The organism is Sphaerisporangium sp. B11E5 (assembly GCF_039871875.1).
In the GTDB taxonomy this organism is placed as follows: Bacteria; Actinomycetota; Actinomycetes; order Streptosporangiales; family Streptosporangiaceae; genus Sphaerisporangium.
On record NZ_JBDPMD010000057.1, the window covers coordinates 1 to 55,479 of the forward strand.

Here is a 55,479-nt window from a genome sequence, read left to right on the forward strand (position 1 = left end):
AGTGCAGCCCGCTGCTCGGCCCGCAACTGATGGACCTGGCCAAGAAGGTCGTCGCCGGCGAGACCGTGCCCACCCGGGTCGTCACCGAGGAGACCACCTTCACCCAGGAGCAGGCCAAGGAAGCCCTGCCCAGCCGCCAGTACTGACCCCTTCGCGGGCCGCCCGCCCGGGCGGCCCGCACCCAGCGCACTAGGCCGAGAGAGGAGAGGACGCCACATGGCCGAACCAGCGCCGATCCTGCGCATGCGGGGCATCGGCAAGTACTTCCCCGGCGTCACGGCACTGGACGGGGTCGACTTCCGGCTGCTGCCGGGCGAGGTCCACGCGTTGATGGGGGAGAACGGCGCGGGCAAGTCGACGCTGATCAAGGTGCTCACCGGCGTCTACGACACCGACGCGGGGGAGATCGAGCTGGACGGCCGTCCGGTGTCCTTCTCCGGCCCGCTCGCCGCCCAGCAGGCGGGCATCAGCACCGTCTACCAGGAGCTCAACCTCTGCGCCAACCTGTCGGTCGCGGAGAACATCTACATCGGCCGCGAGCCGCGCCGCTTCGGCCGCATCCAGTGGCGCCGCATGCGCAAGGACGCCGCCGCGCTGCTGTCCCGCCTCGACATCGCCGTGGACGTCGGCGCGCCGCTGTCGTCGTACTCCCCGGCGATCCGCCAGATGGTCGCCATCGCCCGCGCCGTGGACATCGACGCCAAGGTGCTCATCCTCGACGAGCCGACCTCCAGCCTGGACGCCGGCGAGGTCGCCCAGTTGTTCCGGGTGATGCGCCAGCTCAAGGAGCAGGGCATCGCGATCCTGTTCGTCACGCACTTCCTCGACCAGGTCTACGAGGCCTCCGACCGGGTGACGGTGCTGCGCAACGGCCGCCTGGTGGGGGAGTACCGCATCACGGACCTGTCCCGGGTGGACCTGGTCGCCAAGATGATCGGCCGCGAGCTGGCCGAGCTGGAACGGCTGGAGGACCGGCCGCTCGGACGCACGTCCGAGCCGCTGGTGGAGGCCGAGGGGCTCGGCCGGACCGGGAGTGTCGAACCGTTCAGCATGACGATCCACAAGGGTGAGGTGGTGGGCCTCGCCGGGCTGCTCGGCTCGGGCCGCACCGAGGTCGCCCGGCTGCTGGCCGGCGCGGACCACGCCACCAGCGGGTCCGTGCGCGTCGGCGGCGCCCCCGCCGGGTTGCGCTCCCCGCGCGCGGCCGTGCGGCGCGGCATCGCGTTCTGCCCCGAGGACCGCCGCGGCCAGGGCCTCATCCCCGAGCTCACGGTGCGCGAGAACCTCGTTCTCGCGCTGCAGGCGACCCGCGGCTGGACCCGGCCCATCTCGCGGCGCAAGCAGGACGAGCTGGTCGCCAAGTACATCGCGGCGCTCAACATCCGCCCCGCCGACCCCGAGCAGCAGATCAAGAACCTCAGCGGCGGCAACCAGCAGAAGGTCATGCTGGCCCGCTGGCTGATCCTGGAGCCGCGCCTGCTCATCCTGGACGAGCCCACCCGCGGCATCGACGTGGGCGCCAAGGCCGAGATCCAGCGCCTGGTCGCCGAGCTGTCCGACGGCGGCATGGCCGTGCTGTTCATCTCGGCCGAGCTGGAAGAGGTGCTGCGCCTCAGTCATCGCGTCGGCGTGCTGCGTGACCGCAGGCTCGTCGCCCAGCTCGCCAACGACGACGCCCTCACCACCGGAGCCCTGATGGAGACCATCGCGAGCGGAGCGCGGGAATGAACGTGAGCGCGCTCACCCGCCACCGGCTGTTCTGGCCGGTGGCGGTGCTGGCCGGCCTGATGCTGGTCAACCTGCTGCTGACCCGCGGCTTCTTCAGCATCGAGATCAAGGACGGCCACCTCTACGGGAGCCTCATCGACATCGCGCGCTTCGGTGCGCCGCTGATCCTGGTGTCGCTCGGCATGACGCTGGTCATCGCCACCGGCGGCATCGACCTGTCGGTGGGGTCGGTCGTGGCCATCGGCGCGGCTCTGGCCTGCCTGATGATCAGTGATCTCGACAACCAGAACGACGTCGGGGGCGTCCTGCTCGCGGTCGGGATCACCCTCGGACTCGCGCTGGTGCTCGGCGCGTGGAACGGCCTGCTGGTCGCGGGACTCGGCATCCAGCCGATCGTCGCCACGCTGATCCTCATGGTGGCGGGGCGCGGTCTCGCCCAGCTGATCACCGGCGGTCAGATCATCACGATCAACAGCTCCCCCTACAAGCTGATCGGCGGCGGCTACTGGCTCACCCTGCCGTTCAGCATCATCATCGTGGCGGTGGTGGTGGCGCTCACCGCGTTCCTCACCCGCCGTCTCGCCCTCGGCCTGCTGATCGAGTCGGTCGGCGGCAACGCCGAGGCCGGGCGGCTGTCGGGCATCCGGTCGCGCGGCATCATCCTCACGGTCTACATGTTCGCCGCGCTGTGCGCGGGCGTCGCCGGGCTGATGGTCAGCTCCAACGTCTCCAGCGCCGACGGCAACTACGCGGGCCTGTGGATCGAGCTGGACGCCATCCTCGCCGTCGTCATCGGCGGCACCTCGCTCATCGGCGGCCGGTTCTCGCTCAGCGGGACCGTGCTCGGCGCGCTCATCATCCAGACGCTCACCACCACCATCTACTCGGTGGGTGTGCCGCCGGAGACGACGCTGCTGGTCAAGGCGCTCGTGGTGACCCTCGTCTGCCTGCTGCAGTCCCCGGCGTTCCGCGCCAAGGTGTTCCGCCGCGGCCGTCCCGCCGGCCCAGGGGCTCCACCCGCGACCCCGCGGGACGCGCCCACCGGGACCGCCGCCCTTCCGGCCAGAGACGAGGTGGACGCGTGACCACGACGACCCTACCGATCCGGCACCCCCGTGTGCCGCGCAAGTACGTCCCGGTGCTCGGCACCGCGTGCCTGTTCGTCGCCATGTTCGTCGCGGGCGGCATCCGGTACGAGGGCTTCGCCACCGGCCAGATCCTGCTGAACGTCCTGGTGGACAACTCGTTCCTGCTGGTGATCGCCGTCGGCATGACGTTCGTGATCCTGGCGGGCGGCATCGACCTGTCGGTCGGGTCGGTGGTGGGCCTGTCCACCATGATCGCCGCGAGTCTGCTGTCGGGGCCCGGCGCCTGGCCCTCGCCGCTGGTGATGCTGCTGGTGCTGGCCATCGGCACGGCACTCGGCATGGCCATGGGCGCCATCATCCACTTCTTCGAGATCCAGCCGTTCATCGTGACGCTGGCGGGCATGTTCCTCGCCCGCGGCCTGTGCTACACGATCAGCACGGACTCGATCCCCATCTCCGACCCGCTGTTCACCGCGATCGCGCAGACCCGGATCGACCTGACCAGCGAGCTGTGGATCTCGCCGAGCGTGCTGATCGGCCTGTTCGTGGTGCTGGTGGCGGCATACGTGCTGCACTACACCCGGCTCGGCCGCAACGTGTACGCGGTCGGCGGCGGCGAGCAGTCGGCGCTGCTGATGGGCCTGCCGGTGGCCCGCACCAAGATCGCGGTGTACACGATCAGCGGGTTCTGCTCCGCGCTCGGCGGCCTGCTGTTCGCGTTCTACACCCTGTCGGGCTACGGCCTGCACGCCGTCGGCTGGGAACTGGACGCCATCGCCGCGGTGGTGATCGGCGGCACGCTGCTCACCGGCGGCTCGGGCTACGTGCTCGGCACCGTGCTCGGCGTGCTGATGCTCGGCCTCATCCAGACGGTCCTCAGCTTCGAGGGCACTCTGAGCTCGTGGTGGACCAGAATCGTCATCGGCCTGCTCCTGTTCGTTTTCATCGTGCTGCAGCGCCTCATCGCCTGGCGCGCGAGGTCATAGTAAAGAAAGTGATATGTCCCTATTTCTACGGTTGCCCTGGAGTGCCCTGTGAACGCTAACAGCGAGGCGTACGTCATCGGCGTCGATTACGGCACCCTGTCCGGGCGCGCGGTGGTGGTGCGGGTCTCCGACGGCGCCGAACTGGGGAGCGCCGTACACGAGTACGCCCACCGGGTGATCGAGGACACGCTGCCGGGCACCGGTGTCCGGCTCGGCCCCGACTGGGCGCTGCAGTCCCCCGAGGACTGGCGCGACGTGCTGCGCATCGCGGTGCCGAAGGCCCTCGCGGTCGCCGGCGTCCCGGCGTCCCAGGTGATCGGCATCGGCACCGACTTCACCGCCTGCACCGTGCTGCCCACCACCGCCGACGGCACGCCGCTGAGCGAGCTCCACCCGGACCGGCCGCACGCCTGGCCCAAACTGTGGAAGCACCACGCCGCCCAGTCGCACGCCGACCGCATCAACGCCCTCGCCGCCGAACGCGGCGAGCCGTGGCTGCCCCGCTACGGCGGCAAGATCTCCTCCGAGTGGGAGTTCGCCAAGGGCCTGCAGGTGCTGGAGGAGGACCCGGAGATCTACGGCCTGGCCGACCGGTGGATCGAGGCCGCCGACTGGATCATCTGGCAGCTCGCCGGCGTCGAGACCCGCAACGTCTGCACCGCCGGGTACAAGGGCATCTACCAGGACGGCGGCTATCCCTCGGCGGAGTTCCTCGCCGCGCTCAACCCCGGCTTCGCCGGCTTCACCGACAAGCTGGGCCACGAGCTCGCCCCCCTCGGCGGCCTCGCCGGGCGGCTCACCGCGCAGGCCGCCGAGTGGACCCGCCTGCCCGAGGGCATCGCCGTCGCCGTCGGCAACGTCGACGCGCACGTCACCGCGGCCGCGGCCGACGCCGTCGGCCCCGGGCAGATGGTCGCCATCATGGGCACCTCGACGTGCCACATCATGCCGTCCGCCGAACTGGCCGAGGTCCCCGGCATGTGCGGCGTGGTGCGCGACGGCATCGTGCCGGGCCTCTGGGGGTACGAGGCCGGGCAGTCCGGCGTCGGCGACATCTTCGGCTGGTTCGCCGAGACGTCCGTGCCCGCCTCCTACACCGCGAAGGCCGCCGAGCTCGGTGTGAGCGTGCACGAGTACCTCACCTCCCTCGCCGAGAAGCAGCCCGTCGGCGCGCACGGCCTGGTGGCCCTGGACTGGCACAACGGCAACCGCTCGGTGCTGGTCGACCACAACCTGTCCGGTGTGATCGTCGGCCAGACCCTCGCCACCCGGCCCGAGGACATCTACCGGGCCCTCATCGAGGCCACCGCGTTCGGCGCCCGCGTCATCGTGGAGACGTTCGAGGCCTCCGGCGTGCCCGTCGAGGAGTTCGTCGTCGCGGGCGGCCTGCTGAAGAACCGCTTCCTCATGCAGGTGTACTCCGACGTGCTGCGCCGCCCGCTGTCGGCCATCGGCTCCGATCAGGGCCCCGCCCTCGGCTCCGCCATCCACGCCGCGGTCGCCGCCGGCGCCTACCCCGACATCACCGCGGCCGCCGCCGCGATGGGCAAGCGCACCCCCGCCGTCTACTCGCCCGACGCGGCCCGCGCGGACGCCTACGACCGGCTGTACGCCGAGTACCGCCGGCTGCACGACCACTTCGCGGACGGCGGCATGCTCCACCGCCTCCGCGCCATCAGAAACGAGGCCGCCAAATGATCCAGGAGACCCGGGAGACGGTCTGCCGCCTGCACGCCGAGCTGGTGCGCTACAACCTGGTGGCCTGGACCGCCGGGAACGTCTCCGCCCGCGTCCCCGGCGAGGACCTGTTCGTCATCAAGCCGAGCGGCGTCTCCTACGACGAGCTGACCCCCGAGGCCATGGTGGTGTGCGACCTGTCCGGCGAGCTGGTGGAGGGCTCCTACGCCCCCTCCAGCGACACCGCGGCGCACGCCTACGTGTACCGCCACATGCCCGAGGTGAACGGCGTGGTGCACACCCACTCCACCTACGCCTCCGCGTGGGCGGCGCGTGGCGAGGCCGTCCCGTGCGTGCTCACCGCCATGGCCGACGAGTTCGGCGGCGAGATCCCCGTCGGCCCGTTCGCGCTGATCGGCGGGGACGACATCGGCAAGGGCATCGTGGAGACCCTCACCGGCCACCGCTCACCCGCCGTGCTGATGCGCAACCACGGGGTGTTCACCATCGGCGACTCGGCCAAGGCCGCGGTGAAGGCCGCCGTGATGTGCGAGGACGTCGCCCGCACCGTCCACGTCGCCCGGCAGCTCGGCGAGCCGATCCCCATCGAGCAGCACCACATCGATCACCTGTACGACCGCTATCAGAACGTCTACGGACAGAGGAGTCACCTGTGAAGCTCTGGTTTCTCACCGGCAGCCAAGGATTGTACGGGGAGGACACGCTGCGGCAGGTGGCCGAGCAGTCCCAGGGGATCGCCGCCGCCCTCGGCGAGGCGCTGCCGTTCCCGGTGGAGTGGCGGCCGGTGCTGACCGACGCCGCGGCCATCCGCCGCGTGTGCCTGGAGGCCACCGCGGACGACGACTGCGGCGGCGTGATCGCGTGGATGCACACGTTCTCCCCGGCCAAGATGTGGATCGCCGGGCTGGACGCCCTCGGCAAGCCCCTGCTCCACCTGCACACCCAGGCCAACCTGGAGCTGCCGTGGAGCACCATCGACATGGACTTCATGAACCTGAACCAGGCCGCGCACGGCGACCGCGAGTTCGGGTACATCCAGTCCCGGCTCGGCGTGCCGCGCAAGACCGTCGCCGGGCACGTCAGCGACCCGGCGGTCGCCGAACGCATCGGCGCCTGGGCCCGCGCCGCGGCCGGGCGGGCCGAGGTGGGCTCGCTGCGCCTCGCCCGGTTCGGCGACAACATGCGCGACGTCGCCGTCACCGAGGGCGACAAGGTGGAGGCGCAGCTGCGGTTCGGCGTCTCGGTCAACACCTACGGCGTCAACGACCTGGTCGCCGCGGTGGACGCCGCCGCCGACGCGGACGTGACGTCCCTGGTGAAGGAGTACGAGGACACCTACCGCATGGCGCCCGAGCTGCGCATCGGCGGCGAGCGGCACGACTCGCTGCGGTACGCCGCGCGCATCGAGCTCGGGCTGCGCACCTTCCTGCGGGAGGGCGGCTTCGGGGCGTTCACCACCAACTTCGAGGACCTCGGGGGCTTGAGGCAGCTCCCCGGCCTCGCCGTGCAGCGCCTCATGGCCGACGGCTACGGCTTCGGCGGCGAGGGCGACTGGAAGACGTCCGTGCTGCTGCGCACCCTCAAGGTGATGGCCGCCGGGCGGCCCGGGGGCACCTCCTTCATGGAGGACTACACCTACGACTTCACCCCCGGCCAGGAGCTCATCCTCGGCGCGCACATGCTGGAGGTCTGCCCCACCATCGCCTCCGGCACCCCGTCGTGCGAGATCCACCCGCTGAGCATCGGCGGGCGCGAGGACCCGGTGCGGCTGGTGTTCGACGCCGAGCCGGGGCCCGCCGTGGTCGTCGGCCTCGCCGACATGGGGGAGCGGTTCCGTCTGGTCGCCAACGAGATCGACGTGGTCGCCCCGCCGCAGCCGCTGCCGAAGCTGCCCGTCGCCCGCGCCGTGTGGCAGCCCCGGCCGGACATGCGCACCTCGGCCGAGTCGTGGCTCACCGCCGGAGCGCCGCACCACACCGTGCTGTCCGCGGCCGTCGGCGCCGAGGAGCTGACCGACTTCGCCGACATGCTCGGCGTCGAGCTCCTGGTGATCGACGCGGACACCACCTCGCGGGCGTTCGTCCGTGAACTGAGGCTGAACCAGGCGTACTACCGGCTCGCCCAGGGCTTCTGACCTCGCCGTTGTGCCCGGGCCCTTCCCCGCTCGGGGGGGAAGGGCCCGATAGTTTTCAGGCGGAAACCGAATATTTTCAAAGACACACCGCCTACCCCCTGCGCGAGACGCCCCCGACCAGGTCAAAATAGAGTCCGGCGGGAAGAGATCGCGCGAATGAGGTAGGCAGAGTGGAGAAGAAGGTCGTACGCGGCCCAGCGATGACCGATGTCGCCCGTCTGGCGGGAGTGTCCCACCAGACGGTGTCGCGGGTCCTCAACGACCATCCCAACGTCCGCGAACAGACCCGGATCCGGGTGCGGGCCGCGATCACCGAGCTCGGTTACCGCCCCAACCAGGCGGCCCGGGCCCTCGCGACCGGCAGGTCGCGGCTGCTCGGCGTGGTGACGCAGAACTCCACGCTGTACGGCCCGGCGTCCCTGCTCACCGCGTTCGGCCAGGCCGCGGCGGACGCCGGCTTCGCGGTGAGCGTCGGCAGCGTCCGCACCCTGGACCGCCGCTCCATCGCCGAGGCGGTGGAACGCCACCTGGACCAGCGGGTCGCCGGCATCGTCGTCATCGCCCCCGTGGTGTCGGCAGGGGAGGCCTTGGAGCACCTGCGCACCGACGTCCCCCTGGTCACCATCGACGGCGACCCCGCGCGCCCCGGCGCCCTCGTCACCGTCGACCAGCAGGAGGGCGCCGCCATAGCGACCCGCCACCTCCTGGACGCCGGCCACTCCACCGTGTGGCACGTCTCCGGCCCCGCCGAGTGGTTCGACAGCGCCGGCCGCATCGAAGGCTGGCAACGCGCCCTCCGCCACGCGGGCGTCGAGATCCCCCCGGTCGTCCCCGGCGGAGACTGGACCGCCGCCGCCGGCTGCCGCACCGGCCAGATGCTGGCCCGCATGCCCGAGGTCACCGCCATCTTCGCCGCCAACGACCACCTCGCCCTGGGCATCCTGCGCGCCATGCACCAAAGAGGCCGCCGCGTCCCCGAGGACGTCAGCGTGGTCGGCTTCGACGACGTCCCCGAAGCGGCTTACCTGATCCCGCCGCTGACCACCATCCGCCCCGACTTCGCCGCCGTGGCCCGCCGCAGCCTGAACGTCCTGCTGAACGAGATAGACAGCGGCCGCCCCAGCGCGGACCGCCACACCATAGCCCCCACCCTCATCCAGCGCGAGAGCGTCGCCCCGCCCAGCTCCTGAGCACCCGCGCGGCCACCGTCCCGGTCCCCGGCCGGGGCGGGGGACCGGGCGGCGCCGCCGCGCCCGCCGCGGTGTGGTCCCCCGCCGGCGCCGCGACGGCTCCGCTGCTCAGTAGACGTAGGGCCAGCCCGCCGAGTCGTACGCGATGAGGTTGATGCCGAGCCGGGACGCCCCGTTGTCGGCGTAGTAGTGGTACACGAGCACGTCGGCGTCCACGTCGGTGAACACCGCCTGGTGCCCCGGCCCGTGGATGCTCCCGTGCCCCGCCAGGATCTCCGTGCCGCCGCCGGACGTCATCGCGACACCGTTGCGGTCCACGTACGGCCCGGTGACGCTGGTGGAACGTCCCACCATGACCCGGTAGGTGCTCGACGCCCCCCGGCAGCACAGGTCGAACGAGACGTACTGGTAGTAGTACGACCCGTGCCGGACGATGTGCGGCGCCTCGATGGCCCCGCCGTTACGTCCCGCGATGGAGTACAGCGTGCTCCCGGACCGCCTGCCGGTGGCCGGATCCAGCGAGATCATCTTGATCCCCGACCAGAACGACCCGAAGCTCAGCCACCACCGCCCCTGCGCGTCCACGATGAGATTGGGGTCGATGGCGTTGTAGTTGTCCGACGTCCGGGTCTCGATGACCAGCCCCTGGTTGGTCCAGGTCCCGGACGCGCCCGTGGTGCTGGTCGCCAGGAAGATCGCCGACCGGTTGGAGCCGAAGGTGGACGCCGAGTAGTACAGGTAGTAACGCCCGTTGCGATAGGAGATGTCCGGCGCCCAGAGGTTCCGGCTCCCCCCGGTGTAGGTGGTGGTCCACGGCGCGCCGCCGGGGAAGACGGTCCCCGCGTTCCGGAACGCGATCCGGTCGGCGGACGTCTTGATCGCGAGGTTGTCGCCGGTATGCACCAGCAGATAGGTGCCCGACGGCGTCTTCACCATCGACGGGTCGTGCACGCTGATGTCACCGGTGACCCGCCCCGGGTTCGGGTACGCGAGCACGGCGGCGGCCTCGGCCGGAAGGGCGGCCGCGAGCAAAAGGGACATCACGAGCGCGGCGACGGCCGCGCCGTACCGCTTGAGCTTCGGGGACGGCATGTCAGGCTCCCTGCGTGAGAGGTTGCGCGTTCCCGGCACACCGGGGTGAAGCCGGACGCGCGGGGGAGCCTCGGCGGAACAGGCCACCGCCTCGGCGGCCACCGGCCGTTCAGCCGGGCGGCGGACGCCGTCATCGGACCGGGACCGGACGCACCTGCCGTGAGCGGATGCTCACGACGTCCCGTGGTCCTGGCCGATCTCGTACTCGGGTCGAGGTGGTGGCGAGCGTACGTCGGCACCTGTCGTCACGCAACGCCCCTCCCCTCCCGGCGCCCTCACCGCGACTCCCGCCGTCCCCCCGGCCGCGCTCCCATGACCGGCGGATTCGCCGCCCCGCCACGCCGGCGTGGCCGGGAGAGGCGGCCGAAACTTTCAGCACACCCGACGGTCGTGAGCGCCGGCGTCCACACCCGTGAACGTCTCCCCGTGGTCCGCGGCCCGCCGCGCGGGAACCCGTGCGCCCCTGTGGCGGCGGCGATCACATCACCGTTGACATCCGGCGCGTGTGCGGGTTACGAAGATGACCGACGGCAGACCGAGGTGAACCGGTGCGTGGACACGGGTCGAGACTGTGTTAACGCTCACAAAGTGATCGGACCTATGCGGGAGGGACGCCCCTGGGCATTCGCATGACGGCCGGCCGGCGTCCCCCCGGCCAGGCACCCCCGGCGGCAGACCACCGCCGTCTCCACGGAGTTCGGCCGGCACGCCGCGTCTTCGCCGGCCGGTGGCGCGAGGCTAGAGCTTGTGGATGCTCCCGTTGACGGTGAGGTCGTAATTCACGTAGAGACCGGTGTACGAAGCTGTGGTGATCTTCTTGTAGGGCCCCCAGTAGACGGTCAGGTCGCTGTTGGCGTGGAGATGAGTGTTGATCTTGCAGTCGCCGCCGTCGACGGAGAGGCCGCCGTTGGCGGCGGCCTGCCCCGCCACGTCGAGCCGCGACTGGGCGGTGATGTCCCCGGTGCTGGTCAGGCCGCTCAGGGTGGGGTTGGTGACGGTGACGGTGAGGGTGGCGTACTGGTTAGGCCGGCTTGGAGTCGGCGGATTGCTGGGTTCCGGATGTCGTGGACGCCTGCAGGGTGAAGGTGGTGTCGTTGACGATCCTGCCCTGGGGGACGGTACAGAAGGTCTCCGGCCCTTCGTGGAGGGTCGTGCCGTCGCCGTCGTAGAGCTGGAAATGGCTGCCGTTGCTCTCCCAGGTGAAGTGGACCGCGTCGCCGGCGGTGAACTTCGTCCTTGGGACGGTCGGGTTGTCCGGGGCGGCGGACAGGAAGTTGTGCAGGTAGAAGACGGGCTCGACGGTGGGCAGCGGCACCTCGAGCGGGTCCCTGCGCTTGGACGAGCCGCTGGTCGTGTCGGAATACTCGGTGACCAGGCAGGCGAGCCCGCTGCCGTCGGCGGCGGCGAGCGTGCCGCTGATGCGGAACTGCAGCGGCTCGTTGACGAGCTCGAACTCAGGTATGGGCGGCTCGAAGATGACCTGGTAGTAGCCGGCGCCGGCGGCGAGGCCGAGTTCCTGCCCGGTCCTCATCTGGAACGACAGGGGACTCCAGTTGCCGCCGAGGACCTCGGCCTTCGGCTTCTCGGTGAAGTACGCGCCTTCGGGTGTGCCGGCCGGGACGGCGATGTCGATCTTCTGGCAGTAGATCTGCTGACCGGCCGGGCTGGAGACGGTCAGGTCGATACGGGCGGGGGCGGGTTTGTCGGGTCTTCCTGCTTCGAGCGTGGCCGGGCTCGTGGTGGTGCTGTAATGCAGCAGGTTGGGGCCGGACATGAGGAAGATCTCCTTGTGGACGAGAGGGCGGGAGGTGCGGGGGGCCGCTGGTCCGGTGCGGCCGCTACTGGCGGAAGGTGATCCAGTAAAGACGGCCGATGACGTCATCATCGAGGTTGTAGATGGCCCATTCCTGTCCTTGGCGCAGGGGAACCGTGTAACTCATCCGATCCCCCATCAGATCCAGCCAGATGTCATCGTCGCCGCCTTCAGGGCCTAACTTGGCGGAGAAGGTGCCCCAGAACGTACTGTCGGGCGGGTTCTGAATGACCAGGATGCCGTCGTACTCGACATAGAAATTCTGCGTCGAACGGTCCGTCACCACGGGTTCGAGTTGGACCGGCGGCTGGAACAAGGCGTTGAGGCTGACTTTTCCTTCGACCGACAGATCGCCGCTGATCGCCGTGTCCCCGGATACCTGAAGTCCTTCTTCGAAGCCTGCCCGGCCGTACACGTACAGACTGCCGCCGTCGTGGACGGTTACATCCTTGGCGCCGATGGAGCCGGCGTTGAGCGGGCCGGTGACCCCGATGCCCTCGGAGCCGACGGTGAGCCCGAGCAGGCTCGGGTCGCCGATGGTGACGGTGAGGGTGGCGTACTGGGTGGACTCATCGGCTCCGGAAACCGTGGAAGCCCGCACGGTGAAGGTGGTGTCGTTCAAGATCTTGTAATTTTCCTTCTGGGTGGTGCTCCAGGAAGTCTGGGTGCCCTCGTAGAGGACCGTGCCGTCGCCGTCGTAGAGCGTGTAAGAGGTGCCGTTGCTCTCCCAGCTGAAGCGGACGCCGTCGCCGGCGTCGAACTTCGTCCTCGGGATGCCCGGCGTGTCCGGGGCGGTCGCCAGGAAGCTGCGCAGGAAGAAGTCGGATTGTGCGCCTGGTTGTGCGGTGGGCAGGGTCATCTCGACAGGGTCCTTGCGGGTGGATCGGTCGCTGGGTGTGTGACTGGTCTCGGTGACCCAGAAGGTGAGCGGGCCGCCGGTGGTGGCGGTGAGTGCGCCGCTGATCTGGAATTCCAGATCCCCGTCGAGCAGGTCCATCCCCGGTACGGGCGGGTAGAAGGGGAATTGGTAGTACTGCGTGGCGGCGGCGAGGCCGAGTTCCTGTCCGGATCTCATCCGGACGGACTCGGGCGGCTGCCAGTCGCCGCCGATGATCGAGGATTGCGGCTCCTCGGTGAAGTACGGCCCGCCGTCGTCCGGCGCACTGGCCGGGACGGCGATCATGATCTCCTCGCAGTAGACCGTCTGCCCGGTGGGGACGGAGACGGTGACGTCGACCTTGTTGATGGCGATGCCGTCCGGTTGCAGAGGGGCAGGGCTGGAGGTGGCGGTGTACTGCAGCAGGGGGGCGCCGGGCACGCGGGATCTCCTTCCGGGGTGAGGGAGCAGGGGGGTGCGGCTAGTGCTCCTGTTCCTGTTCTGCTTCGGTGAGGAGGCGAAGCATGCCGTCTTCGAGGGTGGCGGGACTGTCGGGGAACCGCGCGTCCGGCAGTGCCGGGGTCAGCTCGTACGGTGTCCAGGGGGCCTGTCCCGGTGCGGGCCGCAACCAGGACCAGGTGCCGCGTTTCTCGCCCGGCCGGGGGAAGACGAGGGTCTCGGCGTGTTCGGTGGTGAGGACGGGCCCGAACCGGAAGAGCGCCTGCACGTGGCGTAGCGCGTCGTCCACGTGCCGGGGCGGCACGGTGACGGAGGCGGTGGGCGTGATGCCGCTGGTGGCGTGGACGGCGGCGCGCGGGTCGACGAGCAGGAGCAGCCGGGTGGGGCCGGGGTCGCCGAAGGTCAGCTCGGGGTAGTCGCCGGCGGGGCCGAGGGGACCGATCTGCCGGACGTGGTCCTGCCCGTCGCCGGGCGCGGTGACGCTGTGGAACCTGTCGTACCGGTAGGCGGCCGCGTCGTCGGCGGTGAAGTAGCCGATGAGGCCGTCGTCGCGGGCGGCCTGGTCGCCGAGGCGGACGGCGAACCGGTGGGCGGTGAAGGCAGGGGGTGGCGGGTCGAGGGTGGCGGCCCAGCCGGTGTCGCCCAGGGGCGGCCCTTGGAGGGTCAGCCGGAGCTGTGCGGGGACGAGCGCCAGGGGGCGGCCGATGAGGACACTCAGGTTCTGGTCGGCGCGCTGGCCGAGTGGCTCGGTGGTCCACAGGGTGGAGTCGATGACGTCGAGGAAGGCGGTGAAGCCGGCTTCCGTGGCCAGGCCGGAGGAACGGATCAGACCCGCGACCAGGGGCGCGAGCCGCGCGAGCTGGTCCAGGGTGGTGACGGTGCCGTCGGGCGGCGGCTCCCACCGGCCGGTGCGCTGCCCTTGGGCGCCGGTGAGCAGGCGGTAGGTGCCGAGCAGGCGGCCCGCCGGGTCGTACAGCAGCAGGCTGTGGTCGAGGTGGTTGGGCAGGAGCCAGCCGCCGATGGGGCTCGGGTCGGCCGCGGTGCGCACGACGCGGGTGCCGGTCCGGGCGTCGAGGAGGTCGAATTCGAGCCGGGCGGGCTGGAGGGGGCGGGGCGGCAGCTCGGCGACGGCCGCGACCGTGGGGGTGAGCGAGGTCTCGGCGGTGAGGGCGGTGTCGACGACGAGGGGGAAGTTGCGGTAGTCGTGCAGCCCGCCGCCTTTGATGTCGGGGCTGACCACGTCGAGGACACGGCCGAACTTGTCGTAGAGGAAGAGCTCCTCGATGTGGATCTGCCCCTGCCGCATCTCGTGGAAGGGAGCACTGGTACCTCCGGGGAGGTACGGGACGCTGGTGACCCGGCCCAGGTAGCGGGCGGGCAGGCCGTCGCCGGTGGCGGCGTCGGGGTAGCCGGCCAGGCCGGCGATGTGCGGGTGGTCGGGGTCGCCGGCGGTGGGACGGCGGAAGGCACGGGTGTCGCGGGCGGCCAGCCGTTGGTTGAAGCCGGTGAGTTCCTGGGCGAGGAACGCCCAGTCGCCGATCGACGTCAGCCAGGCGTCGAGTCGCCCGCGCTGGTCGTCGGTGCCGTGGTGGGCGACGAACTCTTCCAGCCGGGCGGCGAACAGGGAGCGGGGGTGGGGGCCGAGGCCGGAGATGCCCGTGACGGTGACCGGGTCCGGGGTGACGCCGGCCGCCCCGGTGTGGCGGTGGTCGGTCCCGTCGAAGGTCCAGCAGCGCTGCGTGCCCACGGCGTAGGGGATGTGGCGGTAGGCGACCTTCCACTCCATGATCAGTGGTGCCCAGGGCTGGGTCCAGGGCTCCAGGCCGAGCGCGGGCAGGGTCCCGGTGTAGTCGGCCGGGCGGTGGGCGGCGATGGCGGCGCGGACCTCGTCCACCGGCAGGCCGGCGGCCGCGGCCAGCGCGGGGGCGTTGCCCGTGTCCAGCAGGAAGTACTCCGTGAGCAGCCCGGGGACCTCCGGTGGGAGCGCGGAAAGGCCCGGGACGGCGGGCATCGTCCCGTCGCCGGGCGTCGCGGTGATCACCGTGCCCGCGACCGTGACGGCGCAGGCCAGAGGTGAGGGGCCGTCGCCGGTGAGCGGCCGTACGGGCACCTGCTCGCCGGAGACGGTGGTGTCGGCCGGTGGCAGGAGACCGGACACGCTGACCACGGGGTCGTTGCTCTGCCAGTACGGGTGACGGGGGACGGCCTTGAGCGTGGCGCCCCCGGTGAGCCCCCGGGCTTCGGCGAAGGCGCTGATCCCGGCGAGGAACCCGTCGTGGTCCCCCGCGGAGGAGCGGGCCGGGTCGGGCTGGGGGAGCTTCGCGGCCAGGTCCCTCACCTGGACGGTCATGGCGCGCACCGTGTGGGCGAGTGAGCCCTCCCGGTCGGGGTCCAGTTCCTGCCGCATCCGGCCGGGATCCGGCGCGTCGCCCGGACGCGGGGACAGCGCGTCGGCCAGGCCGTACTTCAGCCACAGGGCGTTCAGCCGCCACTGGTGGACGTACAGCTCGCCGAGCTGCTCGTCCAGCCGGCGCTGGTCGGCGTTCAGGGTGGCCAGCCAGGGCGGCGGGGTGAACGGCGCGGGTGCCGGCGCCGGATCGGTGGTGTCGGCGGGGGGTGGTGTCACGGTCCAGTGGTGGCCCCCGGCGGAGGCGCCGAACGAGGCGTCGCCGATGTGGCGGCGTACCCGCGCGTCGCCGCCCTTCTCCTCGGCCACGTCGAGGACGTTGTGCAGGAAGGTGCGCAGGAGCTGCAGGTCCGAGCCGGAGGGGGAGGCGCCGGCGGCGTGCAGGGCACGGCCGGCGAGCGCGGTGAAGGCGTCCTCGGTGGTGTTGCCGACGGCGACGTTGAGCTTGCCGTTGTCCTGGACGGTGTCCAGGGGGTCGGGGGCGGGTGCCGAGGTGGCGTCCGGGTCCCAGGGGACGGTCAGGGCCGTACCGGAGTAGAGGCTGCGGGTGGCGGGGGTCACCGCGGTGTCGTGGCCGGGGTCGCCGGTCAGGCGGGGGTCCTGCCAGCCGAGGTGGGTGAGGTGGTCGGCGTAGGAGGTGCCGGGCGGGAGGGTGGCGAGGACGTCGGCGCCGGGGTCGGAGTACCAGCCGGTGACCTGGTAGCCGAGCGTGTCGGCTGCCGTGACGCCGGACAGGTCGTCGAGGAAGGAGAAGACGTTGCCGTTGTGCGGCGTGTAGGTGGTGAAGTACGGGTCGCCGGTGGCCATGGCGGTGACGTACAGCGGGTCGCGTGCGGCTCGTTCCGTCCAGGGCGTGGTGCCGGTGAGCGGGAAGGCGAGCCCGATGAGGACCTGGTGGGCGCCGGACGTCATGGTGTTGCGGTAGGGGTCGGTGCTGGACCGCCAGGCGCTCAGGGTGGCGTCGGGGACCAGGTAGCTGCTCGACCTGTCGTAGGAGTGACCGTTGCGGTAGGCGGTGGTGCTGTAGGGGCAGTCGCTCTCGACCACCCACGCCTTGGCGCGGCGGGTGGTGGTGCCGCTGAAACGCACCACCAGCCACCGGTTGGGCACCAGCGGATAGCGGATCTCCCCGGTCCGCGGGTCCTGGACGCCGTGGCGCAGCCCCCGGGGCAGCGTCCAGTGCAGATGCACGCCGGTGTGGTTGTGGACCTTCGCGTTGCTCTCCCGGTCGCCCTCGTCGGGCTCCGGGCTCATGTAGTCGTTCAGCGCCTGGTAGTTGTGCTGCCAGGTGCGGAAACCGTCCCGGCCCCGCAGGGCGGTGTTGACCACGAGGGCGTCCAGGCCGACGGGGACGACGAGCGTGGGGAGGGTGGTCATCGCCGGTCTCCGTCCGGGCCGGTGAAGTGGACGGCCTCGGGGACCTTGACCATCTGCATGGCCAGGTCGGCGGGACCGATCGGGCCGACGGCGGTGCCGTGCGCGGTCTCCAGCGCGGCCGTCAGCGCGGGGACGAGCGAGCCGATGTCCAGGACCCGGCCGCCGGTGCCCGTCCTGAGGTGGTCCAGGACGGGAAAGGTGACATCGGTGCCGAGCTGCTCGCCGAGCCGCCGGTCGGCGGGCGAGCCCGGCGGCAGCATGTTCCGCAGCGGGATCAGGCCGTGGTCCTCGACGCCGAACCGGAAACCTTCCTGGGGTTCGCGCAGCTCGACCATGGCGGGCAGGCCGTCGAACAGGCACAGCAGCACGGTGGGCGCCAGGTGGTCCATGCGCAGCACCGGCAGCGGCGTGCCGTCCGGGGCACCGGCGCGGACGGCCAGGTTCGGCCAGCCGGAGACCAGCGCCGAGCGCAGCAGCAGGCCGCTGACGGGCCGGTCGGCGCCGCCCAGGCCGTCCCCGCCGTCCCCGGTATCGGTGGCGGCGCCGGGATCGCCGCCGCCGCGGAGTGTGTCACGGTGCGCCGCCGCCGTCCGGGCCGCCGCCGACCGGACGGCGCCGGCCACGATCTGGTCCTGGAGAGTGTCCCTGCTGGACTGCGCGCCGATGCAGAGGGCGCCGGAGACCAGCGCGTCCAGCCAGCTGGGGTCGACGTGGAAGAAACGCAGCGACTCCTGCGGCAGCATCCGCTCGTCGGGCACCAGGTGGGTGAACGGCACGGGACAGAGCAGCATGAGCCTGCCGAGCCACTGCGCGATGGGGGCGAAGTGTTCCTTGAGCCCGTCACCGTCGGCGAGGGCCTGGGTGAGGGCGGCGCGGGTGGTGCCGGACCGCAGGAAGTCCTCCAGCGCCTGGCTCGGGTCGGCCGGTGGCGCGGCCGGCGCGGGTGGTGACCACTGGGCGGCGGGTCTGCCCGGCGGCGTGCCGAGGGCGGTGAGCAGGTCGCTGTCGAGGAGGGTGCCGAACGCGGCCCGCGCGGACTTCGGCCCGGCACCGTCCCGCGGCAGGTGGTTGCTCGTGGCCTGGTGGTACAGGGTGTCGATGAGGTGCCGGGCGGCGTGTTTGAACTCGAGCAGGTGCTGGGCGAAGGCGGTGTCGGCTATGGCGAGCGCACGGCCGGTCTCGAACGCGGTGGCCAGGGACATGTCGAAGCTGCCCCAGGCGGGGTCGTAGCCGATGAGCGCGTCGGCGGAGGTGGCCTGCGCCGCCCGCGCGGTGGCCACGGGCACGACGGGGGTGAGCGGCCCCCGGTACCAGGCGTAGGTGGCCTCGCCTGAGCGGGTCAGGTACGGCAGCGGCAGGTAGCCGTCGTTGAGCCGCCGGGCCACCTGTCTCCGCGGGGCCGGGGTGCCGTCGGTGTCCTGGTACGGCGAGGCCGGCCGCAGCCACATCTCCTCGCGTGCGGCCCGGTCGCCGTCCGGGGTGCGGGTGAGACCTTCGGCGAGGTCGGCGAAGCCGGCCTGCCGGTCGGGGTAGGCCCAGAACGACCAGCTCGCGAGGGACAGCAGCGCCACCGACGTGCGCCCCTGGAAGTCCGGGTCGTCCACGAGGATCTTCTCGTGCCCTTCCAGGGAGACCAGATGGACGATGGTCCTGGTGGCCGTGGCGGAGCCGGGCGGGGCGGTGGCCGGGAAGCGGTTCGCGACGACGACGGCGAACAGCCCGTCCTCCTTGATGCCGAGGATGGCCCGGTCCCCGGTGTTGGCGCCCCGGCAGTGCGCCAGGAACCGCAGCTCCTCCAGCCGGGGCGCCACCGCGTGGAACTCGGTGGCCGCGACCTGGATGTACGCGCAGGGGTCGCCGTCACCGACATCGGCTTCCACGGCCAGGCCGGGTTTCAGCACGGCCGGGTCGTCGGCGAGGAAGTCGCCGACCGTGCCGGAGACGGTGCGGGCCGGGGCGGTCGTGCCGCCGACGAGCTGGTCGTCGGTGAGCACCAGCAGCGCCAGCCAGGGGGTGCCGGCCGGGGCGCCGCGCATGGTTCGTTCCCACGGCAGCATGGGGTCGCCGAGGACCAGGTGCGGCAGGACCTCGGCGTACCGGCCGCTGGAGGCGTCCGGCGGCTGCTTGGCGACCACCGCGGTGGTGTCGATCGCCACCTGCGGGCCACGGACGGTGAACTTCTGGACGGCGGTGAACGCTTTCCCGCCCTCAGGGCCGGTCCACAGCGTGTGGGTGACCTCGACGCGGTAGTCACCCGCGGGCAGGGCCGGCAGGTAGTTGTCGTGCAGCTCGATGTCCCCGACGGGAATGGTGTCGCGGGCGGGGTGCGGCGGGCTCTGGCTCACGTCCGGCTCCCCGGGGCCTGGGTCATGGGGGCCTGGCCGAACAGGTGGCCCGCGTCGGCCGCCAGGCCGGCCAGGGAGTCGTTGGGGCCGGTGAACAGCTTGGCGTCGGCCAGGGCCGCGTACACCTGGTCGCGGCCGTTCCTGGCGTCCCCGCGGTCGGCGCGGCCGATGAGGTCCACGCACGACGGGTCGGGGGTGAGGACGAAGTCGCCGTTGGCGGCCGGATGCCGGGGCAGCGGTGAGAGGCCGGGTGGCAGTTCGTCCTCGCTGTACTCGCTGAGCGGGAAGACCCCGCGCGAGGGGGCCAGCTCGGGCCGCGGCGCCTGGACGTCGAAACCGACCGGACGGCCGGGGACCACCTCGGCGGTGGGCCGGCCCTTGATTTCCTCCAGCACCGCCCTGAGCGCGCCGGCCGGGTCCTGTGACGAGGTGGGCGTGGCGCCCCACAGCGACGCGGGCAGGTTCCGGGTGCGGGCCGTCAGCGTCCAGCCGTCGGCCGGTGCGAGCTCGTTCTCGAAGTAGAGCTTCAGGCGGTGCTCGCCGATCAGCCCGCCGCGTTTCATGGGGCGCACGTCGACCAGGGGGCCGTCACCGGGCTCTTCGGAGTTCAACGGCGCGTCCCCCGTGCGCAGATGGCTGGCCGGGATCGCGGCCTGGGTGAAGAAACGCAGGTCGCGGGCGCGGACCAGCCACACCTTGCCGCCGTCGCCGGCGGCATCGTCCATGGTCTTGTCCAGGCCGCTGACCGCCGCGACGGTGACCATGTCCTGCGGTTCCGGCAGCATGGCGGCGAACTCGGGCCATCCCAGTGTCCTGTCGCCGGCTCCAGGGCGTCCGTGGCCGAAACGGACCGTGATGCTGAAGCACGCGATGTGGACGGTGACCGTGCCGCCCACCGGTGGTCCCCACAGCTCCAGGCCGGCGCCGACCGACACGCTGATGGTCTTGTGCACGAACAGGAAGTTGGCGGTGTACGAGGCCCCGACGCTCACCGAGATACCGGCGGTGAACCAGAACGGCCGCCACGACAGCAGCAGGTCCGCCTTCGCCGTGAACCACGCCCGGACGCCGCCCCCCTGGTAGACGGCGCTGAGCGCCGCGCCCGCCATCGCGCACGACGGCGTCACCGCCAGATACGCCCGCGCGGTGATCGACACGTTGCTGTTGACCGCCCAGTCGATGCCCAGCCGCGGTACCGCCGGGTAGTGGGCGGGCCGCGGGAAGGCCGGGTGGTAGCCGCCGAGGGTGACCACGAACTGGCCGGCGTCCGGGTTCGGCCCGAACCACACCGCGCAGGCGAACCCCCCGGTGAGATGGCAGTCGCGGGTCAGCACGTACGAGGCCGGGGACAGTTGCGCGGTCACTTCGAAGCTTCCCTTGGAGGGCCGGAGTACGGCTTCCAGGCCCAGTTCGGCGTAGACGTAGGTGCGGGTGGCGGACTCGGCCGGCAGCGGAAGCTGGAGGATCGCGGTCCCGAGGAGGGCGAGCACCAGCTCCTGGCCGAACTCCGCCGCGAGCAGCACCTTGGCGTTCACCACCTTGGCCGCGGTGAACTCCACCCCCAGCGCCAGCCAGTACGAGCCCTGCCGCGGGGCGATCCATTGCCGCGGCCGGCCACCGGCGACGGCCGGCTCACGCCCCTCCAGGACGTCGAGCACACGCGAGGGCTTGTTCCCGCCCGAGTCCGGCCCCTGCTTGTGCAGGGTCAGCAGCGGGAAGCCGGACACCTCCGTGGCGGCGGGCAGGGCCAGCTCCCGGTTGAACCCGAACCCGGCCATCAGCCCGGTGACCAGGATCGGCGGCAGCTCCAGCAGTGTCCCCTCGAGCTGGGCGAAGATGAACAGCGAGGGCTCGCCGTTCTTCAGTTGCGCGTAGGAGCCGACGGCCGCCAGGGAGTAGTTCGGCAGCACGAGCGTCGCCGTGCCGTCGTACTGGAACTCCACGGTGGGGGCGAGCTGGTCGCCGGGCAGGCGCAGCAGGGCACCGGAGATCTCCACCGGAGGGGCGTTGCAGGCCACGCCGACTCCGGAGAGGTCGAACGTCGGGGCGAACCTGTCCAGCGGTGAGCCGACCGCCAGCCCGTCGAACGACAGGGACAGCGGCCCCAGAGCGACCGCGGCGTCCAGCGCGAACAGCAGCACGTTGTGCTGGTACATCACGCCGATCCGGTTGATCTGGACGACGCCGAGCTTCTTCTGCACCGAGATCCATTGGACGGTGGAGGCCGGCGTGCTCGGCGCGCTGGGGCTGTCGGCGCCACCGGCCGGCACCGCGGGCGCGCTGGACTGCCCGCCGCCCCGGGACGCGGGCGCGTTCGCGGAGGGCACACCGAGGGCGACCGCCGTGGTCTCGTTCCCGGCCTTCAGCTCCGCCAGGGCCGCCACACCCGCTTTGAGCCCGGCCGCCGGGAGCGGCACCACCCGGGCCTGCCCGAGCAGCCCGTTGACCGACGTGACGTTCTCGGAGGTGAAGTCCGCGGAGCTGTAGAGGACCTGCAGGTTCTCCACACTCAACGTCCCCGCCTGCGACAGGAACCCGCCGACCAGGGGAAGCTGGGAGAGGTCGACGGCCGCCGACAGGTCGGCGCCGACACAGAACCGCGCCGGGCCGCCGGCGGGTTTCACCCGGACGAACTTGGCGTCCTTCAGGTCGATCCGCAGACTGTCGGGGACGTCCGCCGCCAGGTCGGCGGAGAAGTGCGCCACCCAGTCCCGCAGCACGATCTCGACGCCACCGTCGCCGCCGCTGAACGTGGCGGCGAGCATGTCGGCGCCGGACCTGTCCTTGTCGAAGACGACCTCGAAGTCGTGGCCGGCGACGTCCAGCGTCCCCGCGTACCGCGTTCCCGAACCGTCCCGGGTGACCGTCACCCCGAGCGAGGCACTGAGCTCGTCAGTGATCATCATATCGCCCTGCACCATGAAGTCGAAGACAGTCGCGCCGGCGAGGGTGGTGCAGGAGAACCACAGGCTGGTCAGCTCCAGGCTCCTGATCGGTTCAGGCACGTCCGCCAGGCCGAGGGCCGCGGTCAGCTCCGCCATGCCGAGATCCTCACCCGGCGTGAGACCGCCCCGGAAGGACCAGCCGCCCTTCTTGCCGAAACCCTTGGCGGCGAAGACGTCGATGCCGGACGACGAGCCGATCGCCACGGTGCCCCCGATGCTGACCACGAACGTCTCGACGGGGTCGTAGGACAGTTCCATGGACAGCGAAGCGATCGTGAAGGGGCCGAGCGACCACGAACCGGTGACCTTCATCCGGACCATGTAGGCGTGTCCGAGGGCGGCGGCGAACGACAGGTCGCTGATGGCCAGCTCCGCGGGCACCTCATCGGCGGGAATGCCGAACGACGCCAGCAGTGACCGGACGCCGATCGGCGTGCCCTCGCGAAGCGAACCGGTGACACGCAGGTCGGGAAGCCACAGCGCGATCTGAAGCGGAAGCCCCTTGACGTCGAGCGCGGCCACCACCGCCACGGACGACACCGTGTAGTGGCCGGCCGATCCGTCCTTCACCAGGCGGAGGTCGAACCCGGCGACCTCCCGGGGATCGAACCCGAACTCGCTCAACCCGCTCCGCGCGCTCTGCCACACCTCACCGGCGAAGCGCCTGCCCAAGCTCTCCAGCTCCGCGGCGAAGGCACCCGGCCGGGCCGGCCGCACCGCGGCCGTCAGCCGCCCGGCGCCGGCCGCGGCCATCGTCGAGGCCACCTCGACCTCGTCGAACGTTCCCCTCAGGGTGAGGGTCACCACACCCTCGTTCGTCACCGCCGCCGTCACGCCCGTCACCACGACGGTCACGCTCGCGCCGGCGGGCCAGGAGAACGACGCGCACGTCATGGAGAGCGTCAGCGTCGTACGTCCGTGGTCCACCTCCGCCCGCCCCGAACCGGCCACTCCCCGGCAGGAGCCGTCCGGGAACGTGCCGAGCATGTCCCGCAACCGCACCGGAAGCGCGGAGTCCGTGGCGCTCAGCGCCGGTGGACCACCAGAACCCAGGAAAGATGCTCTCAACGCGTCAAGATCGACGGAATTCTCCCCGCCCGGCCGCCGGTCATCCATACCTCACCGCCCGCCCCTTTTCTTGCCCGGTCTCGTGTTCGACGGGGAGGTGCCCTGTGAGGTGACGCCCGGACGGCACAGCACTCCGCCGCCGATCATGTCCTTGGCGTCCTGGAGGGACAATGATTTACCGTTGCCGATGTTCACCGTGCCCTGGTTGTCACGGATCAACTGGGAGAGCTTGCTCCACTCGTTGACCGCGCTGCAGAAGTGGGGAAGGTCGGCGCGCACGGTTCCGCCTGAAGCGCCGGACGCGGAGCCGCTGGAATTGGGATACCCGTTCCAGCCGCCCAGGTTCCATACCTCCGAGAAGCTCATGCAGTACGGCTCGAACCGGGCCATCTCCGCGGTCACGTAGGCCACCACGTCAAATGCCTTAACGGCCTCCTCGACCCTCGACGGCTCGGGTCTCTTGTTTTTCCGCGGGTCGGCCCGGTAGGCGAGGAGGTCGTGTGAATATCTGTGGAGACCCCCCTCCAGTTGGCTCGCCAGCTTCCAGCGGCTGATCGACTCGAACGGCTTCGCCGGGTCCTTCGCCTGATGCGTGAAACGACCGTGCTCGATGGGGATGTGGTCCGCTTCCACGATTCTCGTCAGTCCGGCGGGTACGGTGGCGAGGTCCTTGCTGTCATTGTCCTTGCTGGCTGCCACATATGTGGGTCCACCGCCGGGTGCGGGGTCGTCGATCGTCCACCCCCTCAGATACAGGTCGCGCCTCGTGAAATAGAACTGTATCGATTTCTCGTCGTCCAGAACGACCTCGATGCGAAGAAAGCAGGTGGCCACGGTACAGGAGTCGTTTTTCTTGCACCTCTCGCAGCCAGTTATGTCATAGCCGTTGTACTGTGCTTGCATGTGCTTGATCAGGCCGAGGTACTGGTCATGGCTGGGCGCGCTGCCATCGGCGAGATTGAGCGAACTCGTCTCCTTGACGGCGTCGTCACCGGCAAGCGGCACCGCGCGGCCCCCTCCGATCGATCCCTCGCGTATTCGCATCCCGATCCGGACATCGATATCCTACGGGCGGTAGGAAGAAGTGTCAGGATCTTGATTTTGTCGCTCCAATATGCAGCCCGCAGGCAACAAGCATGATGCGGCTTCGCCGGTGCGCCGCGTTATGGCAGAGATGAATTTAAGGACGTGCGGCCGGTCGCATAAAAGGCGTGACCTGGCTCAGATGCCCGCTGTCCGCGTACAGGTCATCGCGGAGGCCCTGAGGTGGCCCCGGCCGCGACGGTGGGCCCCGCGAATCTGGTCGAACCTGCACAAGGACCTCACCGGCCCCACATCCCCCTGGAGACGGTGACGGACGGGGCACCCTCGATCGCGAGATCGCTCGGTGATGTCGCCCTGAGCCGGCGCGGCGCTGATTAGATGGACTTCTAATTTGACAGACATCTACTCTGGAGCACACACTGTTCGTGGTCCCCTGCTTAGAAGATTGTCTAAGTAGGTGTCGTCAGAGTGGAGAGGACTCCCGATGTCACGTGTACAGCTCGCGCTCCGTGTCGCCGACCTGGAAGGGTCGATCGTCTTCTACAGCAAGTTGTTCGGCGTCGAGCCCGCCAAGGTGCGGCCGGGGTACGCCAACTTCGCGATCAGTGAGCCGCCGCTCAAGCTGGTGCTGCTGGAAGGGGAAGCCGGTCAGGACACCCGGATGGACCACCTCGGGGTCGAGGTCGAGGAAGGGGACGAGGTCGCCGCCGCCACCCGGCGTCTGCAGGAGGCGGGGCTGGCCGCGTTCGAGGAGAAGGACACCTCCTGCTGTTACGCGCTGCAGGACAAGGTCTGGGTTCATGGGCCGGGCAACGAGCCGTGGGAGGTGTACGTGGTCAAGGCCGACGCCGATACCCTCGGCAGGTCGGCTGTCGCGGTGGCGGCCGACGGGGAGCCGGCGGTCGCGGCGGGGGCGGGCAAGCCCGGCTGTTGCTGAGTGGTTCCCTCTTTCGGGCCTGGCCGGAAACGCGCATCCCGGCCGGGCCCTGCCGCCGTGCTCAGAGGGAAAACTCCAGGAAATCGCAGCTACCAAGTGGCATTGATATCTGTCAATATCGGTTCGGGTGGCGCCGGAAGGGGCGCTCCGGGTCATGAAATGGCAGGCCGGCAGGTGCGGTACCGCGGTGCGTCGCACGGCATTAGCGGCCGGTCGTGTCAAGGGGGAGGCTTAACGTGCTCGACTCGTCAGTCCGTCTCGGCCGGATCGGTGATCTCCGATGAGCCCGGCGTTGCCGCGCAGGGCGCTGGCCGAATACCTGGGCACATTGCTGCTGGTGACGGTGGTGGTCGGGTCGGGGATCATGGCGCAGGAGCTTTCGCCCGGTGACGTGGGACTCCAGCTTCTGGAGAACTCGATGGCGACGGTCTTCGGGCTGGGGGTGCTGATCCTGGTGCTCGGCCCGATCTCGGGGGCGCACTTCAACCCGGTGGTCACGCTGGCCGACTGGTGGGTGCACCGCAGGCTCTCGCTTTCCGACGTGGGTGTCTACGCCGCCGCCCAGATCGCCGGGGCCGTCAGCGGGGCCGTGCTGGCCAACGCGATGTTCGGCAAGGCCGCCGTCAGCTGGTCCACGCACGACCGCTCGGCAGGGAACCTCCTGCTCGGCGAGGTGGTCGCCACCGCCGGCCTGGTGCTCGTCATCTTCCTGCTGGTCCGCGCGGGGAACGCCCGCCTGGCGCCGGCCGCGGTCGCCTCCTACATCGGCGCCGCCTACTGGTTCACCTCGTCGACCAGCTTCGCCAACCCGGCCGTGACCATCGGGCGGGCCTTCTCCGACACCTTCGCCGGGATCGCCCCCTCCTCGGTGCCGGGATTCGTCGTCGTCCAACTGATCGGCGGGGTGATCGGTCTCGCCCTGGTCGCCGGTCTGTACGGCCGGGACCCGGGCGTGGCGGAGCCGCGGCGCGTGGAGGCCGATCCCGTGCTCGCCGACCGCACGCGGTGATCCGGCGGAATCAGCCGACACGTATATAGCGTAATTCCGAAAATTATCGTTATGTTCGCGTAACACGGACTGTACGCACGGCTGGGCAATCTTGTAAAGCCTCTTGACCGTCGCCGTCGACCATTTTAGTGTGCACTCGTCAGCTACATCGATAGTTATCAATGTAGTTCATCCGGCCGAGATCGGGGGCGCTCCGTGAGAGGAAAGGAGCGCACCGCGTCCTCCACCACCTCTCATTCGACCCTGGCGGCGGACCCCCCTCGGGACTGGCGGGAATCGTACGTCTGGGCCACGCTCATCGGCCTGGGCATCGGCGTGCTGCTGTGCGTACTCAACGTGCTGGTCCTGTTCCGCACAGGTACGTCCTTCGGAGGGTCGGCGCTGGTGGCCGCGCTGGGCGCGGCGCTGCTCCGGGTGGCCGGGGCGCTCAGCTGGCAGGGGCTCTTCGTCGTCTTCTCCATCGCGTCCAGCGGGTACATGGCGACGGCCGCGCTGGACACCGGCATCGGGGCCGTCGTCCTGCGGGCCGGTGAGTTGCCGGCCTGGGGTTTCCTGGTGGTGCTGGCGATGGCCGCGAACACCGTGGGCATCCTGCTCGGCGGGCTCGTCGCGCGGACGCTGGTGGTCGCCGAGAAACTGCCCTACCCGACCTTGAAGCCGGCCATCACCTTGATGGCGTCGCTCAGCACCCCCAAGGGCGGGGAGGGCGACCGGCTCGGGCGCATGCTGCCCGTCGCCGCCGGCGTGGGCGCCGCGTCGGCGCTGGGGGTCGCCCTGTGGGGCCACGAGGTCACGCCGGAGATAACGGGCACCCATCTGGCCCTGGCCCTGTCGCCGCTGCTGTACGGGGTCGGGTTCCTCATCGGCCCACGGGCGTGCGCCTGGCTGGCGGCCGGCGCGGCGTACACCGTGATCGTGTGGGCGGTCCAGGACGGCGCGGCGGGCCGGCCTGTGGCGTACGCCGACCATCTGTCCTTCCCCTGGGTGCTCGCCGCCGGCGTCGGCCTCATCCTCGGCTACTCCCTCGCCGCGATCGCCCGGGTCCGCGGCCCGCTGGCGCGTTCCCTGCAGGGGGGCCGTCTGCTCCCGGGCCGTACCCGGTGGCTCGCCCTCGGCGCGCTCGTGGGAACGGCGCTCCTGGCGCTGATGTACCCGTCTCTTCTGCGGTACCTGGGCTACGGTCTGCTCGGCGTCGTGCTGCTCGCCGTGATGACCGTGTTCCTCACCCGGGCCGGCGGCGAGATCGGGCTGGTGCCGTTGTCCCCGGCGCTGTACTTCAGTGTCGTGGCCTTCGCCATGTCCGGCGCGGACCAGGCGGCGGCGGTGCTCATGGCGTCGACCATCTGCTGCGCGGCCCTGGCCGCGGTGTACTTCACCTACTCGGTGAAGGTCGCCCACGACCGTCCTGAGGGCCTGTCCGAGCCGCCCAGGCGCCTGACGGGCTGGACGCAACTGGCGGGCGGCCTGGCCGGCGCCGTGGTCGGCGTCCTGGTGATCGCGGTGCTCACCCGGGCCGGTGTGATCGGAGGGCATTCCTTCCCCGCCCCCGTGGCCACCGCGGTCCAGTTCGTGGACGCCACCGTCCGGGGATCGGCCGAATACCCCCTCACCGTGGCCCTCGCCCTGGCCGTCACGGGGCCGCTGGGCATGGGCCTGGCCTTCACCTCGGCCATGCCGACGATGATCGGCCTCGGCGTGCTGCTTCCCCCCGCCTACTCACTGACCCTCGCCGCCGGAGGCCTGACCCAGTGGCTGCTCGTCCGCCGCGACCCCGGCCGGCGCAGCGGCACGGAGGTCGTCGCCTCCGGCCTGATCATCGGCGAGGGCCTGATCACCGTGGCGGTGCTCATCGTGCGGGAGGTCCTGCGGTGACCCGCCACCTGGGGCGTGCGCCCCACCAACGACTCTCCTCGCCGCGTCGCGGCGGGGAGCGGGCCGGAGAGCGCGGCAGAGATCACGGCGGAGGAGGTGATACCTATGATCGCTATTTCCATGATCGAGAACGCCGAAGTGTCCGAGAAGCAGACCGACTGCTGCACCGCCATGCGCGGCCGGAAGAACCTCGACGTCGTGACCAGCATCATGGCGAACGACCCGGACGGCTGCGACTGACCGCAACCGACGGACCGTACGGCACGGGTATCCCCTGCCGCGCCCTCCAACCCCCGGCGACACCACGGACACCGTTTCTGGGAGACACACCATGCTTGTGAGCCCGAACACCGTCACCTTCTCGGTGGAGCTCCCCGAGGGCACTCTGGACCCGGCTTATCTCGACGAGAGCGGCAAGGTGAGCGTCCTGGCCAACGCGGTGTCCGGTTCGATGGACATCGTGACCCCGGCCGAGGTCGCCGCGCTGGAACGCGTGCGCGCCGGTGACGACGTCGACGGCGAGATCGTGGCCGGCCTGCTCCAGCGCGGGTACGTCTGCACCGACCCGGTCGAGGAGGAGGCGCGCTACCGCGCCATCGTCGACGGCTACTTCCAGGCGATCCAGGAAGCCCCGTTCCAGTTCATGTTCATCCCGTCGTTCGTGTGCAACCTGGCCTGCCCGTACTGCTTCGAGGGCGAGCTGACCACCAAGAGCCCGCGCATGGACGAGGAGATGATCGAGGCCGCGTTCGACACCATCCCGGAGATCCAGGACAGGCACCAGAACTCCGGCCCGCCGTACATCACGCTGTTCGGCGGGGAACCTCTGCTGGACACGCCGTACCACCGCGGCGCCGCCGAGCAGATCCTGCGCGGCTCCTACGACCGCGGCTACCCGGTCACCGCGATCACCAACGGCGTGGCGCTGGACGCGTACGTGCCGATGCTGCTCAAGTACGGCTGCGAGGAGGTCCAGGTCAGCCTGGACGGCACGCCGAGCACCCACGACACCCGGCGCGTGTTCCGCAACGGCAAGCCGACGTTCCACCTCATCGAGCGCGGCATCGACGTGGCCGCCGAGGCCGGCATCCGCGTGCTGATCCGGGTGCTCGTCGACGAGGACAGCGTGGACGACATGCCGCGCTTCGCGGAGTTCGCGCAGGCCAAGGGATGGATCGACCACCCGAAGATCCGCATGTTCAACGGCTTCACCAAGGCCATCACGTTCCTGTACGTCACCCCCGACCACCCCGAGGAGAAGCGCAAGAGCATGGTCAGGGGGGACGTCAAGTCCGGGCTCCAGGACGCCTTCTGGCGCATGGTGCAGGAGAACCCGCTGGTGGACCGCATGCTGCAGCCCGACCTGGCCCGCATCAGGTCGGCCGTCCTGGAGGGGGACCGCCTGCGGCCCAACCTGCAGGGATGCAGCGCCGGCACGAGCGTCGTCGCCTTCGACCCCAACGGCAAGATCTACGGGTGCCCGGAGACGGTGGGCCGCCCCCAGCACGCCTGCGGGACGTTCTACCCCGAGTTCAGCTACGCGGCCGGCTACCGGGATCCGTGGCGGCACCGCCACGTGGACACCGTGCCCATGTGCCGCGAGTGCAACGTGAAGCTGTTCTGCGGGGGCGGCGGCTGCCCCATCAAGGCATGGGCCGCCAGCGGCGGCGACTTCAACACCTGCTACTGCCCGAAGGTGTCCAGCATCACGACGCGCGTCGAGACCCAGTTGGCCTACCTGCTGCCCATGGCGCTGCGCCGGCGGCAGGAGCACGCGAACCGACCGGAAGGAGAAGAGGGAACGTGGGAGCAGATGACACGCGTGGGTTCGTTTCCCTGGATGAGCTGATCCGGCCGCGGCCGGTCGCCGAGCCGGACGCCTGCGGGTGCGCCCCGGAGTCCGCCGACCAGGCGGCGGGCTGCTGCGCGGCCCCGGCCGACCAGGGGCCCGTTCCCGTCGAGACGCACGTCAAGAAGCGCTATGACGCGCTCGCGGTGCAGGGCACCAGCACGCTGTGCTGCTCTCCCACGTCGGTGTACACCCCGGAGGAGCTCGCCGATATCCCCGGCTGGGTCCTGGAGTTGTCCAGCGGCTGCGGCTCTCCCATGAACGCGGTCGCCCTGCGCCCGGGGCAGACGGTCGTGGACTTCGGCTGCGGCGCCGGCCTGGACCTGCTGATCGCCGCGCGCAGGGTGGGCGAGACGGGCCGGGTCATCGGCGTCGACGCGTCGATGCAGATGGTCAGGACGGCCCGGCGCGCGGCCAAGGAGATGGGCCTCACCAACATCGACGTGCGGGTCGGCGACATCCGGCGCCCGCCGGTGCGCGACGCCAGCGTGGACGTGGTGATGAGCAACTGCGTCCTCGGCATGTTCCCCGACAAGAAGGAAGTGCTCCACGCGGTCGCCGCCGTCCTGCGCCCGGGCGGTGTGGCGGTGATCTCCGACGTCGTGTACTCCGACGACGGCCCGCCTCCGGCGGACGTGGCGGCCAGCGACTCCGCCGGCGCGGAGGAGTTCGCCCGGTGCGTCGTCGGCATGACCGAGAGCCAGTACCGGGAGCTGGTGCTCGGCGCGGGCTTCGGCAGCGTGGAGATGCGCAGCGACGGGCTCGTCCCGTACCGCGACGGCGCACAGGTCACCAGCGCCATGATCTTCGCCTACCGGGACGACAGCCCCGCGCAACCGTGCTGCTGACCAGCGGCTCACCCGCGCTCTTCCGGGACGCCGGCCTGCGGGCGGACGACTACGCCGAGGTCCGTGTCGAACGTGCCAGGACCGTCGACCTGGTGTGGCGCGGCGACGGCCTGGAGAGCAGCGTGACCAGTCGTGACGAGGGGTGCTGTGCCCGGGTGATCGGCGGGGCGGGGTCGGCGTTCGCGTCGAGCACCACCATGGACGCCGGGCCGGTGCTGCGCAGGGCCGCGCGCGACGCCGTGGAGCTGGGGTGCGCGGCGGGACGTCTCGCCGCGCACCGGCCGTACCAGGACGATCGCCCCGGTGAGGCCGGTGAGCCCGCGGAGACGGTCGACGTGGCGGAGAAGATGGAACTGCTCGGCGCCTATCACGCGGCGGCGCTGGCGGCGCATCCCGGCGTGACCGGCGCGCTGGTCTACTACCGCGAGTCGGTCGCGGACGTGGAGCTGTTCACCAGCGAGGGGACCGGCGTCACGTATCGGCGCAGGGACCTGACGCTGCAGATCACCGTATACGCCGACGGCGGCGCCGCGCGGACCGCCGGCTCGGTGTCGGCCGGCAGCGGCGGCGACTTCTCCGTGGTGCGCGGTCTCGCCCCGGACGTGGAGGCCGCCGTCGCGACCGCCGTGGACCTGCGCGGCGCCCCCGTCGTCCAGCCCGGGGATTACGACGTGGTGTGCGACGGCCCGCTGGCCGGCATCTGGGCGCACGAGACGATCGGGCATCTCGCCGAGGCCGACCACCACCTCGGGGACGCGCGTCTGCAGCGGTCCCTGGCTCCCGGCCGCCGGCTCGGCCCGTCCATGCTGACGATCACCGATCACCCCGGACGACCCGGTGCGCGGGGGTTCGTACCGGTGGACGACGAGGGGACGGCGGGGAGTCCGGTGGAACTGCTGCGCGAAGGGGTCGTCACCCGGCCCCGGCTGCACGACCGCTCCACCGCGGCGGCCTTCCGTGAGGCGCCCACCGGCAACGCCAGAGCCCTGAGTTTCCGCCACCCGCCACTGCCCCGGTTGCGGACGATCGCCGTCGCCCCCGGCGCCGCGACCGAGGAGGAGATGATCGGCGGTGTGGCCCGCGGGCTGCTGGCCCGCGGCGTGCTCGGCGGGCAGACCGACCGCGCCGGTTTCACCTTCCTGCCGGCGGAGTGCCGGGAGATCCGCGACGGCGAGGTCCGCGGCCGGGTCAGAGGCGTGGTGCTGTCCGGTGACGTGCTGGGCGCCTTCGCGGCCATCGACGCGATCGGCCGGGAGCAGTGGCGCGGCGACACCTCGGCGAGCTGCGGCAAGCAGGGCCAGAACCCGCTGCCGGTCAGCTCCTGGGCCCCCGCGCTGCGATTGCGAGGCATGCGTGTCAACTCTGGCTGACCGGCTGGACCAGGTCGGCGCGGCGGCCGCGGCCCGTGCCGCGCACTGGGAGATCCTGGTCGTCGAGCGCGACGACACCGTGGTGGAGGTCGGCTCGGGTGTACCCGATCTGGTCAGGTCCGCGCACGAGACGGCGCTGTGCCTGCGGGTGCACCGCGACGGCCGGGTGGGCACGGCCACCACGACGTGCCTCGACGACGTGGACGCGCTGGTCGGGGACGCTGTGCGGAACGCGGCCCACGGCCCCCCGGCGTCACCCGGCCGGGCCACGGGGAGGAACGCCACACCTGAGGCCGCTCCGGCGTCCGCCGCCGATCAGGGCACCCGGTCCGTCCGGCTCCTGGCCGAGGAGCTGGGTGCCCTGCAACGCGCCGCCGGGCTGACGGTGCACGGCACGGTGACCCGGACAGAACAGGCGGTGCACCGTGCCGCCCCGGACGGCCGGACCACGACCTGGGACCGTTTCTTCCACATCGCCGCGCTGGCGGAAGGGGCGGCCGTCCAGTTGCCCTGGACCGGCTGGACCCGGACGCCGGTGCTGCCGGCCGCGCTTCCCGCGTGGCTGGAGGCCGCGGCCGGCTGGGACGGGCTGCCCGCCGCCGACGCGCCCTCCGGTGACCACGACGTGCTGCTCGCCCCGTCCGCGGTGCACACCCTGCTCACCCCGCTGGTCACCGCGCTGAACGGCACCGCCGTCACCGCGGGCCGCTCGTTCGTCGCCGGGCACCTCGGCGCGCCGTTCCTGCACCCCTCGATCGGCCTGGACGACCACCCCTCGGTGCGGGCCGCGCAGGACGAGGAGGGCACCGGCGGCCTGGCCTGGCCGGGCAGCGACGACGACGGCGTGCCGTGCGCGCCGCTCACGCTGGTCGAGCGGGGTGTCCCGGTCCGGGCCTACCACAGCGTCCGTACGGCGGCCGCGTGCGGGACGGCACCCACCGGGCACGGGTTCCGGGGCAACGCGCTGCGCCGCACGGTGCTCAAGCCGGCCACCCCGGTGCTCAACGGCGCGACGCTGTCCGCGGAACCCGCCGACGTCGGTACGTTCGACGAGCTTCTGGCCGGCGTCCGCGAGGGGGTGCTCGTCGAATCGCTGATGGGCGGGCACCAGCGCGCCGGCCTCTCGCCGGTCGTCGAGGGCAGGCTACGGCTCGGGTTCCTCGTCAGGGACGGACGGGTGGCCGGGATCCTGCGGCAGCGTCCCGTCGCGCTGGACCTGCGTGAGGTGCTCGGCCGCCGCTTCCGCGCGGTCAGCGACCGCCGGTGGGCCGTGAGCAGGATCTGGTCGGGCCGCATGCCGTTCGTCCTGGCCGGCGGGGCATGACGCGAGGAGCGGCCGATGTATGACGTGATCGTGGTCGGCGGCGGGGTCACCGGGGCCGCGAGCGCCGCCCTGCTCGCCCGGGAGGGGATGCGGGTCCTGGTGTGCGACCGCACCCGGCTGCCCGCCCCGGCCGTCTCCACCCACTTCTTCGGCCCGACGACGTTGTCCTTCCTGGACGACCTCGGCGTGCTCGACGAGGTGCTCGCCACCGGCGCGCCGCCGCTGAGGCGCTGGCACCTGGAGGTCGAGGGCGGGTACTACGGGGCCCCCATGCTGCCCCGCTCGCCGTACCACTACAACCTGTGCGTCCGCCGGGAGACCCTCAGCGCGGTCCTGCTGCGCGCCGCGAGCCGGCACGGGGCCGAGATCAGGGAACGCCGCCCGGTGCGGTCCCTGCGCCGGGACGGTGACCAGGTCATCGGGATCGAGGGCGCGGGGTGGTCGGAGAAGGCCAGGATCGTCGTCGGGGCGGACGGGCGGGGATCCCCGACCGCCCGTCAGGCCGGCGCGGCCACGACCTTCGACGCCGGGGCCATGCGCTGCACGTTCCACGCCTACTGGGAGGACGTCGCGCCGCTGCCCGCGCCCGCGCTGGAGCTGTGGCACGACGGCGGCCACGTGCTCCAGGCCGGCCCGTGCGACGGCGGGCTGTGGGTGGTGATGTTGTCGGCGCCCGTGGGGGAGTACGCCGCCCTCCGGGGCGACGAGGGGTACGAGCGCCGGCTGCGGGCCATCCCCGCCATGGCGGACCGGTTGCGCTCGGCGCGGCGGGTCTCGCCCGTGTACGCGTCCAAGAGCCTGCGGAACTTCCACCGCGATCCGGCGGGACCGGGCTGGCGGCTGGCGGGCGACGCCTACTGCCACAAGGATCCGCTGTTCGGCGCGGGCATCACCGATGCCTGCGTGGCGGCGCAGGCCCTCGCCGCCACGGTGCCCCTCGCGGTGGACGGCGACACGCCGCAGGCCAGGGAGCGCTACGCGACGACCTTGGACGACCGCGTCGGGCGCAAGGTCCGCGCGGGCCTGGAGGGGCTGCGCATCGACCCGCCGGAGCCCGGCCAGCTCGCGTGGATCCGCGGAGTGCTGGCCCATCCCGGGCTGGCACTGGAGATGACCCGCCGCTGCTCGGAGCTGTTCGCCGGGCTGCCGGAGGACCGGCGTGCCTTCTGGCAGCGTGTCGCCGACGGCGCCTCTGAGGTACTCGGCCTGCCCCCGGCGGCCTCGGTGGATCCGTCGTGACCACCGTTCCCGGGTACCTGGCCGGGCACGTCGAGGATCTCGTGGCGCTCCAGGCCCGGGTCGCCCACGCTCGCTGGCTGGCCGCGACGGGGCAGAGCGAGGACGCGCCGCCGCCCGAGAACGGCCCCCCCTGGCTGACCGACGGCGGGCTCGTCCTGCGGGCACTGGAACGGGGGGACCTGCACTACGCCGGGGAACTGGTCCTGTGGTACTTCCGCGTCCGGCTGGCGGGGGCGACCGCGCGGCTGCGGCGGCTGCAGCGCACCGTCACCGCCGAGGCCGGCGGCGAGGCGCTCACCCACGGGGAACTTGTCGCCCTCTCGCGGACCGTCACCGACGACCGGCGGCGCGCCGAGGTCCTGGCCGCGCTGGCGGACGTCGGCGAGCGGCTGCGCGAGGGCCGGCGGCGATGGCTCGACGCGTACGCCGAGGCGCGGGCCGAGCTGGGGTTCCCGACGCACGCCGCGCTCGTGCGGGCGTTGCACCCGGAGGTGGACCGGTTCGTCGTCCACGCCCGGGACTGGCTGGACGCCACGCGTGCCGCGTTCCTCCGGCGATGGGACGGCCGGCGGGCCCGCGACGCGCTCTCCACCCCGTCCATGGGGGACGCCCGCCTCGTCGCCGCACGCGCCGTCATGCCCGGCGGCGCCCGGGGCGCACTCGAAAGCGTCCGTTCCACCGTACGGGAGTGGGGCTTCGGGAGGTGCTGGGAACGGGTCCTCGTCGATGACGCCGCACGGCCCGGCAAGTCGGGCACGGCGTTCTGCTCGCCGGTCGCGCCGCCGGTCGACGTGCGGGTGTCCACCACGCCGGGCACGACGCTCGGCCACTACGTCACGCTGCTGCACGAGGCCGGGCACGCGCTGCACTTCACGGCCGGCACCCGGCACCCCGCCGACCTGTGGCGCACGCATCCGGCGCTGACCGAGGCGTTCGGCTTCACCCTGGAACGGGTCGTCCTGCGGCCGGACTGGCAGCGGCGCCACCTCGGCGTCACGGTGGACGCCGAGGCCGTCGAGCGCCTGGCCTTCGCCCGGGAGCACGTCCGGCGGCTGGTGGCGACCAGCCTCTGCTTCGAGATGGCCGTGCACGACGGCCACCCGGACCCGGCCGCCGAGTACGTGCGCTCGTACGGGCGGGAGTTCGGCGTCGCGATGGACGGAGGGGCCGCGTGGGACCGCATGCAGACGTACCTGGAGGGCAAGCCCTGCTACCCGCTGGTGTACCACCAGGCGTTCACGCTGCGGGAGGCGCTGTGGGAGCACCTGGCCGGGCAGGCGGGGGAGCGGTGGTACGCCGGCCCGGACGCCGGCCGGGCCATGCGGGCGCTCTTCCGGGTGTTCGCCGCCGGCGGCGGGGTGGAGGAATGGTTCTCACCCGGCGGCGTCCCGCTCGGACAGGTCCACGGCGACAGCGAGCTCGGCCCTGGCCTCGCCGACCAGCCTGACGAGCCGGCCCACGGCCAGCCGGTCGATCATGCTCAGCGTGCGCCGTGAGACCGACCAGGAGGGGAACATCCGTACGGCGACCGTGCGCGCCGGTTCCCGGTCTCCCGCGGCGGCCAGCAGCGGCGGGATGTCACGCGCGTAGCGCCGCGCGAACGGCGCGAGCAGGTGGTGGTGCGCCGGGTGGGCGAAGCCGTCGGCCAGCGCGCGGACCTGTGCGACGCTCTCGCTGCCCAGGACGGTCGTCCACGCCCACTCCTTGGCCTCCGCGGTGGGCGCCGACGCCTTGAGCCGCTCGGCCCACCGTTCCCCCGCGACGGGGAAGGCGCCGGCGACCTCGTCCAGGGGCTCACCGTGCGCGACCAGGGCCCGGGCGAGCCTGCGGCGCAACGCGTCGTCCACGCCGATCGGGGCGGCTCCGTGGAACCAGCCCCGCACCGTGTCGACGTGGCCGGGCGTCAGCGCCGCGTCCGCGACCGCCCGCGCCGCCGCCAGCCTCCGGTCCGCGTCGCCGTCCGGGGCGTCGACGACGTCCAGCAGACGGTCCACGTGCGCGGGCCAGCCGTGGGCACGGGCCCACCCTTGCTCGGTGTAGGCCGTCAGCAGGGTCGCGACCCGGACGAGCAGCCGCTGGACCACGCCGATCTGCGTCTCCGCCGCCAGACCGCCGAGGACCATCGCCAGGAACCGCCGCGGCGGCAACTCCCCGTGCCGGACCATGTCCCACGCCGCCGTCCAGCAGAGCGAGCGCGCCATGGGGTCGGTCAGCCGGCCGATCCGGTGGACGACCGTCTCGACGGAACGCGGGTCAAGGACGATCCGGCAGTACGTCAGGTCGCCGTCGTTGGGCAGCACCAGCGCACCGGATCGGCTGCCGACGAGCGCGTCCACGCCGGTGCGGGGGCCGTCGGCGTCGAGCTCGTGCCGGCGCACGGGCACCAGGTCGCCGTGCCGGTCCTCCGCGTAGACGCCCACCGCGAGACGGTGCGGCCGGGGCGACCCACCCTGGAGCAGCGCGAAACGCGTGAAGCATCCCGACTCGTCGACGTCGAAGTCCGCCCGTAGCTCGGTGAGCCCGGCCGTCAGCAGCCAGGCGTCCGCCCAGGCGGTCAGGTCCTGCCCGCCCGCCGCCGACAGGGCGCCGAGCATCTCCGCCCGGCCGGCGGTGCCGTACGCGTGGTCCGCGAAGTAGCGCCGCATGCCCTCCAGGAACCTGCCGAGCCCCAGGCGGGCCACGAGCTGGCGCAGCACACTCGCGCCCTTGTGGTACGTCAGCGCGTCGAAGGCCGATCCGGCGGCCTCCACGTCGGGCACGCCGGCCACGACCGGGTGGGTGGACGCCGACTGGTCCAGCAGGTAGGCACGGGCCTTCTTCCCGGCGGCGAAGTCGGCCCAGGCGCCGGCGTCCCCCGTGAGCCGGGTCAGCGCGTGGAGGCCCGCCCAGGTGGCGAACGCCTCGCTCAGCCACAGGTCGTCCCACCAGCGCAGCGTGACGAGGTCGCCGAACCACTGGTGGGAGATCTCGTGGAAGATCATCTCGTCCCGCCGGCGGTGCGCGTACCGGGTGACCGCGCGGTCGAACACGAAGGTCTCCGCGGCGAGCACGCAAGCGGCGTTCTCCATGGCCCCGAAGGTGAACTCGGGCACGAAGCACAGGTCGAGCTTCTGGAACGGGTAGGGCGTCGCGAACGCCTCGGCGAAGAACGCGACCCCCGCCCTGAGCCGGTCCAGCAGGACGGCCGGGTCGGCGTGCTTCGCCAGGGAACGCCGGGAGTGCACCCCGAGCGGCACCGCGCCCTCCTGGTCCGCCGTCCACGACGCCCACGGGCCCGCCGCCACGGCCACCAGATACGTGCTGATCGGCGGGGTCGGCGCGAACCTGTGGACCCCCGCCTCCGGCCGGTGACCGGGCGGGGCGTTGGAGAGCACGGTCCATCCGTCAGGCGCGGTCACGCTGATCTCGAAGGGGGCCTTGAGGTCGGGCTGGTCGAAGCAGGCGAACAACCGGGGGGCGTGGCCGGGCTGCAGGTGGCTGTACACGTACACCTGCTGGTCGGCCGGGTCCGTGAACCGGTGCAGACCTTCACCGCCGGTGGAGAAGTCGTAGTCCGCGTCCACGGTCAGTTCGTTGCCGGCGGCCAGATCGGGCAAGGGGATCCGTCCCGAGCCGTCGTACTCGACCGGTCGCCCGTTGAGCACGGCGGAACGGACCCGCCGGGGACGGGCGTCCACCCAGCTCGAGGTGCCGGGCCGGGCGCAGGTGAAGCGGATCGTGCTCCTGGAACGGAACACCGGCTCCCCGGCCTGACTCAGATCGAGGTGGAGGTCGTAGGAACACACGCGCAGCAGGGCGCCGCGCTCCATCGCCTCGGCGTGGGTCAGCGGAGGGAACGGTATGACGGGACCTCCTGTGCGGAAGGGTTGTCTAGACTCGGGGTGATGCGGCCGGGTGGGTCACACCCGGGGCGCTTAGGGAGAGGACCCGATCGCCATGGCCGAGCACGACGTGCCCGTGCTGCTGCCGCATGAGGAGCTTCCTCCGGTCGCACCCGGCGTGCCGCGCCCCGTGCGGGTGACGGAGCCGCTGACCCGGGAGCAGAGCATCGCGCTCGCCGCGGGCTTCAAGGCGCTCGGGGATCCCGTGCGGCTGCGGTTGCTTTCCCTCGTCGCCTCTCACCTCGACGGCGAGGCGTGCGTGTGCGATCTCGTCGGGGCCTTCGACCTCACCCAGCCGACCATCAGCCATCACCTCAGGGTTCTCCGGGACGCCGGGCTGGTCACGTCGACGCGCCGGGGCACCTGGGTCTACTACCGGGTCGTGCCTGAGGCGCTCACCGCGCTGACGAACATCATCGCCCTGCCTTCCGCCGCCGCGGGACAGGGATATTCAGCGGGCGGTCGTGCACCGGTGCGGTCACCACGGGAAATGATGCGCGAATAACGCCGCACATGAGTATCACCTGAATGATTGTAGCACCTGTATTGACGCTCATCAATACCGTATTCCGGGCAGGTTCCCGTGAAATTGTTAATACTTTATTGCCTGTCGTCAAGACTCTTGACCGTGCGGAATAGAGGTTGTTAGCTGGCAGCCGACACAGACGGCGGACCGGTCACACCATCTCCCCACCTTTGACGCGAATGCTCACTCATGCCGTGCCATGCGGCGATATCTGTACGGATCACCGTTACCAGAAGTGAGGCGAACGTCGGTTGATCACCTTCATGACCTTGAGTGGATTTCTCGGGGCGGGCAAGACCACCACTCTCGTCGCGGTCGCGAAACATCTCCAGTCGCAGGGCCGCAAGGTCGCGGTCGTCACCAACGACCAGGGCACCGAACTGGTGGACACCCAGCTCGCCAAGGCCGCGATCGCCGAGGCGGGCGAGGTCACCGGCGGATGTTTCTGCTGCCGGTTCGAAGACCTTCTGACCGTCGCGCAGCGCTTGGTGGACGACCACCGGGTGGACACACTGCTCGCCGAGGCGGTGGGCAGTTGCACCGATCTGCAGGCGACCGTCATCCGGCCGCTCAGCGCTCATTATGGTGAACGTTTCACGCCCGTGCCCCTTCTGGTGATCGTCGAACCGGAAAGGCTTCACGCGCTCCGTACGTCGCTGCCGCTGGACGACACGGAATCGGACATGTCCTATCTGTTCGGCAAGCAGTTGCAAGAGGCCGATGTGATCGCCCTCAACAAAACCGACCTTCTCGACGCGGCCGAAGCCGCCGCCGTCATCGCGGACCTGCGCGAGCGATACCCCACGGCCACCGTGCTCGGCTACTCGGCGAAATCCGGCGAGGGGCTGGAACGACTGGTGTCCGCGTGGCTGGGCTCGGCCCCCGCCGGGCGCGGTCTCGACATCGACTACGACCGCTACGCCGACGCCGAGGCCGCGCTGGCGTGGCTGAACCTCAGCCTGAACGTGACGGCGGTGGAGGGCTTCGACCCGGACGCCTGGGCCCGCGCGCTGCTGGAGCACCTGTCCGCGACTGCCGCGCGCACCGGCTGGATGATCGGCCACGTGAAGGTCAGCCTCGAGTCCGCCGGTGACCTGAGCAAGGTGAGCGTGACCGCCGGCGGCGCCGCGCCGACCGTGGACGCCGTGGCGGGCCGGGCGTTCACCGAGGCGGAGGTGCGGATCAACGCCCGCGTCGCGTGCGAGCCCGCCGAGCTCGACGCCGCGGTGGCCGCAGCGGTGAAGGAGGTGGCCGCCGCCACCGGCACGTCCGCCGTCCAGAGCGCCGGCGTCCCGTCGTTCAAGCCCGGCTACCCGCGTCCCACCTACCGGATTCCCGCCGCGGCGGGCTGAGTGCCCCTGGCCGGCCGGGCATCGGGCCCCGGCCACCCATGGACGCTCCGCCCTTCATCGTCTATCGTCGATTATCGATGAAAGGCGACGAAGGGCTGTTGGCGCGGGCCGAGGCCGAGGAGTACGCGAGCTGGTTCAGGGCGCTGGCCGACGCCACGCGCATCCAGCTCGTGTCACTGCTGGCCAGGCGCCGTGAGCCGATGACCGTCGGCGAGATCGTGGCCGCGTCCGGGGTGGGGCAGTCGACCGTCTCCCACCACCTGAAGATCCTGGCCGAGGTGCGCTTCGTCCTGGTCGAGCGGCGCGGCACCGCCGCGTTCTACCGGATCAACGACACCTGCGTGCGTTGCTTCCCCACCGCAGCCGACGTGGTCATGGGCAACCCGGTCCCCGCCGCCCCCACCTGCGACTGAGGAGGCCGCCGTGGCCCACGAGGAGATCGTCGACCGCTACTCCAGGCTCGCCAGGACCGCGATGACCGGCCGGTCCGTCACCGACTGCGACTCCGGCTCCTTCGACGACGGCTGCTTCGGGGCGGCCGGCTACGACGACACCGCCGCCCTGCCCGAGGGCGCCCTGCGGGCCAGCCTGGGCTGCGGCAACCCCGTCGCCGTCGCCGACCTGCGTGAGGGCGACACCGTGCTCGACCTCGGCTCGGGCGGCGGGATCGACGTCCTGCTGTCCGCCCGCCGCGTCGGCCCCACCGGCAAGGCCTACGGCCTGGACGCCAGCCCGGACATGCTGAGCCTCGCCCGCGACAACGCCGCGCAGGCCGGCGTCACCAACGCCGAGTTCCTGCACGGCACCATCGAACACGTCCCCCTGCCCGGCGGCACGGTCGACGTCGTCATCTCCAACTGCGTCATCAACCTGTCCGACGACAAGGCCGCCACCCTGGCCGAGGCGTTCCGCGTCCTGCGCCCCGGCGGCCGCTTCGGCGTCAGCGACGTCGTCACCGAGGACACCGCGCCCGACGAGGACCTGCGCCGCCGCACCGAACACCGCATCGGCTGCACCGCCGGCGCCCTGACCGTCACCCAGTACCGCACCCTGCTGCTGGACGCCGGCTTCATCGGCGTCACCGTCACCCCGACCGCCGACCACGGCGACGGCGTCCACTCGGCCATCGTCCAGGCCACCAAGCCCCTCGTCGCCCCCGGTCTCGAGATCCGCCCCATGCGCGACACCGACGCCGACCAGGTCCTGCACGTCTACCAGCTCGGCCTCGACACCGGCCACGCCAGCTTCGAGACCACCGCCCCGGCGTGGGACAAGTTCAGTGCCGCCCGCCTCGGCCACCTGCGCTACGTCGTCACCGACACCCGCACCGCCCAGGTGGTCGCCTGGGTCGCCGCCTCCCGCGTCTCCGCCCGCCCCGTCTACGCGGGCGTCATCGAACACAGCATCTACGTCCACCCCGGCCACGGTTCCCAAGGCATAGGCCGCGCCCTCCTGACCGCCTTCGTCGCCGCCAGCGAGGACGCCGGCATCTGGACCATCCAGTCCGGCGTCTTCCCCGAGAACACCGCCAGCCTGGCCCTGCACCGGGCGGCCGGCTTCCGCGTCCTCGGCACCCGCGAACGCATCGGCCGCCATCACGGCGTCTGGCGCGACGTCCTCATGATCGAACGCCGCAGCCCAGTCGTCGACGCCTCATGACACCATCGATCGCCGGCGGCGGGCCCCAAGAGTTCGGGTACGGGTTTCTCCTCTGCCGGCCTTCCGGCGCGCTCAGCCCTTGGGACGCTGCTTGATGCCCGCCTCCAGCAGGCCGACCATCTCGGCGATGCGCCGCGCCCGTATCCCGGGCCGGCCCTTGGTGCCGTCGATCCAGCGCAGATAAGCCCGCCGGTAGAACTGGGCGAGCGAATCGAAGAACGCGCCCGCCGCGGGGCTGGCCTCCAGCGCCGCGGCGATGTCCTCGGCGAGATCGGCCCGCTGCGGCCCCTCGGGCGCCAGCACCACGCTCACCCGCGTGCCCGGCTCCAGCCCGCACCGCAGCCAGGCGGGGCCGAGGAGGAAACCGCGTTCCCCGTCGTGCTCGGTGATCACCGCGCGGACACCCATCCCGTTGATCGTGCCCGTCACATGGTGCGACGGCTTGGCCGTCCAGACCAGGTCCGGGTCGAACGGCACCGGGACGAACATGCGGCCTCGCCCGCCCGGCCGGCTGTCAGCCGTGTACTGCTGCTCCACGCCCTCGATACTGCCACGGCGGACGAGCCGGGCGAAGCGAAGGCAGCCCGCGAGGAGCCCGGCAGCCGGGAGGTCATCCGTGCTCGGCGTGTGCCCCGTGGTCGGAGACCTGAGCGTCGAACCAGGCGTGCAGTGCGGTCACCAGGCCGCTGTCGGTGGTGGTGTAGACGATCTCGGCACCTGCGGAGCTCTGGGCGTAGCGGATGGTGACGCGGCGGTGTCCTTGCTGGAGTTCGCGCAGCCCCGGCATATCGGTGCCGTGGATGGAGGCGGGGTCGCCGTAGTCACCCTTGCTGAAGCCGGCCGCCTCCTCGGTGAGATGCCGGCGGATGAGGGTGATCTGCCGGGAGTCGTGAGGGTCGTCGGCGGTCACCGTCTGGACGCCGCCGCGGGAATTCTTGGTGAACCGATGCGTGGTGCGCTCCAGATCGAACGGCATCACCTGCCGGCCCTTGGCGGCGATCGCCGCCTGGCGCCCGGCCGGCGCGTGCTGCTCACGATCCAGGAGCGCATGACCGGCGAAGGCGAGCACGAGGACGGTGAGCGCGGCGGTGAACAGCCACAGACGTCGGCCGCTACGTCTCATCACTGGCCTCCGTGAGGATCTCCAGGGCGCGCAGCACATTGGCGCGCTCACCCGGGGGAACACGATCGAGAACGGCCGAGAAGCGCTCCGCCCGTGCCCGCGCGAGCTGTGCCGCCGCGTCCACGCCCATAGGGGTGAGCCGGATCACCACACCTCGCCCGTCGTCGGGAGCCGGGGCACGTTCGGCCCACCCGCGGTCGATGAGCTGCCCGACCAGACGACTGGTGGTGCTCTTCTCCAGCCGCAGCCGATGAGCCAGATCGTTCTGCCGCAACGCACCATCCCTGGCCAGTTCCCCCAGAGCATGGGCCTCCGACACCGGCACGGGCCGCCCACAGGGAGTCCGATCAGGCTGATGAAGACCGAAGGCCCGCACGAACCTTCCCACGGCCTCCTGCAGTCGTAGCTCTTCCGACATGGTTCGACTATACAACCAGATTGGTTGTATCGCACAACCACTTGCCGTCGGTGTCCACCACTGGGCGGTCCTCGTCCGCCGGGGCGGCGCAGGCATCCTGGCCCGTGACCGTCACGGAGCTCCGTGCCCTCGCGCGTGGGGCTCCGTGACGGTCAGCGGCAGGGCGGCGCCGGGAAGGGCTGGGCCGGCGCCGCGGTGGTCTCAGCCTCCGATCGCGGGTGCGGTCTCGAGGACGGGCTCCGGTGCGGTGGACGGTCTCGTCGTCGTGAGGAGGTCCACCAAGTGGTCCGCGATGGCGGAGATGGTGGGCTGCTGCCAGAGCAGGGTCGCGGGGAGGCGGCAGCCGAAGCGCTTCTCCAGGCGGCGTCTGACCATGACGGTCATCACCGAGTCCAGGCCCTGTTCCACCAGGGGGCGCCGGAGCGCCAGGTCCTGCGGGGTGAGTCTCATCACGGAGGCGATCTCCGCGCGGACCTCGGTCAGGGCGAACTCGCGCAGGTCCTCGGGCGGGAGGCCGGCGAACGACTCCGCGGGCTCCTGGAGCTCGTCCTCGGCCGCGGCGGGGGCGTCGATCACCGGGTAGCGGAGGCCGGACAGGTGGCCCACCACGCGGCCGTCGGGGGTGGCCAGGAGGGCACGTACCGTGTCGTCGCCCGCCGGGTCGACGGCCGCATCGATGATCACCGTCTCCGGCGGGGCGCCGGTCAGCGTCAGCTCGTCGATGTGCACCACCATGCGGAGCACCGGGTCGCCGGGGAACACGCACGGGGCCACGGACATGACCGCGTCCAGCGCGGGGGCCCAGGTCGGAGGAGCCTCGGCGGGGTGATCGGTGTGGACCGTGGCGCGCAGAACCCCGTCCCCGCTCAGCAGCGTCCCGATCGTCCAGTCGAAACCCGTCGAGGGGACGCCTACGGCGGCCAGTCGCCGGTGGACGAAATCGGTGTCGATCGGAGTGAGAGCGGCCGCGTCCGGCAGCACGTCGGGCATCGCACCGCCCGGTGCCGCCACGGAGGCGGTGACGTGGATCAGCCAGGCGGGTTCCGGCTCGCCGGGGGCGGCCGGCGTGCGCGCCGCGAGGCGGATACCGGGGGGCTCGTGGACGACCTGGATCTGCCTGCGCTCCGCGGTCATCAGCGGGTGCATCATCTCCACGTCGGTGAGGGTGCCGTCCCCGGTGGCGTGCAGGAACGTGTTGACCAGCACGGCGGCGGGGACGATCTCGACGCCGCCGAGGGCGTGGCTGCCCGGGTAGGGGCGGTTGGCGTCCTCCAGGCTGGTGCGCCACACCCGTGCCTGGCTGCCCGCGAGGCTGGTGCCGGTCCCGAGCAGGGTGTGGGAGTGGACGTCGTGGCCCCGGGCCTCGCCGTCGTAGGAGTCACGCCAGTGGCGGCGGTGCTGCCAGGCGTACGGCGGCAGGGCGATCAGGCCGCCGTCCGGCTGCAGGCGGCCCCAGTCCAGCTCGACACCGTGGCAGTGCGCCGTGGCGACCGCGGTGAGGAAGGCCGGACGCTCCGGCTGGTTGCGGCGCAGCGACGTGCCCACGAACACGTCCTCGAACCCGGTCTCGTCGAGCGTCTCGTTGAGGGAGTGCGCGACCACGGGGTGAGGGGAGATCTCCAGGAACGCGCGGTAGCCGTCCTGCGCGGCGGCCGTCGTCGCCGCGGCCAGCCGCACCGGGTCCCGGAGGTTCGCCGCCCAGTACTGGGAGTCCAGGACGGGCGTCGAGCGGGGATCCGCCAGCGCGGTCGTGTACATGGGAACGCGGGGCGAGCCGAACGAGAGATCGGCGGTCGCCGCCGCCAGCTGGACGGCCAGGGGCTCCATGTGCGGGCTGTGGAAGGCGACGTCCGACGCCACCCGGCGTACCACGATGCCCTCGGCCGGCCACTCGTCCAGCACCGCCTCGACCGCGGCGACGTCGCCGGACAGCACGGTGGAGCCGGGTGCCGACGAGATCGCCGCCACCAGGTCGGTACGGCCGGCCAGCCGCTCGGCCGCCTCCTCGAAAGGCAGGCCGACCATGACCATGGCCCCCTTGCCCTCGGCCTGGCGCAGCAGCACGGACCGGCGGCAGATCAGGCGCGCGCCGTCGGACACGGTCATCGCGCCGGCCGTCACCGCCGCCGCGATCTCGCCGACGGAGTGACCGATGACGGCCTTCGGGGCCACCCCGTACGCGTTCCAGAGCCTGGCGAGGCCGAGCTGCATCACGAAGATCATGGTTTGCTGGCGGTCGATCCCGTCCAGGTCGCCGTCTGCCAGGACCTGCCGGGGGGAGAAGCCGATCTCCTCGACGAAGATCGGCTCCACCTCGTCGACCAGGGACGCGAACACCGGCTCGGTGGCGAGCAGCTCCCGCCCCATCCCGCGCCAATGGCATCCCTGACCGGCGAACACCCAGACCGGCCCAGGGCCCGGCACGGGAAGCACGTCCCCGGTGACGACGGCCTCGGACGGCAGGTCCTCCGCGAGCCGGCGCAGGCCGGCCGTCAACTCGTCCCTGTCCGCCCCGATCACGACGGCCCGGCGGCCCAGGTGCGAGCGCCGCCGCGCCAGCGTATGCCCCACGGAGGCGAGGTCGAGCCCCTGCCCGGAGGTGGCGAGCCGGTCGGCCAGCGTGCCCGCGTACTGCCGCAGAGCCGTCTCCGACGCGGCCGACAGCGGGAACAGGCGCTGCCCCGTCCCGTCGCCCCGGGGCACCTCCGGAGCCGGGGGAGCCTGCTGGAGCAGGATGTGCGCGACGGTGCCGCCGTACCCGAAGCTGGAGACGCCCGCCCGGCTGGGGTGGTCGCGGTCCGGCCAGGCCGACCGTTTGGTCACCACGCTGAGACCCGAGGTCTCCCACGCGATGGCGGGGTTCGGGGTGGTCAGCACGCTCGGGGGGATCTCGCCGCGGTCGAGGGCGAGCACCGCCTTGATGACACCGGCGATGCCGGCGGCGCCTTCCAGGTGGCCGATGTTGGACTTGACCGAGCCGATGAGGCACGGGTCGCCCGGGGGCCGTCCCGCGCCGTACACGGCGGACAGCGCGCCCGCCTCGAGCGGGTCGCCCAGCCGGGTCCCGGTCCCGTGCGCCTCGATGTAGTCGACCGTGCCCGGTGAGATGCCCGCCTGCCGGCACGCCCGGGCCATCACGTGTTCCTGGGCCGCCCCGCACGGCGCCATGATGCCGTTGGTGTGCCCGTCCTGGTTCACGGCGCTGCCGATGACGAGCGCGAGGACGCGGTCACCGTCGCGGCGCGCGTCGGACAGCCGTTTGAGCACGATGACGCCGCAGCCCTCGCCGCGGCCGTAGCCGTCGGCCGCGGCGTCGAACGACTTGGACCGCCCGTCGGGGGCCAGGGCTCCGGCGGCGCCGAGCGTGAGGGTCTCGCCCGGGGTCACCAGCAGGTTGACCCCGCCGGCGAGGGCGACGTCGCTCTCGCCGAGCCGCAGGCTCTGCGCGGCCAGGTGGAGCGCGACCAGCGACGCCGAGCACGCGGTGTCCACCGCCATGCTGGGCCCGCGCAGGTCCAGGGAGTAGGAGATGCGATTGGCGACGGCGCAGGTCGCGGCGCCGATCCCGGTCCACGCCTCGATCCGGGGCAGGTCCTCGAGCAGGCGGCGCCCGTAGTCGTCGGTGCAGACCCCGATGAACACCCCGGTGTCGGTGCCGGCCAGGTCGCGCGGCGGCAGGCCGGCGTGCTCCAGCGCCTCCCAGGCGGTCTCCATCAGGATCCGCTGCTGCGGATCCATCAGCTCGGCCTCCCGGGGGGACAGGCCGAAGAACTCCGTGTCGAAGCCCTCGATGTCGTTCAGGAAGCTGCCGTGGCGTACGGCATGGCGCAGCGCGGCGGCGTCTTCGGGACTCCGGTTCTCGTACGAGCGCCAGCGTTCGGCGGGCAGCGGCCCGGTCGTGTTCCGGCCGGCGCACAGCAGCTCCCAGAACTCGTCCGGTGAGCCGGCGTCGCCGGGGAAACGGCATCCGATCCCGACCACCGCAACCGGTTCCACCTGGACTCCGCTCGGACTATCGACCATCGCTACCGTTTCCCTTCGATGACAGCGTTTCAGGACCATGCAGGCGTATCGAGAATCTTGATCACGGCGCTGGAGACGGTGACTCCCGGACCGGTGCCGAGCATCAGCAGGTGGTCGCCGGGGCCCAGTTCCCCGGTCAGGAGCAGCCGGTCCAGGGCAAGGACCTGGTCACTGGCACCGCAGTGGCCGATGGTGCGGCCGTGGTGCCAGGTCGATCGGGACATCGGCAGGTCGAGCGCGGCCATGCAACGCTGTTCGACGATCTCTTCGGAGTAGTTCATGAAGGCCACCCGGGTGAGATCCTTGGCCTCGATCCCGCTCTCGGTCAGCGCGCGCTCGACGACCTCCATCAGCGCACGCTGGATCTTGAACAGCGCCGCCGTGGCCTCGCCCTGGGGCATGACCTGCTGCCGGAACTGCTCGTTCCTGGCCCCGAAGCTCATCCGGCGCCCGACGGTGACGCCCGGAGGGAACAGGGGTTCGGTGCCCCGGTGCAGTTCCTCGGCCTCGGTCACGGTCACCGTGCAGACCGACATCAGGCGCGCGAAACTCGCCTCTTTGGTGAGCACGAGCGCGCTGGCGGCGTCCCCGCCGATGTAGCCGGGACCCATCCGCCACCGGTCCATCAACGGGGTGCCGTAGTTGTCGGCGGCGACCAGCAGGGCCGCCTGCCGGGCGGGAGCGGCGTCCAGGTAGCTCGCCGCGAGTTCGAGGGCGATGAACATCCCGTTGCAGCCCTGCCGGATCTCGGTGGCCAGGACGTCCCCGCCGACCAGGTGGCGCTGCAGGTAGGAATGCGGCGGCCAGCCGTCCGGGCCCTGGTGCCACGTCGAGGCGTAGAGAAGGAGATCCAGGTCGGCCGGTGCCCGCCCGCTGCGCTTGAGTGCGCTCCGCGCCGCGTGCAGAGCCATCTCCGGAGCCGGTACGTCACCGGCCACCGCCGCCCCGGCCAGGTTGTGCAGTTCTACTTCTTCCGCCGGGTACCAGCCTTTGGCGACGGCCTTCTCGACGCTGACCGTCCGCGGGATGAAGGCTCCCACCCCGCTGATGTAGGTGTCCGCCCACTGCATGACTCTGTCCTCGCTGGCTCGGACGGCTAAACGAACGAAGCCGGTTCGAGTTCTTTGATCATCGCGACGATGGTCGCCACGTCCTGGAAGTTCTCGGGATCGAGTTTCGCGGCGGGGATCGGGACGCCGATCTCCCGCCGGATGAAGTTCAGCAGGCGGGCCGTCCGCAAGGAGTCCAGCAGTCCCGACAGCAGGAGCGGGGTCGTCTCGTCGACCTTCATGTCCTCGTCGTCCGGGACCAGGTTCTCCTGGATGAAGGCGACCAGCCTGTACGTGATCTCGTCGGCGTTCCGTCCGGTCGTCATGCCGGCTGCCCCTCTCCTGCCGCGGGCCGCGTCACGGGGGAGGGCGCGAGCACCCTGAAGGCGGCCGCGGCGACCGACGTGCCGGAACCGAACCCCACCATGAGCAGGTGATCGCCGGGGACGAGCTCGCCGGTCGCGACCAGGTGCTCGAAGGCGATGAACTGGTCGACCGCGCCGCAGTGGCCGACGCGCCGGCCGTAGTCCCAGGTCGTCTGCTCGACGTCGATGCCCAGCCAGGACATCTGCCCGTCCAGGTCCTCGCGGCGGCCGTGCGGGAACGCCACCCGGGTGATGTCGTCCAGCCCGATCCCGGCCTCGTCCAAGGTCTGTTCCACCTGTTGCATCATCGTCTTCTGGATCTTCAGGTGGATCCCGGTCCCCTGCTTCTTGAGCAGCCGCTGGCGGAACTCCTCGTGCCGGTCCCCGAAGCTCAGCCCTCTGCCGATGGTGGCGTCCGGGGGGAACAAGGGGTACGCGCCGTCGTTGACGGCGTCGGCCTCCGGGATCGTCGTCGCGTTGACCGAGAGGAGCTGGGCCATGCCGTACTCCTTGCCGAGGAGGAGCGCGCACGCGGCGTCGCCTATCACCGCACCGGGCGTCATCCGCCAGCGGTCCACCAGCGGGGTGCCGTGGTTGTCGGCGGAGACCACCATCGCCGTCTCCCGGTCCGGCTCGGCCTTCAGGTAGCTCGCCGCCAGCTCGAGTGAGCTGATCATCCCGACGCAGCCGCTCCGGATCTCGAACGCCGGCACGTGCCCGCCGAGGAGATGCATCTGCAGGTAGTGCTGGGGCTGCCAGCCGTTCGGGCCCTGATGCCAGACCGACGGGTAGAGCAGGAGGTCGAGGTTCTTGGGGGAGGACTCGCCCCAGCGGTCGTAGGCGTCCAGCACCGCGCGTCGCGCCATCTCGGGCGCGGACACGTCACCGGCGACCGCCGCACCGATCTGCTGGAACCGCTCGACCTCCTCGGCGGGGTACAGGCCGTCCTTGACCGCCTGCTCGATGGTCACGATGTCCGGCACGAAGACGCCGAGGCTCCTGACGAACATGTTGGATGTACGCACACGTCCCCTAACTCGTCGACAATCGCCACACCTGCCGGCACGGCGAGGGAGGGCTCCGCCGAATTCGGCGGGGCACCATGGAGAACGGCGTCGCCTGCACGCCGGCGGGTTTTCCCGAGGGCCGCGGCGACGGGCCTTCCGGCAGCGGGTCAGGCGAACAAGGCGGGACGGGTGACGCCCGTATCGTGCGTTCACCTCAAAAAGCACCCGCTACACGCAGGTACGCGGTTTATTTTGTGTGAACCGAGGCGAAATCCCGATACGGGATGTCGGTAATCGCAGCCGACCGGCGAAATATTTCGTGAATACGGAGCCGGTGGTCGGGCGATGTCAGCAGGTAGTCCCGCAGTCCAGGCCGGCCGCCGACGCGCTTGAATCGATTGCCGTCACGAGTTCCTCTCCCTCATCGGCCGTCACACAGGCAAGGATAGGGCCGGGCAGGGGGCAAAGCAATATGAACGTCCGAAATCTCGGGCAACGTCATTCCGTGACCGGAGTTCGGCGGAACGTGTTTGAGTTATGAAATGAACTTATCCGCTCCGAGCTGCGGTTTCCCCGACCGGTTCAGGAGTGTGTTTCCGCACAACCCGGGAGAACAACTGGTGCGTAGCCATTCAAGGGCTGAACCGGTCGGGCCGTCGCCGGTCGGTCCGGCGGAGGGACCGGCGAGCCGCTGAACCACCACATTCGCGTCGTCTTGGCGGATACCTAGGTGCAGACGATTCCGTTGAGTTTGAACTGGGACGGTATGGCGCTCGTCCCGTTCGCCTGGAAGCCGAAGCTCTGGGCGGAGCCGGGACCGATATAGGCGTTGCCGGAGTCACGTGCGACCACCGAGGTGCCGGTCTGGGTGATCGTGGAGTTCCAGGAGCTCGTGACCTGCTGGCTGCCCGGCCAGGTCCACTCCAGGGCCCAGCGGTCGACGGGGGTCGTGCCGGTGTTCGTGATCGTCACCTGGGCGTTGAAGGCTCCGCTCCAAGGGCTGGGGACGTAGGCGACCGAGCAGGAGTTGCCCAGCTTGAGTCCGCCGCGCAGCCAGCGTTCGAAGGTGTCCCAGGTGGGGTTGGGTGTGCCGGTCTGGGTGGTCCCGGCGCAGTTGCCCTGGGTGGTGTAGGTGGTCTGGGTGCCGAAGCGGGCGGGGTCCATGATGTAAGCCATGCCGTGGTCCGCGCCGGGTATCGAGATGAACTGCGCGTTGCCGCAGCTCGTCTTGATCTTGTTGTAGAGCAGCACGCTCTGCCCGTGCGGCACCAGGAAGTCGGCCTGGCCGTGCAGGAACATCAACGGCGGGTCATTGGCGTCGACGTAGTTCATCGGGTTGGCCAGGGCCGTCTGGGTGGGGCAGGTCTGGATGGCGCAGCCGATCAGTGCCGACTCCGGGGAGGCGGGGGAGTCGTGGTTCACCCCTCCGGTGGGCAGGTTCTGCGCGTTCATCTGGAGGAAGTCGGTGGGGCTGTACATGGCGAGCCCCGTCTGCAGGGCACTGGAGTAGCCGGTCGTGCCGATGGTGCCCTCCAGTGACGACACGCCGCCGGTCAGGGTGGCCATCTCCGTCAGCCAGCCGCCCGAGGACTCGCCCAGCATGGCGAAGCGCTGGGGGTCCAGCTGGTACGTGCTCGCGTTGGCGCGCAGCCAGCGGATGGCCGCCTTGATGTCGTGCACCTGAGCGGGGAAGACCGCCTGAGCGCTGGACCGGACGCTGACGCCGGCCACCGCGAATCCCTTGGGGTTGAAGATGGCGGCGATCGCGTCCGCGCCGGTCTTGCCCTCGTCGCTCGACCACGCCGAGCCCTTGTGCCAGATCAGCAGCGGCCGGGGGGTCAGACCGCCGGTCGGCAGGTAGAGGTCGAGCAGATGCCCCTTGGAGCCGGCCGGCTGCGCGGGCGCGTAGGCGATGTTGCTGTACACCGCGGCCTGCGCCGGCGGTGAGAGGGCGAACGACACCCCCAGGGCGGCCAGCATGGTCATGACCACGCCGGCGATCGCGGACGTGCGGATACGAATATGCATGAGGGTCTCCGGTGCTCGTGTGGTCGCCGCTTCCAGGTGGCCGTCCAGATCTCCCCCGGTCTGGGGCAGCCGCGATCAGCACGCGAGCCGTAGCGCCTGTTGAGAACGCACGTCCCGTTCGAATCCTGGCCTCGCTTCGATATGGGCGAGGTGACGATATGACACGTACGTGAGCATGGTCAAAGCATTCGTCGGATCGGTCCATTTCTGATGACATCTCATCCGGCTGAACTGGGAAAAGCGCCTCATCTGGCACCGGAGGGTGACAAAGCGTAAAGAAAGGTTCAGACCATCGATGGCCTGGTGAGCGGCCATGTAATGCTCATGCGAACCATTACTGAGTCGTCACGCAGAGAGTCAACGGTGCCGGCCTGCCTCGTTCCCGGGACGGGATCCCGGCCGGCCGTACGCCCGGCTGCCCCCTCGCCGGCAGTCCCCTGTTTCGGACATAACCTCTCGTAGTGGACGAGAAGGGGAGAGACATGCAGTAGAGCGTCATAAGAGGGTGAGTGTGATATGGAGTTCCTGGAAGTCATTAAAGCGGGCGCTCCCCGACTAAGCGTCGGTCTCTAATAGCGGCATCCTCGGCGAACGTGTGTCGGCCTCATGAAAACGCCCTGAAAGTTTCAGGTTTCCCGCAGCTGATCATGCAAGGTCGGCAGATGTTGTACGATTACCCGCCTGCCCCGGTCGGCGGTGACGCTCCGTGCCCCACGCAGGGGCGTGACAATCTTCTTGGCGCGCGGTAAGTGATATCTTGACCGCCATCATCTGCCCAGTCGCAGGAGGATTGATGCGCAAGTTACGCGCAGTTCTCGTCTCGGCCGTTCTGGCCATCGGAGTGTCGTTATCCATCGGCGCCACCCCGGCGAACGCCGAGACGGTGAACGGCATCTACACGCAATATTCGGACTGCCAGCGGGTCGGAACCTACGGCGACGACCAAGGCTGGTGGGACGACTGGCGCTGCGAGTGGAAGAGCCAGTACTACTACTACTTCCTCTACGCGTGACACGGTGAAACAGTTGCGCCCCAGGCTCGGGATGAGCGGGCCTGGGAGCGCCGAACACCGCTCCGGGCGATGGCGCGCGGAGCCGGCATGATGCCCGCGCCGTCCGGATGACGCGGCCGAGGCCGGCGGGATTGTCGGTGCCGGATGGTTGGGTGCGTAGGCATGGAAAGGCAACCGATTCTGGTCCTCGGAGCCACCGGCTCCACCGGCCGGCGGGTCGCCGGCCTCCTGCGCGCGGCCGGGCACCCGGTGCGGGCCGCGTCGCGCGGTGGTGAGGTGCGTTTCGACTGGGCCGACCCCGCGTCATGGCCCCTCGCCGTGGGCCCGGCCACCGCGATGTACCTGATGGCACCCGACGGCGTGCCGGTCGACCCCGCGTTCGTCGCCGTCGCGGCCGGCCGAGGGGTGGAACGTATCGTGCTCCTGTCCAGCGGCGCCGTGGAGGAGATGGGGGACGAACGGCTGCTGTCGGCCGAGCGGGCGGTGCGCGAGTCCGGCGCCGAGTGGACCGTGCTGCGCCCGAGCTGGTTCCACCAGAACTTCAGCGAGGGCTTCCTGCGCGAGCCGGTGATGTCAGGAGAGATCGCGCTGCCCCTGGGCGATCTCCGCCAGGCTTTCGTGGACGCGGCCGACATCGCCGCCACGGCCGTGACCGCCCTCACCACCGACGGCCACCACGGCCGCACGTACGACCTCACCGGCCCGCGCGCCCTCACCTTCGCGGAAGCCACAGAGATCGTCGCCCGCGCGTCCGGCCGCGAGATCCGCTACGTGGGCGACCCCGAGACCTACGCCGCCCGTCAGCACTCCCTCGGCCGCCCACCCGCCGAGGTGTCCGCCGAGATCGCGGCGTTCACCGCGTTACGCCGCCGCGGCGACGACAAGCCCACCGACGTCGTCGAGCGATTGACCGGCCACCCCCCGAAGGACCTGGTGGCCTACGCCACCGAGACGGCCGCCCGGGGCGCCTGGCGCGACTGACACACACCCACACGCCGAGGAACAGTGTCTGTCGCACCGTGCCCGTGGTCTCATGATCCCGCTCAGTGCAGCCGACGCGCGGTGAAGCGGCCCGCTGCCGTGCTTTCCGTGCCCGATCGGCTCGAGCGTGGCGTTCCAACAGCCGCGAGGGTCAGGCGAACTCGTCCAAATGCGTGTTCGTGTCCCCGAAGGCGGCGCTAGCTTTCCCTTTCGGGATGCGATCAGGGGAACCATATGGCGAACCGGGCAGAGCTTCTACGGGTGTTACAGCAGCGGCTGGATCAGTTCGCCGCGACACAAGATGCCGCGCCGCTGCTGGAACAGGCCGTCCTCGACCAAGCCAACGAACTGGCACAGAGTCTCCACGACGGCGCCGCGACCGACCTGGAGGCGATGCAATTACTGGGTGAGCTGCACTGGTACCGCTATCTGAACCTGCCTTACGGCCAGGATCAGATGGATTTGCAGGCTTTCGTCCGCATATGCAACTCCTTGTGCCTTGCGGGGGTGTTGCCTGATTCGCTGGTGCCGTTCCTGGACGGACCGATGGCCCCCTACCTGACCGCACTCCGTCAATGGGTACTCGATCCCGCCGACAAGAACCTGCCCACGATGACGCCCCAACTGTGGCGCTACATCGCGGACGCCACCCCCGCCGATCACCCCGATCGGGTGCTCGCCCTCTGCGGCCTTGGGGTCGCTCTGCTGATCAGGAATGAGCGTATGGGGGAGGTGGGGGATCTGGATGAGGCGGTCGAGGTGGTGCGGCAGGCCCTGCGGGCGGCGCCGGCCGATCACCCTTATCGACTCGTGACCATGGTCAATTTGAGTACCACGCTGCTGCGCCGGTTCGAGCGCATGGGATCACTCAGCGATCTGGATGATGCCATCGAGACGGGGCGGCAGGCGGTGCGGACCACGTCCGCCGATCAGCTCGAACTCGCCGCTGCCCTGGGCCAGCTGGCTACCGCGTTGCAGGCTCGATTCAAGCGGACGGGGGACGTGGGGGACCTGGATGAGGCGGTCGAGGTGGGGCGGCAGACGGTGCGGGCGATGCCCGCGGATCACCCTCACCGAGCCACAGCCCTGAGTGACTTAGGATCCGCGCTACGGCACCGGTTCGAGCGGCTGGGGGCGGTGGGGGATCTGCATGAGGCGGTCGACGTGGGGCGCCAGGCGACGCGGGTCGTGCATCCTCATCAGGACCACTTCGGCCGCTCCCGACACCAGAACAACTTGGGCATCGCGGTGCGTACGCGGTTCGAGCGGCTGGGGGCGGTGGGGGATCTGGATGAGGCGGTCGAGGTGGGGCGTGAGGCGGTGCGGGCGATGCCCGCGGATCATCCTGAGCACGTC

At 71.1% G+C, this 55,479-nt stretch carries 40 protein-coding genes; 23 read left to right on the forward strand and 17 right to left on the reverse strand.

Annotation, left to right across the window (positions count from 1 at the left end):
* Positions 1-216 precede the first annotated feature (216 nt).
* The 7 genes from ABGB17_RS33575 (at position 217) to ABGB17_RS33605 (ending at position 8,824) form a co-directional block, all read left to right on the forward strand.
* Entirely contained in the window at positions 217-1,728 is a 1,512-nt protein-coding gene (locus tag ABGB17_RS33575; protein ID WP_347637384.1) for a sugar ABC transporter ATP-binding protein, read from the forward strand.
* The gene (locus ABGB17_RS33580; protein ID WP_347637386.1) at positions 1,725-2,813 is read left to right on the forward strand and encodes an ABC transporter permease; all 1,089 of its coding nucleotides are present in this window, start codon (positions 1,725-1,727) and stop codon (positions 2,811-2,813) included. The genes ABGB17_RS33575 and ABGB17_RS33580 overlap by 4 nt, the downstream gene beginning before the upstream one ends.
* Entirely contained in the window at positions 2,810-3,802 is a 993-nt protein-coding gene (gene yjfF / locus ABGB17_RS33585; protein WP_347637387.1) for a galactofuranose ABC transporter, permease protein YjfF, read from the forward strand. The genes ABGB17_RS33580 and yjfF overlap by 4 nt, the downstream gene beginning before the upstream one ends.
* A gap of 48 nt (positions 3,803-3,850) precedes the next feature.
* Positions 3,851-5,500: a ribulokinase gene (araB, locus tag ABGB17_RS33590; RefSeq protein WP_347637388.1), complete on the forward strand. Its 1,650-nt coding sequence runs from the start codon at positions 3,851-3,853 to the stop codon at positions 5,498-5,500.
* Positions 5,497-6,156, forward strand: a complete 660-nt coding sequence (locus ABGB17_RS33595; RefSeq protein WP_347637389.1) for an L-ribulose-5-phosphate 4-epimerase — start codon at positions 5,497-5,499, stop codon at positions 6,154-6,156. The genes araB and ABGB17_RS33595 overlap by 4 nt, the downstream gene beginning before the upstream one ends.
* Positions 6,153-7,634 (forward strand): L-arabinose isomerase, encoded by a 1,482-nt coding sequence (gene araA, locus ABGB17_RS33600; protein WP_347637391.1) that lies wholly within the window; start codon positions 6,153-6,155, stop codon positions 7,632-7,634. The genes ABGB17_RS33595 and araA overlap by 4 nt, the downstream gene beginning before the upstream one ends.
* 170 nt (positions 7,635-7,804) lie before the next feature.
* Positions 7,805-8,824 carry a LacI family DNA-binding transcriptional regulator gene (locus ABGB17_RS33605; RefSeq protein WP_347637392.1) on the forward strand — a complete coding sequence of 340 codons (1,020 nt, stop codon included), beginning with the start codon at positions 7,805-7,807 and terminating at the stop codon, positions 8,822-8,824.
* Positions 8,825-8,932: 108 nt separating this feature from the next.
* Here the strand turns inward: ABGB17_RS33605 and ABGB17_RS33610 are convergent, their stop codons facing one another.
* The 8 genes from ABGB17_RS33610 to ABGB17_RS33645 all read right to left on the reverse strand — a co-directional run bounded on the left by ABGB17_RS33610 (position 8,933) and on the right by ABGB17_RS33645 (position 24,251).
* Complete coding sequence (locus ABGB17_RS33610; RefSeq protein ID WP_347637394.1) at positions 8,933-9,916, reverse strand: arabinan endo-1,5-alpha-L-arabinosidase; 984 nt, start codon at positions 9,914-9,916, stop codon at positions 8,933-8,935.
* Positions 9,917-10,654: 738 nt separating this feature from the next.
* Complete coding sequence (locus ABGB17_RS33615) at positions 10,655-10,846, reverse strand: hypothetical protein (protein WP_347637396.1); 192 nt, start codon at positions 10,844-10,846, stop codon at positions 10,655-10,657.
* Positions 10,847-10,937: 91 nt separating this feature from the next.
* Positions 10,938-11,690: a hypothetical protein gene (locus tag ABGB17_RS33620; RefSeq protein WP_347637397.1), complete on the reverse strand. Its 753-nt coding sequence runs from the start codon at positions 11,688-11,690 to the stop codon at positions 10,938-10,940.
* 64 nt (positions 11,691-11,754) lie between these two features.
* Positions 11,755-13,047: a hypothetical protein gene (locus ABGB17_RS33625; RefSeq protein WP_347637399.1), complete on the reverse strand. Its 1,293-nt coding sequence runs from the start codon at positions 13,045-13,047 to the stop codon at positions 11,755-11,757.
* A gap of 40 nt (positions 13,048-13,087) precedes the next feature.
* A complete protein-coding gene (locus ABGB17_RS33630) occupies positions 13,088-16,849 on the reverse strand; it encodes a hypothetical protein (protein ID WP_347637401.1) in 3,762 nt (1,253 codons plus the stop codon).
* Positions 16,846-19,194, reverse strand: coding sequence for a hypothetical protein (locus ABGB17_RS33635; protein WP_347637403.1), 2,349 nt, complete (start codon positions 19,192-19,194; stop codon positions 16,846-16,848). Before ABGB17_RS33635 ends, ABGB17_RS33630 begins: the two co-directional genes overlap by 4 nt.
* Positions 19,191-23,207, reverse strand: a complete 4,017-nt coding sequence (locus ABGB17_RS33640; protein WP_347637404.1) for a DUF6603 domain-containing protein — start codon at positions 23,205-23,207, stop codon at positions 19,191-19,193. Before ABGB17_RS33640 ends, ABGB17_RS33635 begins: the two co-directional genes overlap by 4 nt.
* 51 nt (positions 23,208-23,258) lie before the next feature.
* Positions 23,259-24,251 carry a hypothetical protein gene (locus tag ABGB17_RS33645; RefSeq protein ID WP_347637406.1) on the reverse strand — a complete coding sequence of 331 codons (993 nt, stop codon included), beginning with the start codon at positions 24,249-24,251 and terminating at the stop codon, positions 23,259-23,261.
* 484 nt (positions 24,252-24,735) lie between these two features.
* On the opposite strand from ABGB17_RS33645, the gene ABGB17_RS33650 reads away from it, so the two are divergent.
* The 9 genes from ABGB17_RS33650 to ABGB17_RS33690 all read left to right on the forward strand — a co-directional run bounded on the left by ABGB17_RS33650 (position 24,736) and on the right by ABGB17_RS33690 (position 34,699).
* The gene (locus ABGB17_RS33650) at positions 24,736-25,188 is read left to right on the forward strand and encodes an ArsI/CadI family heavy metal resistance metalloenzyme (protein WP_347637408.1); all 453 of its coding nucleotides are present in this window, start codon (positions 24,736-24,738) and stop codon (positions 25,186-25,188) included.
* 280 nt (positions 25,189-25,468) lie between these two features.
* Positions 25,469-26,197, forward strand: coding sequence for an MIP/aquaporin family protein (locus ABGB17_RS33655; RefSeq protein ID WP_347637410.1), 729 nt, complete (start codon positions 25,469-25,471; stop codon positions 26,195-26,197).
* Between the two features lie 195 nt (positions 26,198-26,392).
* Positions 26,393-28,069 (forward strand): OPT/YSL family transporter, encoded by a 1,677-nt coding sequence (locus tag ABGB17_RS33660; protein WP_347637412.1) that lies wholly within the window; start codon positions 26,393-26,395, stop codon positions 28,067-28,069.
* 105 nt (positions 28,070-28,174) lie between these two features.
* Complete coding sequence (locus ABGB17_RS33665; RefSeq protein ID WP_347637413.1) at positions 28,175-28,309, forward strand: hypothetical protein; 135 nt, start codon at positions 28,175-28,177, stop codon at positions 28,307-28,309.
* A gap of 91 nt (positions 28,310-28,400) precedes the next feature.
* On the forward strand, positions 28,401-29,918 hold the full coding sequence (locus tag ABGB17_RS33670) for a radical SAM protein (RefSeq protein ID WP_347637415.1): 1,518 nt from the start codon (positions 28,401-28,403) through the stop codon (positions 29,916-29,918).
* The gene (locus ABGB17_RS33675; RefSeq protein WP_347637417.1) at positions 29,873-30,766 is read left to right on the forward strand and encodes a methyltransferase domain-containing protein; all 894 of its coding nucleotides are present in this window, start codon (positions 29,873-29,875) and stop codon (positions 30,764-30,766) included. The genes ABGB17_RS33670 and ABGB17_RS33675 overlap by 46 nt, the downstream gene beginning before the upstream one ends.
* Entirely contained in the window at positions 30,757-32,136 is a 1,380-nt protein-coding gene (locus ABGB17_RS33680; RefSeq protein WP_347637418.1) for a TldD/PmbA family protein, read from the forward strand. Before ABGB17_RS33675 ends, ABGB17_RS33680 begins: the two co-directional genes overlap by 10 nt.
* Positions 32,120-33,460, forward strand: a complete 1,341-nt coding sequence (locus tag ABGB17_RS33685; protein ID WP_347637420.1) for a metallopeptidase TldD-related protein — start codon at positions 32,120-32,122, stop codon at positions 33,458-33,460. The genes ABGB17_RS33680 and ABGB17_RS33685 overlap by 17 nt, the downstream gene beginning before the upstream one ends.
* 15 nt (positions 33,461-33,475) lie before the next feature.
* Entirely contained in the window at positions 33,476-34,699 is a 1,224-nt protein-coding gene (locus tag ABGB17_RS33690) for an FAD-dependent oxidoreductase (RefSeq protein WP_347637422.1), read from the forward strand.
* Between the two features lie 1,373 nt (positions 34,700-36,072).
* Here the strand turns inward: ABGB17_RS33690 and pepN are convergent.
* Positions 36,073-38,508, reverse strand: a complete 2,436-nt coding sequence (gene pepN / locus ABGB17_RS33695) for an aminopeptidase N (protein ID WP_347637424.1) — start codon at positions 38,506-38,508, stop codon at positions 36,073-36,075.
* 127 nt (positions 38,509-38,635) lie between these two features.
* Between pepN and ABGB17_RS33700 the strand changes: the two genes are divergently transcribed.
* The 4 genes from ABGB17_RS33700 to ABGB17_RS33715 all read left to right on the forward strand — a co-directional run bounded on the left by ABGB17_RS33700 (position 38,636) and on the right by ABGB17_RS33715 (position 42,117).
* The gene (locus ABGB17_RS33700) at positions 38,636-39,085 is read left to right on the forward strand and encodes a metalloregulator ArsR/SmtB family transcription factor (RefSeq protein ID WP_347637426.1); all 450 of its coding nucleotides are present in this window, start codon (positions 38,636-38,638) and stop codon (positions 39,083-39,085) included.
* A 272-nt stretch (positions 39,086-39,357) separates the two neighbouring features.
* Positions 39,358-40,458, forward strand: coding sequence for a GTP-binding protein (locus ABGB17_RS33705; RefSeq protein WP_347637428.1), 1,101 nt, complete (start codon positions 39,358-39,360; stop codon positions 40,456-40,458).
* A 77-nt stretch (positions 40,459-40,535) separates the two neighbouring features.
* A complete protein-coding gene (locus tag ABGB17_RS33710; protein ID WP_347637430.1) occupies positions 40,536-40,871 on the forward strand; it encodes a metalloregulator ArsR/SmtB family transcription factor in 336 nt (111 codons plus the stop codon).
* A gap of 10 nt (positions 40,872-40,881) precedes the next feature.
* Entirely contained in the window at positions 40,882-42,117 is a 1,236-nt protein-coding gene (locus ABGB17_RS33715) for a GNAT family N-acetyltransferase (RefSeq protein ID WP_347637432.1), read from the forward strand.
* Positions 42,118-42,189: 72 nt separating this feature from the next.
* Here ABGB17_RS33715 and ABGB17_RS33720 read toward each other — a convergent pair whose 3' ends face one another.
* The 8 genes from ABGB17_RS33720 to ABGB17_RS33755 all read right to left on the reverse strand — a co-directional run bounded on the left by ABGB17_RS33720 (position 42,190) and on the right by ABGB17_RS33755 (position 52,130).
* Positions 42,190-42,654, reverse strand: coding sequence for a YdeI/OmpD-associated family protein (locus ABGB17_RS33720; protein WP_347637434.1), 465 nt, complete (start codon positions 42,652-42,654; stop codon positions 42,190-42,192).
* 73 nt (positions 42,655-42,727) lie between these two features.
* Positions 42,728-43,240 (reverse strand): hypothetical protein, encoded by a 513-nt coding sequence (locus tag ABGB17_RS33725; protein WP_347637436.1) that lies wholly within the window; start codon positions 43,238-43,240, stop codon positions 42,728-42,730.
* Positions 43,230-43,754, reverse strand: coding sequence for a MarR family winged helix-turn-helix transcriptional regulator (locus ABGB17_RS33730; protein WP_347637438.1), 525 nt, complete (start codon positions 43,752-43,754; stop codon positions 43,230-43,232). Before ABGB17_RS33730 ends, ABGB17_RS33725 begins: the two co-directional genes overlap by 11 nt.
* Positions 43,755-43,859: 105 nt before the next feature.
* Positions 43,860-47,654 carry a beta-ketoacyl synthase N-terminal-like domain-containing protein gene (locus ABGB17_RS33735; RefSeq protein ID WP_347637439.1) on the reverse strand — a complete coding sequence of 1,265 codons (3,795 nt, stop codon included), beginning with the start codon at positions 47,652-47,654 and terminating at the stop codon, positions 43,860-43,862.
* A gap of 56 nt (positions 47,655-47,710) precedes the next feature.
* Positions 47,711-48,751, reverse strand: a complete 1,041-nt coding sequence (locus ABGB17_RS33740) for a ketoacyl-ACP synthase III family protein (RefSeq protein WP_347637441.1) — start codon at positions 48,749-48,751, stop codon at positions 47,711-47,713.
* A 26-nt stretch (positions 48,752-48,777) separates the two neighbouring features.
* Positions 48,778-49,056 (reverse strand): phosphopantetheine-binding protein, encoded by a 279-nt coding sequence (locus ABGB17_RS33745; RefSeq protein ID WP_347637443.1) that lies wholly within the window; start codon positions 49,054-49,056, stop codon positions 48,778-48,780.
* Entirely contained in the window at positions 49,053-50,120 is a 1,068-nt protein-coding gene (locus tag ABGB17_RS33750; protein ID WP_347637445.1) for a ketoacyl-ACP synthase III family protein, read from the reverse strand. Before ABGB17_RS33750 ends, ABGB17_RS33745 begins: the two co-directional genes overlap by 4 nt.
* 708 nt (positions 50,121-50,828) lie before the next feature.
* Positions 50,829-52,130 carry a cellulose binding domain-containing protein gene (locus ABGB17_RS33755; RefSeq protein WP_347637447.1) on the reverse strand — a complete coding sequence of 434 codons (1,302 nt, stop codon included), beginning with the start codon at positions 52,128-52,130 and terminating at the stop codon, positions 50,829-50,831.
* A gap of 793 nt (positions 52,131-52,923) precedes the next feature.
* Between ABGB17_RS33755 and ABGB17_RS33760 the strand changes: the two genes are divergently transcribed.
* From ABGB17_RS33760 to ABGB17_RS33770, 3 genes are all read left to right on the forward strand, one after another.
* Entirely contained in the window at positions 52,924-53,142 is a 219-nt protein-coding gene (locus tag ABGB17_RS33760) for a hypothetical protein (RefSeq protein WP_347637449.1), read from the forward strand.
* 162 nt (positions 53,143-53,304) lie between these two features.
* On the forward strand, positions 53,305-54,123 hold the full coding sequence (locus ABGB17_RS33765; RefSeq protein WP_347637451.1) for an NmrA family transcriptional regulator: 819 nt from the start codon (positions 53,305-53,307) through the stop codon (positions 54,121-54,123).
* Between the two features lie 234 nt (positions 54,124-54,357).
* Positions 54,358-55,479, forward strand: a 1,122-nt coding sequence (locus ABGB17_RS33770) for a tetratricopeptide repeat protein (protein ID WP_347637453.1), incomplete at its 3' end; no start/stop codon positions are given.

What these genes read in the sequence shown, in the direction of transcription:
- ABGB17_RS33575 (WP_347637384.1), top strand. Translation starts at nt 217, where the DNA reads ATGGCCGAACCAGCGCCGATCCTGCGCATGCGGGGCATCGGCAAGTAC.
- ABGB17_RS33580 (WP_347637386.1), top strand. Translation starts at nt 1,725, where the DNA reads ATGAACGTGAGCGCGCTCACCCGCCACCGGCTGTTCTGGCCGGTGGCG.
- ABGB17_RS33595 (WP_347637389.1), top strand. Translation starts at nt 5,497, where the DNA reads ATGATCCAGGAGACCCGGGAGACGGTCTGCCGCCTGCACGCCGAGCTG.
- ABGB17_RS33610 (WP_347637394.1), bottom strand. Translation starts at nt 9,916, where the DNA reads ATGCCGTCCCCGAAGCTCAAGCGGTACGGCGCGGCCGTCGCCGCGCTC.
- ABGB17_RS33620 (WP_347637397.1), bottom strand. Translation starts at nt 11,690, where the DNA reads ATGTCCGGCCCCAACCTGCTGCATTACAGCACCACCACGAGCCCGGCC.
- ABGB17_RS33630 (WP_347637401.1), bottom strand. Translation starts at nt 16,849, where the DNA reads ATGACCACCCTCCCCACGCTCGTCGTCCCCGTCGGCCTGGACGCCCTC.
- ABGB17_RS33645 (WP_347637406.1), bottom strand. Translation starts at nt 24,251, where the DNA reads ATGCGAATACGCGAGGGATCGATCGGAGGGGGCCGCGCGGTGCCGCTT.
- ABGB17_RS33650 (WP_347637408.1), top strand. Translation starts at nt 24,736, where the DNA reads ATGTCACGTGTACAGCTCGCGCTCCGTGTCGCCGACCTGGAAGGGTCG.
- ABGB17_RS33655 (WP_347637410.1), top strand. Translation starts at nt 25,469, where the DNA reads ATGAGCCCGGCGTTGCCGCGCAGGGCGCTGGCCGAATACCTGGGCACA.
- ABGB17_RS33665 (WP_347637413.1), top strand. Translation starts at nt 28,175, where the DNA reads ATGATCGCTATTTCCATGATCGAGAACGCCGAAGTGTCCGAGAAGCAG.
- ABGB17_RS33670 (WP_347637415.1), top strand. Translation starts at nt 28,401, where the DNA reads ATGCTTGTGAGCCCGAACACCGTCACCTTCTCGGTGGAGCTCCCCGAG.
- ABGB17_RS33690 (WP_347637422.1), top strand. Translation starts at nt 33,476, where the DNA reads ATGTATGACGTGATCGTGGTCGGCGGCGGGGTCACCGGGGCCGCGAGC.
- pepN (WP_347637424.1), bottom strand. Translation starts at nt 38,508, where the DNA reads ATGGAGCGCGGCGCCCTGCTGCGCGTGTGTTCCTACGACCTCCACCTC.
- ABGB17_RS33700 (WP_347637426.1), top strand. Translation starts at nt 38,636, where the DNA reads ATGGCCGAGCACGACGTGCCCGTGCTGCTGCCGCATGAGGAGCTTCCT.
- ABGB17_RS33710 (WP_347637430.1), top strand. Translation starts at nt 40,536, where the DNA reads ATGAAAGGCGACGAAGGGCTGTTGGCGCGGGCCGAGGCCGAGGAGTAC.
- ABGB17_RS33725 (WP_347637436.1), bottom strand. Translation starts at nt 43,240, where the DNA reads ATGAGACGTAGCGGCCGACGTCTGTGGCTGTTCACCGCCGCGCTCACC.
- ABGB17_RS33730 (WP_347637438.1), bottom strand. Translation starts at nt 43,754, where the DNA reads ATGCCTGCGCCGCCCCGGCGGACGAGGACCGCCCAGTGGTGGACACCG.
- ABGB17_RS33740 (WP_347637441.1), bottom strand. Translation starts at nt 48,751, where the DNA reads ATGCAGTGGGCGGACACCTACATCAGCGGGGTGGGAGCCTTCATCCCG.
- ABGB17_RS33745 (WP_347637443.1), bottom strand. Translation starts at nt 49,056, where the DNA reads ATGACGACCGGACGGAACGCCGACGAGATCACGTACAGGCTGGTCGCC.
- ABGB17_RS33755 (WP_347637447.1), bottom strand. Translation starts at nt 52,130, where the DNA reads ATGCATATTCGTATCCGCACGTCCGCGATCGCCGGCGTGGTCATGACC.
- ABGB17_RS33760 (WP_347637449.1), top strand. Translation starts at nt 52,924, where the DNA reads ATGCGCAAGTTACGCGCAGTTCTCGTCTCGGCCGTTCTGGCCATCGGA.
- ABGB17_RS33765 (WP_347637451.1), top strand. Translation starts at nt 53,305, where the DNA reads ATGGAAAGGCAACCGATTCTGGTCCTCGGAGCCACCGGCTCCACCGGC.